Origin of the sequence: Aliishimia ponticola (assembly GCF_004803475.1) — a bacterium.
Lineage (GTDB): Bacteria > Pseudomonadota > Alphaproteobacteria > Rhodobacterales > Rhodobacteraceae > Aliishimia > Aliishimia ponticola.
Genome location: NZ_SRKY01000004.1, coordinates 341,328 through 396,458, shown reverse-complemented (window position 1 = coordinate 396,458; position 55,131 = coordinate 341,328). Strand labels below are relative to the sequence as shown.

Sequence of the window (55,131 nt, the reverse complement as noted above, 5' to 3'; positions counted from 1 at the left end):
CCCGGTCCTTGCGTACCAGCCGCGCAGGCGTGCCGTAGACCTCTTGCAGCGACTCGGTGAAGGACCCGGTGCGCCGCGCCTCTCCGGAACGGAGCATGGGGCCATCCAGCGTGCGGACTTCTTCGACACCGCGCAGAATGCGCGCCAGCCGGATACCGTGATCCTGCGTGATACGCCCCTGCCAACCACGCTCATATTCGAGCGCGATCAGGTCAAGCCGCGCGGCGACCTTGTCCGCGACGCCTTGCAGGTCGGAATCCACAGCGCCAGGCACGAAGGCACCGGCAATCGCCGCCTGTTCCAGAATGTGGCGGGGGTAGTGGGTCGGGAAAGCATCGACAACGCGCTTGAGTTGCCGGGCTTCTTCGACCACGCGGATCAGGTCCGCGCCGCCCATCTCGGCCCCGCTGCCCAGTTTAAGCACCGCACCATCCACGCCCTGCTGGATCAGGTAATCATCCAGCGCGCTCTGATCCTTGAGGTACACCTCGGACCGGCCGCGCATCACCTTGAACAGAGGCGGCTGCGCAATATAAAGGTATCCGCCTTCGATCAGTTCCGGCATCTGCCGATAGAAGAAGGTCAGCAGCAGCGTCCGAATATGCGCGCCGTCCACATCCGCGTCCGTCATGATGACGATCTTGTGGTAACGCAGCTTGGAAATATCGAACTCATCCCGCCCGATCCCGGTGCCAAGTGCCATGACGAGGTTCCCGATTTCTTGGCTGGAGAGCATTCGGTCGAACCGTGCCCGTTCCACGTTCAGGATTTTCCCGCGCAGGGGCAGGATCGCTTGCGTGCGGCGGTCGCGCCCGGTCTGGGCAGAGCCACCGGCGCTGTCGCCCTCGACCAGGAAGACTTCGGTCTGCGACGGGTCTTTTTCCGAACAATCCTTCAGCTTGCCTGCAAGGAAGTTGACGTCCATCGCAGTCTTGCGGCGGGTCAATTCGCGGGCTTTACGCGCAGCTTCACGGGCCAGCGCGGCTTCGATGATCTTACCGACGATCATCTTGGCAACATTCGGGTTTTCTTCGAACCATTCAGACAGCTTCTCACCCAGCAGTCCTTCGACCGCCGGACGCACCTCTGAGGACACAAGCTTGTCCTTGGTCTGAGAGGAGAATTTCGGGTCGGGCACTTTGACGGACAGAACGCATGTCAGGCCCTCGCGCGCGTCGTCGCCGGTAAAGGTGACCTTCTCGCGCTTGGCGATTCCGCTTTCTGTCGCGTAGCGCTGCAGAACGCGCGTCAGCGCTCCGCGGAAGCCCGCCATATGCGTGCCGCCATCGCGCTGCGGGATGTTGTTGGTGAAGGGCAGGACGTTCTCGTGGTAGCTGTCATTCCACCACAGCGCCGCCTCGATCCCGATATCGTCGCGTTCGCCGACAACATAGATCGGCTCTTCCATCAGCCCGGTCTTGTTCCGGTCGAGATATTTCACGAATTCCTTGACGCCGCCGTCATAGTAAAGCTCGGTCCGCAGCGGCTCTGCCGGGCGCTCGTCTTCAAGGATGATGCGCACGCCGGAGTTCAGGAAGGCCAGTTCGCGCAACCGCCGCTCAAGCGTCTCGAAGCTGTATTCGAGGTTGGAGAACGTGTCCGTGGACGCGAGGAACCGCACCTCGGTCCCGGTTTCATCCCCGGCCTCGCCGATCACTTCCAGGTGGCGGGCTGTCTCGCCATGCTCGAACCGGGCGGAATGGACTTTGCCATCGCGCCAGACCTTGAGTTCCAGCCAGACGGACAGCGCGTTCACGACCGAAACGCCAACGCCGTGCAGACCGCCGGAGACCTTGTAGGAATTGCTGTCGAACTTCCCGCCCGCGTGCAATTGGGTCATGATGACTTCGGCAGCGGATACGCCTTCTTCTTCGTGCATACCCACCGGAATACCGCGCCCGTTGTCCCGCACAGAGACACTACTATCCGCGTGAATTTTCACGTGAACATAGTCTGCATGGCCGGCAAGTGCCTCGTCGATACCGTTATCGACGACCTCATACACCATATGGTGCAGGCCCGACCCGTCATCGGTGTCGCCGATATACATGCCGGGACGTTTCCGGACAGCTTCTAACCCCTTGAGAACCTTAATGGAATCAGCGCCATATTCTTCGGGGGTTTGCTCGTGTTCCGCCATGCTTATGCCTTGTTATTCTGACGCCCCATTTCTAGTGGTTTTTGCGCGGCTTGTCACGTGACTGACACAAGATTTTGTAGGTTTCGGCGGGGTTTGGGTGGCCGCAGATTTCGGCCCCGCGCAATGTTCCGCGTCAGGTGAATGGCAAGATCGCCCCGACGAGGATCAGCATCCAGCCAGAGGACAGATTCAGCCGATACATGGCCTTGGGGGAGGCGATCAGGGACCGCGCGTGATGCACGGTATAGGCAAGGATCAGATTGCCGATCAGCGGCACCAGAAGGGACAGGAAACAGATCGCCGCGATGTCCAGCGCAGTGACGCTGCTAAGGTCGAAGAAACCCGGCAGGACGCCAAGATAGAACAGGATCGCCTTCGGGTTCGACAAGATTACCGCAACACCTGCGAGAAAGCCTGCCAGCTTGCCCGGCCGGGTGAGCCTGCTATCGCTCGACACGGATGCATCCGCGTTTCGGATGACAGTCCAGCCGAGCCACACGAAGAACGCGCAGGCCACCCAGCGCAGGATCGACATGGCGTAATCCACCTCAGACGTGATCCAGGCAAGACCCAGTATGGCCAGAAGCGGCCAGATTACATCCCCGACGACGACGCCGAATGCGAGCGGCCACGCGCTTTGAAACCCGCCAGAGACCGCCCGTGCGATCAGGGCCAGCCAGACCGGGCCAGGGGTCAGAAACAGGATGAAAAGCGCAAAAGCATAAAGCGCCAAATCAAAGGCGGAAGCGGTCATTGAATCGTCGTCTCGGAAATACCGTTGGTTTCGGTCACTTCAAGCCTTTGCGCCCGGCTGTCAAGTTCGCTGAAAAGCTCCGGCCCGGTGCCGGTCATCCATGCCTGCGCACCAAGCGCGCAAATCTCATCATACAGCGCGGCGCGGCGATCGGCATCCAGATGTGCGGCAACCTCATCCAACAGCAAAAGCGGCGGCGCGCCAGCATCCTCGGCCAGCGCACGCGCATTGGCGAGGATAAGCGAAACCAGAAGCGCTTTCTGCTCGCCGGTCGAACAGTTGCGCGCCGGCACGCCCTTGGCCGCATACACCCCATAAAGATCAGCGCGGTGCGGCCCGACAAGCGTGCGCCCGGCGGCCATGTCGCGAAACCGGCTTTCTTCAAGCGCGGCGCGCAGATCTTCGGCGGTTTCGGGCATCTCGCCTTCGGTTTGGGTCAGGTCAAGCTCTGCGATGGGGAAGGCGGTTTCGGCGCCCTGCTGGGCAAGCGTCAGCCGTTCCACCGTACGCCGGCGTGCGGCGTGAATCTGCGCGCCCGATTGCGACAGTTGCGATTCCAGCGCGCCGTACCACGCGGCGTCCCGAACCTGATCCTTGAGTAGCCGGTTCCGCTCTCGCATCGCCTTCTCGTAACTCAAGGAAAGCTCGGCGTGCCCCGGTTCAAAGCTCATGACCATCCGATCCAGAAAGCGCCGTCGCCCTTCGGTGCCTTCGATCCAGAGCCGGTCCATCGACGGCACCAGCCAAAGCACCCGTGCAATCCGGCCAAGAGCGATTTGCGAAGCGGATTTGCCATCGATCCGAACCTGCCGGGCCGCGCCGCCCTCGGACCATGTTTCGACCTCATGTACTTGCGTGGAGGTTTGGACAACAGCGGTGAGCTTCCAGCCAAGTGCCTCGGGCTTGCGGGTCATATCCTCGGCGCTGGCGCGGCGCAGACCGCGACCGGGCGAAAAGAGCGACACGGCCTCCAGGATATTCGTCTTGCCCGCACCATTGGGCCCATAAATCGCGATGGGCCGCGTATCGACGTTCAGCGCCGCGCGCTTATGCGAGCGGAAATGCGACAACGTCAGGGAAGTCAGGGCCAGCGTCATGAGCCGGGCGCCGTTTTCTGGCGCAGAAAACGGACCGGAATTTGTGTCAAATTCCGGCGCGTCACACCCGCATGGGCATGACGACGTAAACCGCGCTTTGGTCATTGCCCTCGCGCATCAGCGTCGGATCGCCGGAGGAGTTGAACAGGAATACCGCGTTTTCGCGATCGACCTGGCTGGCGATTTCCAGCAGGTATTTCGCGTTAAAGCCGATCTCCAGCCGTTCGTCGCCATAGGCTACGGCAAGCTCTTCTTCTGCCGCGCCGCTGTCAGGTGCGTTCACCGACAGAACAAGACGGTCCTCGTCAAGGGCCAGCTTGACCGCACGGGAGCGTTCGGAAGACACCGTTGCCACCCGGTCCACCGCCTTGGCGAAATCGGCCGCATCGACTTCCATCTTGCGTGTGTTGCCGGCCGGAATGACCCGCGTGTAATCGGGGAACGTGCCGTCAATCACCTTGGAGGTCAGCGTCAGCACCGGGGTCGCAAAGCGGACCTTGGTTTCCGAAACGCTGACGGCGATCTCGGTATCGTCGTCATCCAGCAGCTTGCGCAATTCACCAACCGTCTTGCGCGGCACGATCACGCCCGGCATCGTTTCCGCCCCATCGGGCAGATCGGCGTCAATCCGGGCAAGCCGGTGACCATCGGTTGCCACGCAGCGCAGCACCTTGCCGCCATCCGCATCCGAAACATGCATGTAGACACCGTTGAGGTAATACCGCGTTTCCTCGTTCGAGATCGCGAATTTCGACTTGTCGAACAGGCGCCGCAGCACCGGTGCGGGGGCGGAAAAGTTCGAGGTGTATTCCGAGGACGCCATCACCGGGAAATCTTCCTTCGGCAGCGTCGCGAGCGAAAAGTTCGACCGGCCCGCTTCGACGGTCAGCCGGCCTGCGGCACTGTCGGCGGTCAGCGTGACTTGCGCCCCATCGGGCAGCTTGCGGACGATCTCGTGCAGGGTGATCGCCGACACGGTTGTCGCCCCGGCGCGTTCGACCATGGCAGGGGCCTTGTCGACAACTTCGATATCAAGGTCGGTCGCGCGGAAGGTAACGTCGGACCCGTCCGCTTCGATCAGAACATTGGCAAGGATCGGAATGGTATTGCGCCGCTCGACGACCGATTGCGCTTGCGCGACCGCTTTAAGGAGGTCGGACCGTTCTATACTGAGTTTCATATCGCTCTCCTTGCGCGCCTGCAGGGACGCAAACCCTACTCGAACAGTGACGCTGCACAAGTGTTTTCGCAGTTGTCTTCTGGATTTAGCAGAGCGTCAAGCCAATGTGCCGCCATTGCGTAACAGCAAAAGGCCCCGGCGTGAAACCGAGGCCCGATTGGCACAGATCAGGGGCGCGTGGCCGTCAGGCTTCGAGCGCGCGGCGCAGCAATTCCAGATCTTCGGCGATCTGGCCGTCCTGCTGTTTCAACTCTTCGATCCGGCGAACACCGTGCATGACGGTGGTGTGGTCCCGGCCCCCAAAACGCCGCCCGATTTCGGGAAGCGAGCGTGAGGTCAGCTGTTTGCACAGATACATCGCAACCTGACGCGGACGCGCATAGGACCGCAACCGCTTCGGCCCGATCATGTCGGACAGACGGATGTTGTAATGCTCGGACACCTTGCGCTGTATTTCCTCAACCGTGATCTTGCGCTCGGACGCCCGCAGAACATCGGCAAGGCAGTCTTGCGTCAGGTCCATGGTGATCTCGCGCCCAACCAGCGATGCGAAGGCGAAAAGCCGCGTCAACGCACCTTCGAGCACGCGCACATTGGTGGAAATCCGATGGGCCAGGAATTCCAGCACGCCGTCATCCAGTTTCAGGTCCGGATAGGTCACGCGCTGTTGCTCGACCTTGGACTGAAGAATGCCCAGACGCAGTTCGTAATCGGTCGGGTGCAGATCGACGACAAGACCACATTGCAGACGGGATTTCACCCGCTCTTCCAAGTCCTTGATTTCACCCGGCGCGCGATCGGCAGAGATGATGATTTGCTTGTTCTGGTCGACCAGCGCGTTGAAGGTGTGGAAGAATTCTTCCTGCGTGCTGTCCTTGCCCGCGATGAACTGGACGTCATCCACCATCAGCACATCGACGGAGCGGAAGATTTCCTTGAAGTCCATCATCTTGCGGTCGCGCAGAGCTTGCACAAATCGATACATGAACTGCTCTGCCGACAGATACAGGACGTTCAGATCGGGACGGCGGGCCTGAAGCTCCCACGCGATGGCGTGCATCAGGTGCGTCTTGCCAAGGCCGACGCCACCGTAAAGAAACAGCGGATTGAACGTGACCGGGCCACCTTCGCCAACGCGTTTGGCAGCGGCGTGGGCAAGCTCGTTCGGTTTGCCGACAACGAAGGTGTCAAAGGTAAAGCGGCTGTCGAGCGGCGCGGGGTTCAGGGCGGATACGGCAGAGGGTTTGCGTTCCACCGGTTGCGGCTTGGCAGCTTCGACCGGGCGCGCATCCGAGTTGGCGACAACCTTGAAGCTCAGGCGGCGGACATCGGAATTGCGGCTATGTAGCTCGTGCAGGATCAGATCAGAGAAGTTCTGCGAGACGTAGTTGCCCAGAAAAGTCGTCGGTACGTCGAAGGTTGCGACCCCATCCAGCAGGTCGCGAAACTTGAGTGGTTCGATCCACGTCACGTAGTTGTTCTGCCCTACCGTTTTGCGCAGCCGTTGCCGCAACTCGCCCCATTGTTCCCCAGTCATTCGAGCCTGCCATCCTCTTTTTTGTCCTCGGCTCAGTTCTGTGGCCGAGCCGGTTCGCCACTATTCAACCAGGCAACAGGAATTCATCTGTCGGACCAGAGACAGATGAGCCAGTTACCGGACCAAGCACACGACACCATCCTTCGGATCGAAACCCGATCAAGAAAGGGCCGTGTACAACACATTTGTGACAGGGCGCGAAAGCTGGGCTTTCACTTGAGCAGCATTCATGCAGACGGAACACCATCTGCAAACAGCCCCCGGACAAACGAACATTTCATCCCCATGAACGCGTTTCCGGGCCTGTCCCCCCAAAAGGTCGCGACGCGAGTCGCATTAATAGAGGTAGCAATTTCGTTAAGGGCGCAGCAACAAAACTTAAAACTTGACGCCCTAAAAAGTTCGGAGGGAATCTCTCTATGTCGTGTGAAGAGCACACACGAAAAAAAGGCGCTGCTCTCGCAACGCCTTTTCGTCAAATAAGAATCTCTGAATATCAGCTCAGGGCTTTCACGCGCGCGTTCAGGCGCGAGATTTTCCGGGATGCTGTATTCTTGTGGTAGACGCCTTTGGTGACGCCGCGCATGATCTCCGGCTGGGCCGAACGCAGTGCTGCAACTGCAGCATCTTTATCGCCGGAAGCGATCGCTTCTTCGACTTTGCGCAGGTAGGTGCGGATGCGGGAACGGCGTGCCTTGTTGACGGCAAAACGTTTTTCGTTCTGACGGGCGCGTTTCTTGGATTGGGGCGAATTAGCCATCGGTGTGTCCTTGCCTCAGGGTTGTCGTCAAAAAATGATACGTGACACCCCCAAGGGGATCCCGGTTTGTTACCGGGCTTCTCCTGCCAAAGCGGGCATCACACGCATGTCTGGCGGGCCGTATAGGCAAAGACCCGCCAAAAGTGAAGTGATTCTTTTCGGAACGCCGCGCAGGGCGTCACCGGTCGCGGAATTGCGCCTCTCGTTTTTCAAGAAACGCTTCCATGCCTTCGTTCTGATCTTCTGTCGCAAAGAGCGAATGGAACAGGCGGCGTTCGACCAGCAGACCTTCGGTCAGCGGCACTTCGAAGGACCGGTTCACGGCTTCCTTGGCGGTGCGCGCGGCGATCAGCGATTTCTCGGCGATCTTGTTGGCCGCGCTCATGGTCTCTTCCATCAGCTTCTTGGCCGGAACCACGCGGCTGACCAAACCGGAACGATCTGCCTCTTCGGCATCCATGAACCGACCGGTCAGGTTCATATCCATCGCCTTGGATTTGCCGACCGCCAGCGTCAGTCGTTGAGAGCCGCCCATCCCGGCGATAACGCCAAGGTTGATTTCGGGCTGGCCGAACTTGGCATTGTCGGCGGCGATGATGAAATCGCAGGCCATCGCGATCTCGCAGCCGCCCCCAAGCGCATAGCCGGACACTGCCGCGATGATCGGTTTGCGAATCTGCATGATCCGTACATTGGCATCGGCAAACAGGTTCACCGAGTTCACCTCGGCGAAGGACATGGTGGACATTTCCTTGATGTCGGCCCCGGCGGCAAAAGCCTTTTCGGACCCGGTCAGGACGATGCAGCGCACGCTGTCATTGGCATCCGCCTCTTCAAGCGCCGTCATCAACTCTCCCAGCAATTGCTGGTTCAGAGCGTTCAGCGCATCGGGGCGGTTCAACTTGATCAAGCAAATGTGGTCTTCGACGTCGACGATGATCGTCTCATAGGCCATGTCTGCAAGCTTTCCTGCTGTTGTCACGAAACCGAACCCTTAACACGGGCGGCGCGTCTTGCAAGTTATCTTTGACAGGTCGGGCAGTAGAAGGACGACCGCCCAGACTGGACGATCCGTGCCACGTGGGATGCGCAACCTTCGGTGGTGCAGGCCTGTCCTTCGCGGCCATAGACATCGAAGCTGTGCTGGAAATATCCAAGTTCCCCATCGGCTTGGCGGAAGTCTTTAAGAGACGATCCCCCTGCCGCGATGGCGTCCTGAAGAACGTCACGGACGATGGGCACCAATGCCGCAACCCGCTGCGCGGCAATGCGCCCGGCCTTGCGCGTGGGGGAAATTCCGCTGCGGAACAATGCCTCACAAACGTAAATATTGCCTAATCCCGCGACGATTCTCTGATCCAGCAGGGCGGATTTCACCGGGGTCATCTTGCCCTTGAAAGCGGCGATCAGGTGATCTTCGTGGAAATCGTTGCCCAAAGGCTCCGGCCCCAGAACGGCGAGCAGCTTGTGCGCCTCTGCCGTTGCCGTATCCAGAAGGTCCATCGCCCCGAACCGCCGTGGATCGTTGAAGGTGATGCGCGCGCCGTTCTCCATGTGGAATACAACATGGTCATGCTTTTCCGGCGCGGGGTGCTCATGCACGAACTGTCCGAGCGGGTCGCCGGAAATCAGCATCCGCCCGGACATGCCCAGATGAATCAGCAACGTCTCTCCCGTATCCAGATCGGCGAGGATATATTTCGACCGCCGCCGCAGCCGATCCACCCGCGCGCCGGTCAACCGCTCTGGCATCCGCGCAGGGAACGGCCAGCGCAGATCGGGCCGGTTCACATCCGCGCGCGCGATCACTGCCCCTTCCATCACAGGGGCCAATCCGCGGCGAACTGTCTCTACCTCTGGCAATTCGGGCATGGGGCGCTTTCCTTCGCATTGTACGTGGGGCTGAGCGCTCTATAACAAAGTCGAAATTTGACAGGTTGCAAGAGATGACCAACGCGGACGACAAGACCACCCATTTCGGCTTTGAAGATATTCCCGAAAGCCAGAAGGCCGGACGGGTGCAGGGGGTCTTCAATTCCGTCGCCTCCAAATACGACGTGATGAACGATGCGATGAGCATGGGGATTCACCGGATTTGGAAAGATGCGATGATGGATTGGCTGGCGCCGCGGCCCGGTCAAAAGCTGCTCGACGTGGCGGGGGGGACGGGGGATATCTCCTTTCGGTTCCTCAAACGTGCCGGCCATGGCCACGCCACCGTTCTGGACCTGACCGAGCCCATGCTGGTCGAAGGCCGCAAGCGGGCCGAGGCCGCGCAGATGGCGGACAGCCTTGATTGGGTGACGGGTGACGCGATGAAGCTGCCCTTCCGCGACAACACCTTTGACGTCTACACGATCAGCTTCGGTATCCGGAACGTCACGCGCCCGCTTGATGCGCTGCGCGAGGCGTATCGCGTTCTGAAGCCGGGCGGGCGGTTGATGGTGCTGGAATTCAGCCAGCTTCCCAATCCGGGGATGCAAAAGCTGTACGATCTATATTCCTTCAATGTCATCCCGCGCATGGGGCAGGCCATTGCCGGGGATCGCGACAGCTATCAGTACCTGGTGGAATCGATCCGCAAGTTCCCCGATCAGGAAACCTTCCTTGGCATGGTGCGCGAGGCCGGATTCGAGAACGCCAAGTATCGCAACCTGACCATGGGTGTGGCCTGCCTGCACTCCGGCTGGAAGATCTGACCCGGTGCGCGGCCCTCACAATATTCTGCGCCTGATCCGAACGGGCGCGACGCTGGAACGAACCGGCGCCATGAATGTGGTGCTGGATGCGTTCGATGCGCCCAAATCGCTGCGGTTTGTGGCGCGCACCCTAGGCTGGCCCTTCAAGTGGTTGGGCTACAAGGGCGACCCGTCCATGCCGCCCGCGACACGGGCGCTCACCGCGCTTGGCCCCGCCTACATCAAGTTCGGGCAGGTTCTGTCCACGCGCCCTGACGTGGTCGGCGATGAGCTGGCGCTGCAATTGCGGGTGCTTCAGGACAAGCTGCCGCCCTTCTCGGTGGAGGAAGCCAAGGCCGAAGTCGAACGCGAGCTTGGATTGCCGGTCGATCAGATTTTTTCGGAGTTTTCCGAGCCTGTCGCCGCTGCATCTATCGCGCAGGTCCACAAGGCCCGCCGCGCGGATACGGGTGAAGAAGTCGCGGTGAAGGTGCTGCGGCCTGGAATCGAACGCGCATTTCGACAGGATGTCGATGCGTTCTACCTTGCCGCCCGGATCGTCGATACGTTCTCTCCCGGATCGCGCCGCTTGCGTCCGCTGGAAGTGATCGAACATTTCGACGGCGTTGTGCGTGGTGAGTTGGATCTGCGGCTCGAAAGCTCTGCCGCGTCCGAATTCGACGCCAACACCAAGAATGACGAAGGCTTCCAACTGCCCCAGATCGTCTGGAGCCTGTCCGCCCGCCGTGTGATGACGCTGGGCTGGGCCGATGGTGTGCCGCTGGGGGACAACGCTGCTTTGGATCTGGCGGGGCATGATCGCCGCGCGCTGGGCGAACGGGTGCTGCGCGTGTTCCTGATGCACGCGCTGCGCGACGGATATTTCCACGCCGATATGCACCAGGGCAATCTCAAGGTCGCGGCGAATGGGGATATCATCGCCTATGATTTCGGGATCATGGGCCATATCGATGAATACACGCGCCGTGTGTACGCAGAGATTCTCTTTGGGTTCATCCGGCGCGATTACAAACGTGTGGCAGAAGTCCATTTCGAGGCGGGCTATGTGCCGCCCGACAAGGACGTTGAGGAATTCGCCCGCGCCCTGCGCGCTGTGGGCGAGCCGATATTCGGCATGGATGCGACGAAGATTTCCATGGGGCGGCTGCTGTCCTACCTTTTTGAAGTGACTGAACGCTTCGGCATGGAAACCCGGACAGAATTGATTCTGCTGCAACGCACCATGGTCGTGGTCGAAGGCGTTGCGCGCGGGCTGAACCCGCAGATAAACATCTGGGAAGCGGCCTCTCCGATTGTCACCGATTATATTCGCAAATCCGTGGGGCCGCGCGCCGTGCTGACGGACCTGACCAAGACCGCCCGCGTCATGGCCCGGTTTGGTCCGCGGCTGCCGGGTCTGGTGGAGAACGCCCTGATCAACCAGGCGCAATTGGAACCGTCGCACCGCCCGCAAGGTTTCTGGCGCTGGATCGCAATCACGGCGATCTGTTCCGCGATTGGCGGTGCCTTCTTCGTATTGCTGCTGGACTGGCTTCTCTGATCCGGCGGTGGACCGGACGGTTGACAGCCGCGCGCTGGCTGCGCCACTAACTCCGTCATGACGGAAGATGCCGACGCTATTTTGAACCGCTTGCCCGCACGCCTGAAAGACGCGCGGCGTGAAATGGGCCTGTCGCTTGACGCTGTGGCGAAACTCTCCGGCGTAAGCCGGTCGATGGTCAGCCAGATAGAGCGCGGCGAAAGCTCTCCGACGATTTCGACGCTGTGGAACCTGACGCGCGCCTTGCAGGTCGATTTCGCGGGGCTGCTGGACGAAGAAACCGTTGGCCCGAAGATCGACGTGTTGACGCGTGCCGCTGCGCCCAAGATCGAAAACCGGGGCTCAGGTTGCACGATTCGAATCCTCTCCCCGGCTGAAGAAGCTGGTCGCCATGAAATCTACGAGCTGGAATTCACCGCCGGTGGGGCCTTGCGCAGCCAGCCGCACAAGCGCGGTGCGTCCGAGCATCTGACAGTGATCGATGGCCACCTCACCGTGACAAGCGGCGGTGTCGAACGGCAGATTGGTCCCGGTGACACGGCGCGTTACCCGGCGGATTTGCCGCATTCGATCACCGCAGATGCGCCAGCGCGCGCCTTTCTGGTGGTGCGCGACGCCTGATTTCCTGCATCACGGAAAAGTTCCGCAATCATGGAAATCCGATATTTCGGACGCGGTTCCGTTATGCTACCTTTCTTGGGAAAGGAGTCGCTCTGATGCCCCAAAATTTCCTCGACCATATGACCGACACCCTCGCCGAGATCGACGCGGCGGGCCTGACCAAGCACGAACGCCTGATCACCTCGCCCCAAGGGGGAACCGTGCATGTCGGTGACCGTGAGGTCATCAACCTGTGCGCCAATAATTACCTTGGTCTGGCCGACCATCCCGATCTGGTCGCCGCTGCAAAAAGCGCGATGGATGGGCACGGCTATGGCATGGCGTCTGTTCGTTTCATCTGCGGCACGCAGGATCTGCACCGCCAGCTTGAACAGCGTCTGGCGGCCTTTCTGGGCAAGGATGACGCGATTCTCTTTGCGGCCTGTTTCGATGCCAATGGCGGCCTGTTCGAGCCGCTCTTCGGACCAGAGGACGCGATCATCTCGGACGCGCTGAACCACGCATCGATCATCGACGGGATTCGGCTGAGCAAGGCGCGCCGATATCGCTATGCGAATAATGACATGACCGCGCTGCGCGAAAAGCTACAACAGGCGCGCGACGAAGGGGCGCGACATATCGTGATCGCCACCGATGGCGTCTTTTCAATGGATGGCTATCTGGCCGATCTGCCCGGAATCACCGCGCTGGCGCAGGAATTCGATGCGGTTGTCATGGTGGATGATTGCCATTCCACCGGGTTCATGGGGCCGAAGGGGCGCGGCACGCCCGCGCATTTCGGGGTCGATGTGGACATCCTGACCGGGACTTTGGGCAAAGCATTGGGGGGCGCGCTGGGCGGCTATATCGCCGGGCCGCAGCCGGTGATCGACCTGCTGCGCCAACGCGCGCGGCCATATCTTTTTTCCAACGCGCTGCCGCCGATGATTGTGGCGGCCGGGCTTGAGGCGTTGCGTCTGGTCGAAGAGGGCGATGCGCTGCGTGACCGCCTATTCGAGAACGCGGCCTATTGGCGGGCCGGGCTGGAACGGCTCGGATTCGATCTGCTGCCGGGTGAACATCCAATCATTCCGGTAATGCTGGGCGATGCACGGCTGGCGCAGGACATGGCATCCAAGCTGTTCGAGGAAGGGGTTTATGTCAGCGGGTTCTTCTATCCGGTGGTGCCGCTTGGACAGGCGCGGATTCGCACCCAGATGAACGCGGCGCTGGACCGGGCCGCGCTGGATCGCGCGTTGGAAGCATTTGGCCGCGTGGGCAAAGCCGTGGGAGCGATCTGATGACGAATGAAATGCGCTGCCTCGTGAAATCGCGCGCTGAAGCAGGCCTGTGGATGGAGACCGCGCCGGTGCCAGAGATTGGGCCGGACGAAGTGCTGATCCGCGTCAACAAGACAGGTATCTGCGGCACCGATATACACATCTGGAATTGGGACGACTGGGCCCGGAAAACCGTGCCGGTGCCGCTGATTACGGGTCACGAATTCGCGGGCGAGATCGTGGAACTTGGCCGCAATGTCACCGGCTTGGAAATCGGTCAGCGTTGTTCGGGCGAAGGGCATCTGATCAAGCATAGCTCACGCCAGTCGCGCGCCGGAAAATTCCATCTGGACCCGGAAACACGTGGGATCGGGGTGAATGAACAAGGCGCCTTTGCCGAGTATCTGCGCCTGCCCGCGTTCAATGTGGTGACGCTTCCCGATGAGATCGATGACGAGATCGGCGCAATTCTGGATCCGCTGGGAAACGCGGTCCATACCGCGCTGAGCTTCGATCTGGTGGGCGAGGATGTTCTGATCACCGGGGCGGGGCCCATCGGCATCATGGCCGCCGCCGTCGCACGGCATGTGGGCGCGCGGCATGTGGTGATCACGGATGTGAATCAGGATCGGTTGGATCTGGCCGCGCGGGTTGTGGATGTGGTGCCGGTCAATGTCGCGCAGCAGGACCTGCGCGAGGTTGAGGCGGGCCTGAAGATGAGCGAGGGCTTCGACGTGGGGCTCGAAATGTCGGGCAACCAGACCGCGCTGGATCAGATGATCGACACGCTGGTGATGGGCGGGCGTATTGCCATGCTGGGCATCCCGCCGGGCAAATCCCCGGTAGATTGGAGCCGGATCGTCTTTAAGGCGATCACGATCAAAGGCGTCTACGGCCGCGAGATTTTCGAGACGTGGTACAAGATGATTGCCATGCTGGAAAACGGACTGGATGTGTCGAAAGTGATTACGCACCGCTTTGCCGCGCGTGATTTTGCCCAAGGGTTCGCGGCAATGCAGTCCGGTTCCAGCGGCAAGGTCGTTCTTGACTGGCGCGCCTGAGGCGCATTCGATGAAATTGCGTTCGGGCCACGCAGGCCTTGAGAGGGGCTGTCTGCCCCTCTCAAACTCTCCCCGAAAGTATTTTGAAACAGGCGAAAGAGCAAAAATTGGCGTTGAAATCGGTTTTGGATGCGATTGGGAACACGCCGGCTGTCTGGCTGGATCGGCTGACGGAGGCGGCCGATGTTCAGGGCAGGATCGTTGCCAAGCTGGATTATCTTAATCCGGGGTTTTCCAAGAAGGACCGGGCGGCGCTGGGGATCCTTCGCGCGGCGCAGGCCGAGGGGGCATTGTCCCCCGGGCAGACGGTTGTGGAACTGACCTCTGGCAATATGGGCACAGGCTTGGCGATTGTCTGCGGTGTCCTTGGCTATCCGTTCGTGGCGGTGATGAGCCGGGGCAATTCCTTGGAACGGGCCCGGATGATGGAGGCGCTGGGCGCTGAGGTCGTTCTGGTCGATCAGGCACCAGGTGCGCGTGTGGGCGAAGTGTCTGGTGCGGACCTGGCCTTGGTCGAGGAGGCAGCGCAGCAGATCACGCGGGCGAGGGGGGCCTTCCGTGCCGACCAGTTTCACCATCCGGGCAACGCGCGGTCGCATGAGGAGGGGACCGGGCCGGAGCTTTGGCAGGGCAGCGAAGGGACGCTGACCGCTTTTGTCGATTTTGCCGGGTCTGGCGGGACATTTGCGGGAACGATGCGCGGGTTGCAGGCTTTGGCGCCGGGCATACGGGGGTATATTCTGGAGCCCGAAGGCGCGGCGGTTTTGGCAGGTGAGGAAGTGACGCAACCTGCCCATCCGATTCAGGGGGGCGGGTATGCGATGGCCGAACTGGCCGCTTTGGCCGGGGTGACACCCAGTGGCTATGTGACGGTCAGCGGGCGAGTGGCGCGGGACACGGCCCGCACCCTTGCCCGGCGCGAAGGTATCTTCGGCGGGTTTTCCGCAGGTGCGAATGTCGCCGCCGCGCTGGAATTGCTGCGCGGGCCGGAACGGGGCGGCGTCATTGGCGTTGTGATCTGCGACAGTGGATTGAAGTATCTGTCGACCGATCTGTGGGGCTAACCGACCGGGGCGAGCCTTTGGCGTCCGTCACTGGTCAGTGTGAAACAGGCATCCCCCTCGAAACAGGCGATGGTGAGCGGGTTTCCGTACCCGGCCCCGGTGTCGAGATTGACCCGCGTGCCGTAATGGGTCGCCCGTTCGACCGGGGTGTGACCGTGCACCACAAGAAAGGGGAAGTTCGTCGGCGCGTCGTGAAATTCGCCCCTGATCCAAAGGAAATCCTCTTCCGTTTGATCATGGAGCGGAATGCCGGGGCGCAGACCGGCATGAACGAAGAGATGCCCGGCCTCCTCGTGGGATGTGTGCAGGTTTTGCAGGAAGGACAGGTGTTCGGGCGGCACCGCGTCTTGCGCGTTGGCATGGACCGCTTGCAGCCGCGTGTGTTCCGACCATGTGACGCCGTAGGAGGCCATCGTCTCGATTCCGCCGATACGTTCGTGAAACCAGTGGTAGCCGACCAGAAGGTGCGGGTCATGGCGCGGCTCGTCCTGCATGAACCATTCGAACATCCGGTCGTGATTGCCCTTGAGGCACACCCAGTTTCGGCCATCGTCCAACCCGGCGGAAAGCACATCGATCACGCCCTTGCTGTCGGGGCCGCGGTCGACGTAATCGCCCAGAAAAACGACCCGCGCATCGGAGCCACCGTCCTGTTCGATGCGTTCGAGTGCCGTGTCCAGCATCGCGCGTTGGCCGTGAATATCGCCCACGGCGTAGATCGGTGTCATTGTTGGTCGCCTTTCTTCGATACGTGTGCTGCGGTTGACGTGCCACGCGCCTCATCCGTTGTCGAGGCGGAAGTCTTTCGGGTGCGCCCCGGTGGGTGCCGCGAAAGAAAAAGGGCGCGCCATTGGCACGCCCTGCTCATTTCTTGATGCGACGGTGTTACGCGACGTCGAAGGCCAGTGGCCGAACCTGCCGGAACATCCCGGTATTGTGCAGGGTCTTCAGCACGTCCTCCGGGATGGCATCGTCGACATAGAGAAGCGCAATCGCCTCGCCGCCGACCGTGTTCCGGCCAAGGGTAAAGTTCGCGATGTTCACGCCGTTCTTGCCCATCGTGTTGCCGAGAAGGCCGATGATGCCGGGCACGTCTTCGTTGGTGGTGTAGAGCATATGCGCGCCGATCTCGGCGTCGATATTGATGCCCTTGATCTGGATGAAGCGCGGTTTCCCGTCCGAGAATACCGTCCCCGCGATGGAGCGTTCGCGCTTGTCCGTGACAACCGTCACCTTGATATACCCGTCGAACGCCCCGGATTTATCCTGATTGGTGGTGGAAATCTTGATGCCTTTTTCCTTCGCGATGAAGGGGGCCGACACCATGTTCACGTCCGGGTTCACACGTTTCATGATCCCGGCAACGGCAGAGCAGTTCAGCGCCTCAAGGTTCATGCTGGCGACGACACCGTCGTACAGGATGTTGATCGCCTTGATGGGTTCGTCGGTCAATTGGCCGATGAAGCTGCCAAGATGCCCGGCCAGATCGACCCACGGGCCCATGACCTTGGCTTCTTCGGCAGAGAGGGAGGGCGAGTTCAGCGCGTTTTCGACCGCACCATCGAGCAAGTAGTTGGACATCTGCTCTGCGACTTGCAGGGCGACGTTTTCCTGCGCTTCCGTGGTGGCCGCGCCAAGGTGCGGAGTGCAGACCACGTTGGGCAGGTTGAACAGGGGGTTCTCGGTCGCTGGCTCAACGCTGAACACGTCGAAGGCCGCGCCAGCCACGTGGCCGGATTTCAGCGCGTCGGCCAGTGCCGCCTCATCCACAAGGCCGCCGCGGGCACAGTTGATGATCCGCACGCCCTTTTTCATCTTGGCGATGGCTTCAGCGTCGATCATGCCGCGCGTCTGGTCAGTGGCGGGCACGTGCAGGGTGATGAAATCCGCGCGCTTGAGCAGATCGTCCAGTTCGACTTTCTCGACGCCCATCTTCTCGGCCTTTTCGGCGCCCAAGAAGGGATCATACGCGATGACTTTCATCTTCAGCCCACGGGCCCGGTCGCAGACGATGCCGCCGATATTGCCCGCGCCGATAACGCCAAGGGTCTTGCCTGTCAGTTCGACACCCATGAATTTGGACTTTTCCCACTTGCCGGCGTGGGTGGAAGCGCTGGCTTCGGGGATTTGACGGGCCACGGCGAACATCATGGCGATCGCATGTTCTGCGGTCGTGATCATGTTGCCGAAGGGCGTGTTCATCACGATGATGCCCTTCTTCGACGCAGCTTCCTTGTCGATATTATCGGTGCCGATCCCGGCGCGGCCGATGACTCTGAGATTGTCGGCAGCGGCGATGATCTTTTCCGTCACTTTCGTGGCAGAGCGGATGGCAAGACCGTCATACTGGCCGATCACTTCGGCGAGCTTGTCCTTGTCTTTGCCGAGGTCCGGTTGGAAATCCACTTCGATCCCGCGATCGCGGAAGATCTGGACAGCGGCGTCGGAGAGTTTGTCGGAGATGAGTACTTTAGGCATAGCTTTATCCTGAGCTTGGGTGCGCTCAAGCGCACCCTACGGGAGGGAATGGGGTGTAGGGTGCGCTTCAGCGCACCCTTGGATCAGGCGGCTTCCGCCAACGCGGTGATTTCCGCGTCGAAAGCCCAGTCGAGCCACGGCAGCATCGCTTCGATATCAGCCGTTTCGACCGTGCCGCCGCACCAGATCCGCAGACCGGCAGGGGCATCGCGATACGCGCCGACATCAAGGGCGACGCCTTCTGCTTCCAACCGTTTGGCGACCGCCTTTGCAAAGGCAGCCCCGTCGGTGATCCGCGGATCTGTGAACTTCAAGCAAACGGAGGTGTTGGAGCGTGTCGCGGCATCGACCGCCAGATTGTCGATCCAATCGCGGTTCGCGCAGAAATCCCAGATCGCCTGGGCATTGGCATCCGCCCGCGCGATCAACCCTTGCAGGCCGCCGACGCTGCGCGCCCATTTCAGGCAGTTCAGGTAATCCTCGACCGCCAGCATGGAGGGCGTGTTGATTGTCGCGCCCGAGAAGATACCGTCGATCAGCTTGCCGCCTTTGGTCAGGCGGAAAATCTTCGGCAACGGCCATGCAGGCGTGTAGCTTTCCAGCCGTTCCACCGCACGCGGGGACAGAATCAGCATCCCATGTGCCGCTTCGCCGCCCAGCACTTTCTGCCAGGAGAACGTCGTCACATCGAGCTTGTCCCAAGGTAAATCCATCGCGAAGGCGGCAGAAGTCGCGTCACAGATCGTCAGACCTGCGCGCGTGGCCGGAATGACATCGCCATTTGCGACACGCACACCAGAGGTCGTCCCGTTCCAAGTGAACACGACGTCCGTGTCGTAATCCAGTGCAGCCATGTCGACGATTTCGCCATAATCGGCGGTCTTTACCTCGGCATCGAGCTTCAACTGCTTGACCACATCCGTGACCCAGCCCGCGCCAAAGCTTTCCCAGGCAACCATGGTGCAGGGCCGTGCGCCCAAAAGCGACCACATGGCCATTTCCATCGCGCCGGTATCCGAGGCCGGAACGATCCCGATCTTGTAATCGGCGGGCACGCCAAGCAGCGTGCGCGTCTCTTCGATGGCGGCTTTGAGCTTGTCTTTGCCAACAGCCGCACGGTGCGACCGGCCAAGCGCCGCATCGGACAGATCATTCAGCGTGAATGTGGGGGGTTTGGCACAGGGGCCAGAAGAAAAACGCGGATTCATCGGCCGCGCGCCGGGTTGGGTCATAGCCATTAATGCTATCCTTCCAGATATTCGCCTCTCGTTGGGGAGAGGTGTCCCACGGACGGCGATACAGCGCGCGCCGCTCTGGCACAACAGACAAAACGTCGCTATAGCGCCGCTTGATCGCTCAAATGCGACAGACACGGCTACGATCGGAAACTCCATGTATGTCACAACGCTTTTGACCGCGCCCGGGGGCGCTGCGCTGGACGGCGCTTTGCTGGAATCGCTTCGCAATGCCTGGGCCGGGGAGGAGATCATCTGGCTGGCCCCGGACGAAGCCGCCGAATTTGCAATTCCCATCCTGCCGGAGAACCGTTGGGACGTGTGGGCCGATCTACAGAAAATCGGCGTCGATCTGATCGTGCAACCGGTGAAGGGGCGCCGCAAGAAGATGCTTCTGGCCGATATGGACAGCACGATGATCCAACAGGAATGTATCGACGAACTCGCGGATGCGGCGGGGATCGGGGATCACGTCAAGGCGATCACCGCGCGCGCCATGAATGGCGAGTTGGATTTTGAAGAGGCGCTGACGGAACGTGTTTCGTTGCTCAAGGGCTTGCCGGAAACGGTGATCGACGAGGTGCTGGCGCAGCGTATCACATTCATGCCGGGCGGGCGCGCCTTGCTTGCCACGATGAAGGCGAACGGGGCCTATTGCGCTCTGGTTTCGGGCGGGTTCACCGCCTTTACCCATAAGGTCGCGGCGACGCTGGGCTTTGACGAAAATCGCGCCAACACGCTTCTGGCGGAGAACGGAACGCTGTCCGGCGATGTTGCCCGGCCGATTCTGGGTCGCGCCGCGAAGGTGGACGCGCTGGAAGAGATCACCGAACGCCTCGGCCTGTCGGATGCGGATGTGATCGCGGTCGGCGATGGCGCGAATGATCTGGGGATGCTGGGCCGCGCCGGGGCCGGGGTGGCGCTGCATGCCAAGCCCGCCGTTGCCGCCGAATGCGATATTCGGATCAACCACGGCGATCTGACGGCGCTTTTGTACCTGCAAGGCTACGCCAAGTCGGACTTCGCAGAGGTCTGAGCGTTTATCGCAGCGCGTCCGTTGCGCGCTGCCAGCCGGTCTGGATACCGCGCCGGTTCAGGATCGGCGCATCAAGGTATTTCCGGGTTTCCGGGTGATCCACGTCCAGAACGCCCAATTTCACAAGAATGGCGGCAATCGCGCATTCACTGGCGCGCGTCGTACCGTCAGCAATCTTGAGCGCGACACCCAACTTCTTCTCGGGGATGATCGCGATAAAGAAACCCTCCGCCCCGGTTTTGATCGCCACGCGTCCGTCCATGGCCCGCATCAGATTGGTGCAGGCGCGGGTTTCCCCGGCGACCAGTTCCGGGTGAGTCGTCATCGCCGATACCAACCGCTGCTGCGGCGTGCCTTCGGCGGCGGTGGCGAATTTGGCCATCGCGCGGGCCATGCCGTGCAGGGATGTCGCGAAATTCGGGGCAGAGCATCCGTCGATGCCATAGCCCTGCACCTCTTCATCGGTCATCCGTTCCCACGCCTCGCGCCCCGCCAATTGCACAGGGTGGTCCGGGTCGATGTATTCGGGTCCGGCGCCAAGGTGCTTTGCCAGCGTCAAGAAACCCGCATGTTTGCCAGAACAGTTGTTGTGCAATTGGCAGGGGGCCTCATCGGCGCAGATCATCTGATTCCGGTACGGGATGTCTTCGCTTTGCTGCGGGCCGCAGCGCAGATCGGATTCGCCAAGACCCAGATCGCCCAGCCATGCCGACACCTTGTCCACATGGATACGTGCGCCCTGATGCGACGCGCAGGACAGCGCCAGTTGCGCGGTGGACAGCGAAAACGCATCCGCCGCGCCGCTTTCGATCAGGGGCAGCGCCTGCAACATCTTGGCCGAAGACCGGGGCAGCACGACCTGCGTGGGATCGCCCCATGCCTCGACGATGTCGCCTTGTGCGTCGCAGATCACCGCATGGCCGGTATGCACACTTTCGGCAAAGGGACCGCGCCACAGTTCGACCAATGGAATACCTGCTTGCATGATGCCCTCACAACTTGGCGAAATCCTGCCCAGAACCCTTTCGTTCGGGTCGGGTTTTGCTTTACTGTAGGCCCAATTGAGCGAAACAAGGCGCGTATGCAAGTGGCAAGAACAGGGCGAACGGCCTTGCGCCACGCGCGCAGACGAGGCGAAGGACAGTCCGGAGGCTGTAAGCATGAAGTTAATCAAATGGTTCGGGGCAGCGGTCACAGGCGTTGCGGTGGCAAGCGCGGCGTTTGCACAGGAACAGGACAGTTCCACCAACCGTGTGGCGGCCAAAACCGATTGGAGCGTGTTTGTCGACGAAAGCCCCAAGGAATGCTGGAGCGTGTCGACCCCCAAGGAAACCGTGAACACGCGCAATGGCAACGTGGTGGCGGTCAACCGTGGGCAAATCCTGCTGATGGTGTCGTTCCGTCCCAGTGAACAGATCAATGGCCAGGTGGCCTTTACCGGCGGCTATCCCTTCGCGGGCGGCTCCACCGTGAACATGAATATCGGGGGGACCGAGTTCGAATTGTTCACCGATGGCGAATGGGCATGGCCCGCATCCGCGCAGGACGACGCAAAGATCGTGACCGCGATGAAGCGCGGCGCGAATGCGGTGGTCTCTGCCCGGTCCAGCCGTGGCACGCAAACCAAGGACACGTTCAGCCTGCTTGGCTTTACGGCGGCTCTGGAAGATGCCGAAGGCCGCTGCGGCGGATAAACCTTATCGGCGGGGCGCCCTTGCGCGGCTGTCCCGCCCTTTGACATTGCTTGTTGCGTCCGAATCCTTTTGCATTCGGCGACCGTTCCTATATGAAGCTGCATCCCCAGCAACAGGACCACTGCGATGAGCGCGCCGATCACACAGGATGTCATGACGATCCCCCGGAAATTGCCGGAAGGGCCCGTGAACCTTGTCGGCCTGACGCGGGATCAGATGCGCGACACGCTGATCGCGCATGGCACGCCCGAAAAGCAGGCCAAGATGCGCACCAATCAGATCTGGCAGTGGATCTATCAGTGGGGCGTGCGCGACTTCGACGCGATGACAAACCTTGCCAAGGCCTATCGCGCGCAACTGGCCGAGAATTTCGTGATCGAAATCCCCGAGGTCGTGTCCAAACAGGTCTCTACCGATGGAACGCGCAAATACCTTGTGCGGATCGCCGGCGGGCACGAGGTCGAAGTCGTCTATATCCCCGAAGAAGGGCGCGGCACGCTGTGTGTCTCCAGCCAGGTTGGATGCACGCTCACATGTTCCTTCTGCCATACCGGCACGCAAAAGCTGGTGCGCAACCTGACGGCCGCGGAAATCGTCGGTCAGGTGATGATGGCGCGCGACGATCTGGATGAATGGCCGGTTCCCGGCGCGCCCAAGGACGAGACGCGGCTGCTGTCCAACATCGTGCTGATGGGCATGGGGGAGCCGCTTTATAATTTCGACAATGTGCGCGACGCGATGAAGATCGTGATGGACGGCGAAGGCATTCAATTGTCGCGCCGCCGCATCACGCTGAGCACCTCCGGCGTCGTGCCAGAGATCGCGCGCACCGCAGAAGAGATCGGCTGCCTGCTGGCTGTGTCATTTCACGCCACGACAGATGCGGTCCGCGACAAGCTTGTTCCCATCAACAAGCGGTGGAACATCGAAACGCTGCTGGACGCGCTGCGCGAATACCCGCGCCTGACCAACTCAGAGCGGATCACCTTTGAATATGTGATGCTCGACGGGATCAACGACACGGATGATGATGCCCGGCGGTTGGTCAAGCTGATCGAAGGCATCCCGGCCAAGGTCAACCTGATCCCGTTCAACGAATGGCCCGGTGCGCCGTATAAACGTTCCTCGAACAACCGCATCCGCGCCTTTGCCGACATCATCTACAAGGCAGGATATGCGTCGCCGATCCGCACACCGCGTGGCGAGGATATTCTTGCCGCCTGCGGCCAGTTGAAATCCGCGACCGAACGCGCGCGCAAGAGCCGGGCGGAAATCGCCAAGGAAGCCGGGCTGTGAAACGCCTGCTGCTTGCCCTCCTTCTTGTGGCAAGCGCCGCGCAGGCCGAGCTTTCGCGTTTCGAATATACCGGGCACTTAAGCTTCGATCCGAACCGGGTCATCAGTGCTGGCGGCGGAACGCTGGGCGCGCTGATGGCCGAGATTTTCGGGCCTTCTGCCGCGTCGGGTCAGGCGGTTGTCACCGGCCGGATGGCATACCAGACAGACACACCCGCCGCCGCCAAGAACGCGGTGATCGCCGGCTATCCCACAGCATTGCAGTCTTCACAGATTGACCTTGGGGCCGTGACGGTTGCACTGGATCTGGCGCAGGTCCGCGCCAATGCGGCAAGCAGTCAGATTGGTCTGGTGGCATTCCCGAATGGGGGCTTTTGCGTCGATTCGGAACATTGCGTGCCGCTGGGCGTGCGCAATGCCCCTTGGGGCATGGCCGGGATCGCGCTCAATGGCAGCCGCAGCTTTCTGCATGACGAGACCGGAACTTCCGATCTGAATGTGGATGTGTTCGGTTTTCTGATGGGCCGCACCGCCGCGCCGGGTGAATTTGCCCCTGCGCTTCAGACGTCTGGCTTTGGTGTCGTGTCCGTACACGGCCTGTCCTGGGGGCTGTTCGGCCTGCCCGGCAGCGATTTTCTGACCAGCCTGACCCTGCCGCCCATGACGCAATTCGAAGGCACGACTCAGATCGGCCGCACAGAGCTTTGGCTTGAGTTCGAAGGCGGCACGCTACTTCAGACGATCCGGGTCGAAGGCGTGATTTCGGCGGTAAACGTGCTGAAATAGCCTCTCGCCACGAAACTTCCCCAATCGCGAACCATTCCCGCCACGCTTACTGGGCTGGATGCTTGCCAAGTTGGTAAACGGTGGAGTGGACCATGCTACAAGCGAATATCGAGAACGCGAAAGAGCTGGACGAGATGCGGCAGTTCGTACTGTCCGAGCGGGAAAAATGCCTGTCCCGGCGTGAGTGGAAACATCGCCTTCTGGGCTTTGGCTACGCGGTGACAGAGACCCGGACGGGTCAGTTGATCACGCGGCTGTCCACGAAGGAAACCATCTGCCTGATGAACGTCACCGCCGTCGCCTGAACGGGCCGTTTTACCGGCCCGGAATGTGGTCGCGTTTTTCCGGCTTTGGCCATGCTTCGATGATTTCCAGCGCCTCGGCGGCGGAATCGACATAACGGAACAGGTCTAGATCCTCGGGAGAGATCGTGCCGGCGTCTTTCAGCGCTTCCCAGTTGATGATGTTCTCCCAGAACGCACGTCCGAACAGCAGGAAGGGCACACGTTCCATCCGGCCAGTTTGAATCAGCGTCAGCGATTCGAACATTTCATCCAGCGTTCCAAACCCACCCGGGAATACACAGATCGCGCGCGCACGCATCAGGAAGTGCATTTTGCGGATCGCGAAATAGTGGAAGTTGAAGCACAGCTCCGGTGACACGAATTCATTTGGGGCCTGCTCGTGCGGCAGCACGATGTTCAGACCAATGGACCGTCCGCCCGCATCATGCGCGCCGCGATTGCCTGCTTCCATCACGCCGGGGCCGCCGCCCGTTGCCACCACCAGTTCCCGCCCGCCGGTTTCCAGCGATTTTTCGGTCACGATGCGCGAAAAGACCCGCGCTTCGTCATAGAACCGCGAAAGCTCTGCCAAGGTCTGCGTCTTGGCTTTGTCCTTATGCGCAGGGGCGGGGATGCGGGCACCGCCGAACAGCACCACGGTGCTTTCCACGCCGGATTCGTTCATCGCCATTTCCGGCTTCAGCAGTTCCAGTTGCAGCCGCACCGGGCGCAATTCGTCCCGCAGCAGAAACTCTTCATCCGCGAAAGCAAGGCGGTAAGCCGGCGCGCGGGTCTGCGGGGTATCCGGAACGCCCTCGGCAGTGTCGAGGTCGGTATGGGCGTCGCGAAAGCGGCTGTGGCGGTCGTCATTCATTTTACTGTCTCCGGCTTGCGGGTTCTGCCCGTGCTTATAGGGTGTGCGGATTGATGACCAGTCATGGGAGCGTGCTTGAATGGAGTGGACCAACAAGATCGAGGCGGCCGCGCAGCGGATCGCAGGGCATGTCCGTGTGACGCCCGTGCTGCAAACGGCGGGGTTTGGCCTTGATCGGCCGCTGGAATTCAAGTTGGAGCAGACCCAGCACACCGGGTCGTTCAAGGCGCGCGGGGCGTTTAATACGCTTCTGTCCACGCCCGTACCGACGGCCGGGATCGTTGCCGCCAGCGGGGGCAATCATGGGGCGGCGGTGGGATACGCTGCTGCGCAACTGGGGCACCCTGCGACCATCTTCGTGCCAGAGATCGCAGGCCCTTCCAAGCTTGCATTGATCGAACGCACCGGCGCGGATTTGCGCGTGGTAAAAGGCGCTTATGCCGAAGCGCTCGCCGAGGCGCGGGCGTTCGAGGAACAGACCGGTGCGGGGCAGGTACATGCCTATGACGCGATTCCCACGGTCGAAGGGCAGGGCACCGTCATGCGCGAATGGGAAGCGCAAGGGCTGCAAGCCGACACCGTCTTGATTGCGGTGGGCGGTGGCGGGTTGGTCGCCGGGGCGATGGCGTGGTTGCAAGGACGGCGCAAGATCGTCGCGGTCGAGCCGGAGCGTTGCGCCGCGCTGTATCAGGCACGCAAAACCGGGGCGCCGCTGGATGTGGATGTCAGCGGGGTTGCGGCCAATGCGCTGGGCGCGCGCCGGATCGGCCAGATCTGTTTCGACCTTGCTCAGGCGCAGGACTTGACCTGCGTTACGGTGACCGACGACGCGATCCTGCATGCGCAGACCGCGCTGTGGCAGGAATTGCGACAATTGGTGGAACCGGCAGGGGCGGCGGCCCTGGCTGCGCTGATGTCGGGGGCCTACACGCCAGAGCCGGGCGAACGTGTCGCGATACTGGTCTGCGGCGGAAACATCGCCCCTGATCCACTGGCCTGACGCCGTGCGGGCAGTTGCCTAACACCGCCCAGACGGCTATGCCGCCGGAAACCGAAGTCAGGGAGACTGCCCACATGTCCAATGCACAGCTTGAAACCGCGATCGAAGCCGCATGGGAGGTGCGTGACACGATCACATCCGCCACCACGGGCGAGACCCGCGAGGCAATCGAAGACACGTTGAATGCGCTCGACAGTGGCGCGCTGCGCGTGGCCGAACGTCGTGAAAACGGCGACTGGCACGTGAACCAATGGGCCAAGAAGGCCGTGCTTCTGGGCTTCCGCATCAAGGATATGGAAGAACAATCCGGCGGTCCGCAAGGCTCGGGCTGGTGGGACAAGGTCGATAGCAAGTTCAAGGGCTGGGGCGAAAGCGAATGGAAAGCCGCTGGCTTCCGGGCGGTCCCCAACGCGGTGGTTCGTAAATCCGCCTATATCGCACCGGGCGTGGTGCTGATGCCGTCCTTCACAAACCTTGGCGCATATGTCGACGAAGGCACGATGGTCGATACATGGGCGACGGTCGGCTCCTGCGCGCAGATCGGCAAGAACGTACACCTGTCCGGCGGCGTCGGTATTGGCGGCGTGTTGGAGCCGATGCAGGCTGGCCCGACGATCATCGAAGACAACTGCTTTATCGGTGCGCGATCGGAAGTGGTCGAAGGCTGCATCGTGCGCGAAGGGTCTGTGCTTGGCATGGGTGTGTTCATCGGTCAGTCGACCAAGATCGTCGACCGTGAAACCGGCGAGGTCATGTATGGCGAAGTGCCGCCCTATTCGGTGGTGGTTGCCGGGTCGATGCCGTCCAAGAACAACATCAATCTGTACTGCGCGGTCATCGTGAAGCGCGTGGATGAAAAGACCCGTTCCAAAACGGGTATCAACGAATTGCTGCGCGACTAAGGTTACAAACGCTGACAGCAACGTTACAACGCGGCAGGGACTTGTCATTTCTGCCGCGTGACCGCCCGATGTAGAAGCTGGGTCATGGACCTGTTCTTCGCATATCTCGCCGGGCTGCTGACCCTGATCAATCCCTGTGTACTGCCGGTGCTGCCCATCGTGCTGGCAACGGCGCTCAATGCCGACCGCCGCGGCCCCATCGCCCTGGCGGCGGGGATGAGCCTGTCTTTCGTGACCTTCGGCATGGTCGTGGCGACCTTCGGGCGCGCCATTGGCCTGACCGAGGATGTCTTGGCCAATGCCGGCGGCGTTGCCATGCTGCTGTTCGGGCTGATCATGCTGGTCCCGGCATTGTCCGGGCGTTTTGAAACCGCGCTTGCCGGTGTGTCGTCCAAGGCGGACAGCACGTTGATGCAGTCGGGCGCGCAGGGGCTGGGCGGGCAGTTCCTGGGCGGCTTGCTTCTTGGCGCGGTCTGGAGCCCCTGCATCGGGCCGACGCTGGGCGGGGCCATCGCGCTGGCCAGCCAAGGCGAAAGCCTGCTTTGGGCGCTTCTGATCATGATCTTCTTCTCTGCCGGTGTGTCGACGCTGATCCTTGGGATCGGTCTTGGCGGGCAGGAGCTGATCCGTTCGCGGGCGCAAGCACTGCGCGGCATCGCCGCCAAATCCAAGACGATCCTTGGTGTCGTCTTTATCGCGGTCGGGCTGATGATCCTGTTCCGCGTCCATCACATCATCGAAGCTTGGGCGGTACGCACCCTGCCGTACTGGCTCACCGACCTTTCTGTTATGTTCTAAGGAGAACGACATGCAACGACGTACCTTTTTGACCGCCTCCCTTCTTGCTGCCGTTGCCCCGGCGTTGGCCTTTGCATCGGACAGCATGATCCAGTTCGACGACAGCGACCCGATCCAGACGGCGCTGGCAGAGGGCAAAACCGTCTTCGTCGATTATTCGGCCACATGGTGCGGCACGTGCGCCCGTCAGGCCCGTGTGATCGACGCGCTGCGGTCGCAGAACCCCGATTATGACGCCAATATCGTCTTCGTGAATGTCGATTGGGACGATTACAAATCCGCGCCCGTGACCACATCGCGCAACATCCCGCGCCGCTCTACCCTGCTTGTCCTGAAGGGCGATGCGGAACTGGGCCGCATCGTGGCTGGCACCGCCGAGGCGGAAATCAAGGCGCTGATGGATACAGCCCTGAAGGCGGCGACGACCTCCTGACCCCGGTACTGATCCTGACCTCGTGCCCGGCCTTGGAATCCCGGCCGTAAACACGGAAGGGGCTTGATCCCGTTTCCGGGGCCTCATAAGCCGGGCGCATGGCACAGGATAAACCAGTCAAGAAAAAGAAAAGCGCGCAGCAGGTGTTTACCCTGCTCGTGCAGGTCGGACGCAAAGAAGGCGATGGCCTTCCCGACAAGGCCACCGGCGCGGGGCTGATCTGCTATGCAGGCGGCGTCGACGAGGCCGAGGCCGTGCGCGAGACCGTGGCAATCCTGAAGCAGGCCGACATGGCGCCGCTGGATGTCACCGGGCATGGCACGGTGGAAGAACGCTTGGCCCAAGGCCATGAGATCGAAGAGGACGAGCGGGCCTTGATGCAGCGCGCGCTTGAGGAAAACGCCGTGATCGTCGCGCAGGTCACGCCGTTTTACGACACGCCCGAATAATCACGCCGCACGGTCTGCCGCCAAGGTGATCGCCTCGAAGGCGCTGGGCACCGGATAGATCGGCTTTGCATGTTCGGGCAGTTTGCTGCGCGGCAAGTCACGCAGGATCGATGCGGCAAGCTCGGTGCGATGCCGTCTGAGGCGGCCGACATACAGGCTTTCGAACAATGCGCCGGCGCATAGAACGGGATCGTGGCTTGGCAGAAGCAGTTGCACATATTCTGCCACCGGTCCCTGCGCGCCTTCGGTGGCGACGGTTCCATTTGCGGCGTGGCCTGCCGGAACCAGCACGGCTTCTTGTCCGAACGTGTATTCGACATCGCAGCCCGACAGGATAAGCCGCTGCGATGCGGCCACGGTGACATCCTGCGTCAGTCCGAAATACGGTGCGCGCAGGCGCAAGGGGCGAAAGCTGCCGCGCGCTGGCACACGGCGGCGCAGGGCAAACAAGACGGGCACCGCATCACCACCCGAACTGATCACCGTGTCGCCCCGGCGCAAACTGCCTGCCGGAACCGTCCCGAACGGGGTATCGACCGGCGTATCAAGGCCAAGCGTGGGCGTCGGGCCCAAGGGTTCCACCTGCGACGACAGCGCCGCGAACCGGATCGCGGGCGACAAGGTGTCCTGCCCCATCAGCAGGTCGTGCATATCCTCAAGCGATACAGGCAACGGGTCTTCGATGCCCTGCGCCAAGAACCGCAGCCCGCCCGGGCGTTCAACTGACAGACGCGCCAAATTGCGATCATGGTCCCAGGAATAGGCGATGCGCAGCGTATCCACGCGCGTTCGGCTTTCGATGCGAACCACGGCGCGGCGTTGTTCTGCGCCCTGCGCCATCATCAGCGCAACGCCGCCGCCGGGAAGAAAGCTCAACCGGAACAGGCTTTTGATGTGCCCGGAGGAGGTAGCGCTTTCGACAAGGCTATCGGCCCCCATCGCATTGGGCGTGTCCGCTTCGATCACCAACGTGCCGCGCAGCATGGTGCCGCCCTGACCGGGCGTGCAGGCCGAACCCTCTTTGCGGTCCAATCCCAACCCGCGCTGACAGAACCGTTTCGCAGTCCGATCAGCGAGGGCGAGCCAGGTCATGCCACTGCGCTTTCATGCATCAGCAACTCGGCCTCATATCGGCGAAGACTGCGCCGCGCCGCCGGGCCATAGCCTTGCCCCGTGGCCGGATCGAGTTCCGGGAACAGGGCGCAGATTTCCTGCAAGGTTTCCTGATCGAAACTCGCGCTGGTCTGGGGGCCGGGCAGAAAGCTTTCCGTCGCCAACCCTTCGGAGAACACAACCTGATGCTGGTCGAACAGCAGATGAACATACGTCACCTCGCCGCCGGGTTGGCGCAGGACCGTCGCGTCGTTCACCAGATCGCGCGCCGCGACCAGAACCTCATCCTCGCCGAAAAGAAGCTCTGCCATCTCGTCCCGGATCAGCACGCGGTGCAGCGGCGACAGCAGCACGTCGCGATGCGCGCCAAACGTCTTTGCCCGGATCAGGATAGGGGCAAACGGACCCTCTGCCGCGACTTGGCGCGTGCCGATCCAGCGCAAGGGCTGGGCCCCGTGATCCTTTGTCAGAACCAGATCGCCGGGGGACAGGGTTTCGACCGGAACATCGCCCTGCGGCGTGGCGATCAGCGTACCGGCAACAAAGCAAGGCACCTGATCGACATTCACGATCCCGGTATCCGTGATCGTGCCGTCAGTCACCTTGTAGGTGAAGTTGTAATCCTCGGTATCGCCATCGCCCGTGACCGTCAGCGTTCCGTCCGCATTCAGCGTCACCATGGACCCGGATGGCAGCGTGACGGTGCTTCCTGCCGTGACGGAGACGCCGTTGATATGGGTAATGCTCAGCGTGCCGGTCCCGCTGTAGGTATCGTTGGCCAGCACATCCAGCGTCTTGGAGCCGTTCGGATAGACAGAGGTCTCGTCCGTCAGTGCAGCCAGCGTCGTTTGCGCAGAATCCGCAGCGATCAAAAGCGCGGAGTCATAAGTGCTGTCAGCCACATCCGCGATGCCGATCCGGATGGAGTTGACCGAACCCGCATTGACCGGGACCGTCAGCGTCATCGTGACAGTGAAGCCATCCATCTCGGTGTTGAAGGCGTCATTGCTGTTATCGATATAGAGGTTCGAGTTTTCACCGGAATTGATGTTTCCCGGGTCCGTGTCGCCGTTGCCGACATCGATCTCGACCAATGTGCCATTGATCCAGACACCCACGAAATCCTGATAGACCGAGCTTTGGAACTCTGGGTATTCCTCGGACGCGAACACGAACTGCATCGTCAGCAGATCGCCCGTCGGCACGAAATCGACGTCCAGATAGGCCGCATCATAGGTACGCGCACCGGCCGCCGCATTGAAGTCAGCTATGTTGTTCCCGCCAGTCGTGTTGGAACTGGTGCTGTTGCTTTGGTTTTCCTGCCCGGAACTATTCGTGAAGTCGGACACGAAGCCCGTCGACAGGATCACGCCCTGATCGCTGGGTGTCACGCCGGGCGTGACCGTATCGCCATTGCTGTACACACCAGAGCTACGGAAATCCCCGTTATAGGAAGCGCCGGTGATCGTAACGTCGTCGCCAAAGATCGTTTCCGCCATCAGCAGGGCGGTCGCGTTCTGGTTTATCGGCAAGCTTGAAGCAACCATGATCTACCTCGTATCCTGCACGAGACAGCGCACACGCCCACCACGAAGGGCGGAGACGGAATGAGTGTTGCGGCTTGTTTTTTGTGTGCCGCGATCTGCGTGTGACCTGCCTCGGGTCTGTATTATTGCGTTGAAATTACACGCATCGGTCGCGCCTGTTAAGCGCCTGTTCACCATATCACCTTGCGGACGCGCCATTTTCGCCACAAATCTGGGCAGGCCCACAGCAAAGGAGCGATCCATGTCCCAAACCGACCCCGTAGAATTGACCGCGGAGCTTGTCCGCTGCGCCTCGGTCACGCCGGAAGAAGGCGGGGCGCTGCAATTGCTGCAGGCGCGCCTGACAGCGGCGGGGTTCGAATGTCGCTGGGCCGACCGGGGCAATGTGCGAAACCTTTTCGCGCGGTGGGGGGACAAGGGGCATCCGCGCAGCTTCGGGTTCAACGGGCACACGGATGTGGTGCCCATCGGGGATGAGGCCGCCTGGACGCACCCGCCCTTCGGGGCCGAGATTGTCGATGGCGTTCTTTATGGGCGTGGGGCCACCGATATGAAATCCGGGGTCGCGGCCTTTGTCGCGGCGGCAATCGATCTGGTGCAGACCGCTCCGCCGGACGGGGCCATCGTGATCACCATCACCGGCGATGAAGAAGGCGACGCGGTGGACGGAACCTGCGCGCTGCTGGATCACATGCATGCGGAGGCCGAACAGATGTCGGTCTGCCTTGTCGGCGAACCGACCTGCCCCACGACCATGGGCGAAATGATCAAGATCGGGCGGCGCGGCTCCATGACGGCGTGGTTCGAGGTGACCGGGGTGCAGGGGCATTCGGCCTATCCGCACCGGGCGCGCAATCCGCTGCCCGCACTGGCACGGCTGATGGACCGGCTCGCCAGTCACGAAGTGGATCGCGGCACAGAGCATTTCGATGCCTCCACCCTCGCGATTGTGACGATGGATACCGGCAACCCCGCGACAAATGTGATCCCGGCGCGCTGCTCTGGCACGGTGAATATCCGGTTCAACGATGCCCATAGCGGTGCCAGCCTGTCCGATTGGCTGACCGATGAGGCCGCGCAAGTGGCAGAGGCGTTCGGGGTCACAATCGACACGCGGATCAAAATCTCGGGCGAGAGTTTTCTGACCCCGCCGGGCGCGTTGTCACAACTCGTCGCCACAGCGGTCGAAGCGGAAACCGGCGTCGTGCCAGAGCTTTCCACCTCTGGCGGTACATCCGACGCGCGTTTCGTGAAGAACCATTGCCCTGTGGTGGAATTCGGGCTGGTGGGCCAGTCCATGCACAAGGTCGATGAGCATGTGGCGGTGGATCATATCGTTCAGCTCAAGGCGATCTATGCGCGTATCCTGCGTGACTATTTCGCCGCCTGACCCGATCCGATGAAGCGTCCAACACTCGTCATCATGGTGAAGGAACCGCGTCCGGGCCGGGTCAAGACGCGGTTGGCGGCGGGGATCGGACCTATTCCGGCGACATGGTGGTTCCGGCACCAGACGCGGTCGCTGATCCATCGTTTGCGTGATCCCCGCTGGCAGATCGTCCTTGCCGTCAGCCCCGACCGGATCGGGCTGCAAAGCCGCTTTTGGCCGGAAGGCATGGCGCGCCGCGCACAGGGCACCGGGTCGCTGGGCGACCGTATGGGCCGGCAACTGCGATCCGCACCGCCCGGTCCGGTTTGTGTGATCGGTGCGGACATTCCCGGTATCGGCAAACCGCAGATCGCACGCGCCTTCAAGGCGCTTGGCGCGGCGGATGCGGTATTCGGCCCGGCAATGGATGGCGGCTATTGGCTTGTCGGTCTGCGGCGAAGGCGGGCGGTTCCGCCGCAGCTTTTCGCGGAAGTGAGGTGGAGCACCGAACACGCGCTGACAGATACGGTGGCGACACTGGATGGACACAGCATTGCTTACGTCGATCGGCTGCGCGACGTGGATACCAAGCACGATTTGGCCATGACCTCCGCCGTGCCCCGTGCTACGCAAACGCTATGAGCAGGATCCCCACCAAGGCCGAAGTCCTTCAATGGATAACGGAGAACCCCACACAGACCTCCAAGCGCGATATCGCCAAGGCATTCAACATCAAGGGTGCCGCGCGGATCGATCTCAAGCGTGTTCTCAAGGAGCTTGAGGCCGAGGGGCATCTCGAAAAACGCAAAAAGACCTATCGTGATCCGGACCGGCTCCCGCCTGTCAGTATCCTTCAGGTTCTGGCGCCCGGCATAGATGGGGATTTGTTCGCCCGCCCGCTGGAATGGCATGGCGAAGGGGTGGAGCCCAAAGTGATCCTGATCCCGCGTGCCTCTGACCCGGCGCTGGGTGAAGGCGACCGTATTCTTGCCCGGCTGACCGCCATCACCGAGGGCGACGTAAATTACGAAGCGCGACTGATCCGCCGGATCGGCAGCAATCCGCGCCGTATTCTGGGCATCTTCCGCAAGGGCAGCGAGGGCGGGCGTGTCCTGCCTATCGACAAGGGTTCTGACCTTGAATGGCAGGTCGCCGAAGGGGCGACTCACGGGGCCAAGGACGGCGAGCTGGTCGAGGCCGAGCAGGCCGGCCCCAAGGCCCGGATGGGTTTGCCGCGCGCGCGGATCGTCGCGCGTCTGGGCGATCCGACAGAGCCGCGCGCCGTTTCCCTTATTGCGATCCACCAGCACGGCATCCCGGACGATTTCCCCGATGAAGCGATTGCAGAGGCCGACCGTGCCAAGCCGCTTGGCCTGTCCGGGCGCGAAGACCTGCGGGATATGCCGCTGGTCACAATCGACCCAAGCGACGCCCGCGACCATGATGATGCCTGCTGCGCCTATCCCGATGATGATCCAAAGAATGAAGGTGGCTTCATAATCTGGGTCGCGATTGCCGATGTTGCGGGCTATGTGACGCCCGGCTCGGCACTGGACCGGGAGGCCCGCAAGCGCGGCAATTCCTCCTATTTCCCGGACCGCGTCGTACCGATGCTGCCGGACCGGCTGTCGGGCGATCTTTGCTCGCTCCATGAAGGGGTGCCGCGCGCCTGTATCGCGGTGCGCATGGTGATCGACGCCCATGGCCGCAAGCTGCGCCATCACTTCGTGCGTGGGCTGATGCGCTCGCCCGCCTCGCTGAATTACGAGGAAGTGCAGGCCGCGATTGACGGCACACCGAATGACAACACGGCGGGTTTGCTGGATCCGGTTCTGCGCCCGCTTTACGGGGCTTATGCCGCGCTGGTGGCCGCCCGCAAGCAACGTCAGCCGCTTGATCTGGATCTGCCCGAACGCCGTGTCGAACTGGATGACGATGGCAAGGTGCGCACGGTCGCGTTCAAGGATCGGCTTGATGCGCACCGGCTGATCGAAGAATTCATGGTGCTCGCCAATGTCTGCGCCGCCGAAACACTGATCGCCAAGAAATCGCCGCTGCTGTTCCGCGTGCACGAAGAGCCGCCGCCAGAAAAACTGGAAAGCCTGCGCGACACGGCAGAGGCGGCGGGGTTCTCTCTCGCGAAGGGACAGGTGCTCAAGACGCAGCACCTGAACAATCTGCTCGATCAGGCGGCCGGGTCGGATGAGGCGGAATTGATCAACCTCGCCACGCTGCGGTCGATGACGCAGGCCTATTACAGCCCGAAGAATTTCGGGCATTTCGGGCTGGCGTTGCAGTCTTACGCGCATTTCACTTCGCCGATCCGCCGCTATGCGGATTTGATCGTGCACCGCGCGCTGATCACGGCCCATGGTTGGGGCGATGACGGGCTAAGCCCGGATGATATCGACCGGCTGGAATCGACGGCGGCCCATATTTCGGAAACCGAGCGGCGGTCGATGATGGCCGAACGCGACACGACGGACCGCTATCTTGCGGCTTATCTGTCAGAACGTGTGGGCAACGAATTCGGCGGCAGGATCAGCGGCATTGCGCGGTTCGGCGTCTTTGTGAAGCTGGATGAGACCGGGGCCGATGGGCTGATCCCGATGCGCAATCTGGGTCACGAATATTTCCACTTCGACCGCGAGGCCGGCACCCTGATGGGGGCCGATACCGGCATCGAAATCCGGTTGGGTCAACGCGTGCTGGTCCGGCTGACAGAGGCCGCCCCGGTGACCGGTGGGCTGGCGTTGGAGCTGCTGGAGCTTGAAGACGCGGCAATGCCGCGCGGTCCGAAATCGAACAGGCGCGGTGCCCGATCCGCAAAGCGTAAACCGGCGCAAGCCAAACGGCGCAAGGACAAGACGAAGCGCAAAGTGGAACGCAAGCGTCGCCAGAAATAGGCGTTAAAGATGATAGCGCAGCGCGTGGGCGACAAGCTGTCCATGCCGCGCTGGTTCGATCTGTGCGGGATCATCGAACAGGATAGCGCGATTGCCATCGACCCGGTCGAGACCGGGGAAGGCCGACACGAAGTCAGAGATGATCGTCGTCTGACAATGGGCAAAAAGCGCGAAACCGCCCGCTTTCGGGCACCCGATCCGCAGCGTCGATCCGGACTTGGTGACTGGCGTCGTGAAAGACGGCTGGCCCCATTTCAAACACTCTGTCACCGGGCCGATTTCGGGCAAGGTGCGCGCCGTGTCGAGGATCAGACCTCGCAGAGCCCACAGCCCTGCCTGCGCCCGTGCCGGGGCGGCATCAATCGCGGCTTTGACATCGGGCGGAGGCGTTGGATGGGGCATATGGGTATCATGGCAGTGCGGATGCAGTCTGCAAAGGCGCTTGGCCGACGCATGACACTGATCCCGCCGCATTCCTTTCTTGCTTTGCATCAACGTATGGCGGAACCTGCTGTCAGTTTCTGGCAAGAGGTTCGAGGACAAGCAGATGTCACGCACCGAACGGCTGTTTCAACTGATGACTGTTTTGCGCAGCGCAGAGCCGCCAGTGACGGCGGATGTGCTGGGGCAGGAGCTCGATATCTCGATCCGCACGGTGTACCGCGACATTGATGCCCTGCGCGGCCTTGGCGCGGTGATCGATGGGGAGGCCGGGTTCGGCTATACGCTGGTCGAGGATGCCAGCCTGCCGCCGCTTGCCTTTGAGGATGACGAGTTGGAGGCGCTGGTCCTTGGCCTGCGCGAAGTGTCGGTGATCGCGGACCCTGCCTTGGCGAAGGCGGCCCGATCCGCGTTGGCCAAGATCACGTCGCGGGTGCCACAGCGGCAGGCGCATCGTCTGGAACACGCGGTTCTGGATGCTCGACGCTATGTGCGCCCGCCCCCGCCCGGCATCGACGCGGCGACCCTGCGTGCGGCCACGTGGGCGGAACAGGCGGTGGCGTTTTCCTATCTGGATGCCAAGGGGGACAAGACCCGGCGCACGGTCTGGCCGTTGGGTATTGTCTATCTCGAAGCGTCCAACGTGTTGCTGGCGTGGTGCTTGCTGCGGCAGGACTATCGCAGCTTCCGGTTGGACCGCATGTCCGATCTGTCGGTGCTGGAGGACAGTTTTCGCCCACGACGCGTGTCGATGCTGCGCGAGCATATCGCGCGCTTGCGGCAAACCGCGTCGGACCATGTCAGCACATGATTGCATCTTGGTCTGCCTCGCAGCGCCGAGTATCATGGGCAAAACGAGAATGGTTGAGGCAATGATGCGGTTGATTGTATGGGCTTTGGCCCTTGGAATGAGTGTAACGCAGGTCACCAGTGCGCCCTTGAGCGAGTCCAAACGGCCTATTCTGCGCGGCGATCCACAGGTTGCCGCCGATGAGGTGGCGCAGGTCCGCCCACGCTCCCGGCCCGCCGTGGCCGTCACGGCCAGCGAAGACGAGGCAGACCCTGCGCCTGTTGAGGCTGCCGAACCGGCCCCCGTGAGCCCGCCGAAGGTCGTAGCGCCCCCCAAAGACCCCAAGGAAATTGCATTCGAGCGTTGGATCGAGGATTTCCGTCTTCGGGCAGAGGCGCAGGGGATCACACCGAAAGTGCTGGATGCGGCGCTGGCGGATGTTCAATACGACCCGGACGTCGTGCGGCGTGATCGGAACCAGTCCGAGTTCACCAAGACGATCTGGGAATATCTCACCACCGCAGTCAGTGACACGCGGATCGCCAATGGCCGCGCGGCGTTGGAACAGCACGCGGAGACCCTCAAGCAGATCGAAGAGAAATACGGCGTCGATCGTCAGATCGTCGTAGCGATCTGGGGGCTGGAAAGCGCGTTCGGCGCGTTTCGTGGCTCTGACAGCACGCTGAACTCTTTGGCGACGCTGGCATTCGATGCCCGCCGTTCGGAGTTTTTCGAAACGCAGCTCATCGCGGCCCTGCGCATCCTGCAAAGCGGCGATACCGTGCCTTCCAACATGAAGGGAAGCTGGGCCGGGGCGATGGGGCATACGCAATTCATGCCGACCTCATATCTGGAACATGCGGTGGATTTCACCGGCGACGGCAAACGCGACATCTGGGGCGATGATCCGGCGGATGCGCTTGCCTCTACCGCCGCGTACCTGAAGGCGAACGGCTGGACCAAGGGGCAGCCATGGGGTGTCGAAGTGCGACTTCCGCCCGGCTTCGATTATGCGCTGGCCGACCGGAAGATCATCAAGTCACCCTCTGATTGGGGCGTGCTCGGAATTCGTGACGAGACCGGGCGGCAAGTGCCCGATTATGGCCCTGCGGCGATCCTGCTGCCCGCCGGAGCGTCGGGCGCGGCCTTCATGATCTTTGACAACTTCGCCGTCCTGGAACGGTACAATTCAGCGGATGCCTATGTGATCGGTGTCGGTCACTTGGGCGACCGCATTCTGGGCGGACCGCCGATTCAAGGCCAGTGGCCCGAAGGCGACCGGGCCCTGACCTATGATGAGCGGATCGAATTGCAGGAACGTCTGATCGCCGCCGGTTTCGATACCGAAAAGGTGGACGGCAAGATTGGCCCGCTCACCATTTCGGCCGTGCGGCGCTGGCAGCAAGCTACGGGACGGTTGCCGGATGGCTATGCCTCGCTCCGCGTGCTGAACGCGCTGCGCTAGGCCCGCTTTTCCGGGCGGCTCGCGCCAATCGCGCTTTCTTCGGTAGGGAACCAGTGCCGGGTGCGATTGGCGAACCAGACGAGCGACAACATCACCGGCACCTCGACCAGAACGCCGACCACGGTCACCAGCGCAGCGATGGAGTTCAGGCCGAACAACCCGATCGCCACCGCCACGGCCAGTTCAAAGAAGTTCGATGTGCCGATCATGGCGCAGGGCGCGGCGACTTTATGCGGAACGCGCCAGGCCCGCGCCGCCCAATAGGCCACGGCAAAAATGCCATAGGATTGGATCAAAAGCGGGATTGCGATCATCACGATGACTACCGGCTGTGACAGGATGACGTCTCCCTGAAACGCGAAAAGAAGCGCGACCGTCGCCAACAGGCCAATCACGGAAAACGGCTTCAGCTTTGCGGTGAAGCGATCCACGGTGGCGTCGGCTTCGGCCTTGGATCTGGTCCCCCGCGTCATCCGCAGGCGCGTCACGATGCCGGCGGCGAGCGGGATCACCACATACAGCCCGACAGAAAGCAGCAGCGTGGTCCACGGCACGGAAATGTCGGTAAATCCAAGCAACAGCGCGACAATCGGCGCAAAGGCAAAGACCATGATGGCGTCATTCAGCGCGACCTGTGCCAGCGTATAGTTCGGATCGCCCTTGGTCAGCTGTGACCACACGAACACCATCGCAGTACAGGGCGCGGCCCCCAGAAGGATCATCCCCGCGATATACTGACCCGCCGTTCCGGGTTCGATGGATGGGGCAAAGACATATTCGAAGAACAGGACGCCAAGCGCGGCCATGGTGAAAGGCTTGATCAGCCAATTGACGGCGAGCGTGATGATCAACCCCTTTGGCCGCTCATGCACCCGCTTCAACGCGCTGAAATCCACCGCGACCATCATCGGATAGACCATCGCCCAGATCAGCACGGCAATGACGAAATTGACCGACCCGTATTCCAGACCGGCGAGGAACCCGACCAGCGCGGGCGCGAATTGCCCAAGGGCAAGGCCCGCGACAATTGCAAGCGCGACCCAAAGCGAGAGATATCTTTCGAACAGACTCATGCGTTTCCCTTATGTCTCTTTCGAGGTGTCTGGTGTCCAGCAGGTGTCGTCTTCGGGCGCGTCCAGCGTGCCGATGAAGGCGCCAAGGGGGGCCAGCCCTTCGGGGTTGAGCGCATAGCAAATGCGCGGGCCGGAAATATCGCCGCGGATCAATCCCGCGGATTTGAGGATGCGCAGATGTTCTGACACGGTGGACTGGGCAAGTCCGACGGCCCCCACGATATCACCGCCGATGCAACCCGGCGTTTTCTGCAACAGGCGCAGAATCTTGATCCGCGCGGGGTGCGCCAATGCCTTGCCGAGTTCGGAAATTTGCAGATCGGAATCGGTCATCGAGTCGCGTCCTTTCGTTCATCGTCGATAAACGATAAGGGCGAGCGCAGCAATGGGAGGACCCATGCCGTTTTTGCAAGTCTGCCTTGCCGCAGTGCGATGCGGCGCGCGTGGGGCCATTGCCACGCCGCGCGCCGGTCTGCTGTCTTAGAAGTTCTTGGCTTTCATGCTCGCCGTTCCGGGGGCGGCGGATTTCAGCATGTCGTTGGCCTTGAGATGCGCATATGTGTCGTCCAGCGCTTTGCGCGCGCGGGTGATCAATATCTTGATCTCGTCCGGGGTGATGACAAGCGGCGGGGAAATCACCATCCGATCACCCACATGGCGCATCACCAAATTATTCGCGAAGCTGTTTTCCCGGCAAATCAGCCCGACTGTGCCTTCGGGCGTGGCGAATTTCGCACGGGTCGTCTTGTCCGGCGTCAGGGCGAGAGAGCCCATCAGCCCTTCGATCCGTGTGTCGCCGACAATCGGATGATCGGACAGGCTTTCCCACGCGGCCTTCATCGCGGGCGCGGCCACGTTCCGCACATGGTCGATGATATTCTCGTCCTCAAGGATGCGGAGGTTTTCCAACGCCACAGCGCAGGCAACAGGGTGACCGGAATAGGTATAGCCGTGGAAGAAATCGCTGCCATCCATGACCTTCGCCACCTTGTCCGACACGATGGAGGCGCTGATCGGCTGATAGCCCGAGGACAAGCCCTTGGCGACGGTCATCACATCCGGTTCGATCCCAAGGGTCTGCGATCCGAACCAGTTGCCGGTGCGCCCGAAGCCGCAGATGACCTCGTCCGCGATCAGCAGAATGTCGTACTTGCGGCAGATGCGTTGAATTTCCGGCCAATAGGTTTCGGGCGGGATGATGACACCGCCTGCGCCTTGGATCGGCTCACCGATGAAGGCGGCGATACGCTCTGCGCCATGTTCTTCGATCACGGCCTCGAGCGCGCGCGCAGTCTGCAAGCCGAACTCCTCGGGCGTGCTGTCCCCGCCTTCGGCCCACCAATGGGGTTGGTCGATATGCACGATGTCCGGAATCGGCATGGAGTTCACATCATGCATATAGGCCATGCCGCCCAAGCTGCCTGACCCGACAGAGGACCCGTGATAGGCGTTCTTGCGCGCGACGATGATCGTCCGTTCCGGCTGACCCTTCCACGCCCAATAGGTGCGCACGAGGCGGATATTGGTGTCATTCGCGTCCGAGCCGGAATTGCCGAAGAACACGTGATTCAGATCGCCCGGCGCAAGCTCTGCCAGCTTTTGCGCCAAAGCGATGGTGGGGGCCGTCGTGGTTTGGAAGAACGTGTTGTAATAGGGCAGTTCGCGCATCTGGCGGGCGGCGGCCTCGGCCAGTTCGTCGCGGCCATAGCCGATATTCACACACCAAAGCCCGGCCATCGCGTCGAGAATCTCATTCCCGTCGCTATCTGTCAGAAATACCCCATCGGCCCGTGTGATGACCCGCGCCCCCTTCTTCGCGATTTCATCATTGCAGGAAAACGGGTGCATATGGTGGGCCGCATCAAGCGCCTGCAACTCGGCAGTCGGCAAGTGATTGGTGATCTTGTTCATGATTTCGCCTTTCGCAAACCATAAGGGGGGTCTTGGGGCACAATTCCACGCAAATCCGCTTGTTACCAGCGGTAAAACTTGCTCAAGTCGCGTGAACAAGGGGATAACGGCGCATTCTACAAGGAGTATGAAATGCACGCACTCAAACTGGGCATGTCCGCACTGGCACTGACCGCAACGGTTGCTACGGCGGAAGAGGTCAGAGTCTACAACTGGTCCGACTATATCGACGAAGAGCTTCTGACGAAGTTCGAAGAAGAGACCGGGATCGACCTGATCTATGACGTGTTCGACAGCAACGAAGTGCTGGAGACGAAGATGCTGGCCGGTTCGTCCGGTTACGACATCGTGGTTCCCACCGGCACCTTTCTGAGCCGCCAGATCCAGGCTGGTGTTTTCCAGAAGCTGGACCCGGCGCAACTGCCGAATCTGGAAAACATGTGGGATGTGATCGAAGCGCGGACCGCGGCCTATGACCCGGACAACGCTTATTCGATCAACTACATGTGGGGCACCACCGGGCTGGGCGTGAATGTCGGCAAGGTGAAAGAGGTTCTGGGCGAGGACGCCCCGATCGATTCCCTCGCGCTGATCTTCGATCCGGCGAATATGGAAAAGCTCGCGGAATGCGGCGTGCATTTCCTTGATGCGCCGACCGAACTGATCCCGGCCGCGCTGGCATATGCGGGCGAAGACCCGGATGGCAAAAGCAAAGAGGCGCTGGCCAAGGCGGAAGAGGTCCTGATGGCTGTCCGCCCCTATGTGCAGAAGTTCCATTCGTCGGAATACATCAATGCGCTGGCCAATGGTGATATCTGCGTGGCAGTCGGCTGGTCCGGCGACGTGCTGCAAGCGCGTGACCGCGCGGATGAGGCCGAGAACGGTGTCGAAATCGTCTATAACGCCGCCAAGGAAGGCGCGTTGATGTGGTTCGACCAGATGGCAATTCCGGCAGACGCACCGAACCCGGAAGGCGCGCATAAATTCCTGAACTTCATCATGGACGCGCAGAACATGGCCGCTGCGTCGAACTACGTCTATTATGCCAACGGCAACCTCGCGAGCCAGGAATACCTGATCGAAGACGTGATCGACGACACCGCGATCTATCCTGACGAGGCCGCGCTGGACAATCTGTTCACGGTGACTTCATGGGGCGCGAAAGATCAACGGTCTCTGACCCGGCTCTGGACCAAGATCAAGTCCGGCACCTAAGTTCAACCGGGCGGCCTGATTGCGGGCCGCCCATTTCTTTTGGGACGCTTCCTTGAACACTCCTGTTTTCGCGCCATGGGCCGATCCCGACGCAAAGCCGCTGATCCGCTTTCAGAACGTCACCAAAAGCTTCGGTGACTTCACGGCCATCGACGATCTGACGCTGGATATCTTTGAACGTGAATTCTTTGCCCTTCTCGGCCCGTCCGGCTGCGGCAAGACGACAATGATGCGGATGCTTGCCGGGTTCGAGGAACCGACGCAGGGCCGGATCGAACTGGCCGGACGCGATATCGCTGCGGTGCCGCCGAACAAGCGTGCGGTCAACATGATGTTCCAATCCTACGCGCTGTTTCCGCACCTGTCGGTCTGGGAAAACATCGCCTTTGGTCTGCGCCGCGAGGGCAAGGACAAGGCGGCCATCGCCGCGCGGGTCGAGGACATGCTCAAACTCACGCGGCTGCAAAAATTTGCCCGCCGCAAGCCGCACCAGATTTCCGGAGGGCAGCGGCAACGTGTGGCGCTGGCCCGGTCACTGGCAAAAGCACCGAAATTGCTGCTGTTGGACGAGCCGCTGGGCGCGCTGGACGCCAAGCTGCGCGAGGACACGCAGTTCGAGCTGATGGATATTCAGGAAAAGACCGGCACCACCTTTGTCATCGTGACACACGATCAGGAAGAAGCGATGACCGTCGCTTCCCGCATCGCGGTGATGGACGAGGGCAAGATCATGCAGGTGGATACGCCCGACCGGATTTATGAGGTGCCCAATTCCGTCTATGTCGCGGACTTCATCGGCGATGTGAACATTCTGGACGGAACCCTCACCGCCAATGGCGAAAACAGCTTTGCCCTGCATTACGCGCCCGATCAGGCACCCATTACCGCCCGGTCGGACAGGCCCTTTACCGATGGGCAATCGGCCCATCTTGCGATCCGGCCGGAAAAGGTCGCCATCCACAAGGAAAAGCCCGAAGGGGTCGACAATTTGCTCAGCGGCGAAGTTCTGGACATCGCCTATCTTGGCAATCTCTCGACCTATCACGTGCGCCTGCCGGGCGGCCAGGTGGTCAAGGCGCAAATCGCCAATACCCGGCGTCTGTCGCGCCGCGACATCACGTGGGAAGACAAGGTCTGGATCAGCTGGACCTTCACCGCCGGGGTGCTGCTGGATCAATGAAGCTGCCTGCCGATCACTCCTCCGCACGTAAGACAGCGCCGCTGGCCGGGAGCGCGCGATAATGCGGCGCGCGGCCCTCATTGCGGTGCCCTATGCGTGGCTGCTGGCGCTGTTCCTCGTGCCTTTCGCGATTGTCTTCAAGATGTCGCTGTCGGATATCGCCATCGCCATTCCGCCTTACACCCCGACGCTGAAAGACGGTCTGGCCGAGATGATCCGGGCCTTCGACTTCGAAAATTACGTCTTCCTGACCGAGGATGACCTATACTGGAAGGCCTATCTGTCCTCACTGAAAATCGCGGCCATCGCGACGGTGCTGACGCTGCTGGTGGGCTACCCGATGGCCTATGGCATGGCCCGCGCGCCCGAGGAATGGCGCCCGACGCTGATGATGCTGGTGATCCTGCCATTCTGGACCTCGTTCCTGATCCGCGTCTACGCATGGATCGGCATCCTCTCGACCGAAGGTTTTCTGAACCAGTTCCTGCTGTGGACCGGGCTGATATCCGCGCCGCTGACAATCCTGAACACGGCGGCGGCGGTCTATATCGGTATCGTCTATACCTATCTGCCGTTTATGATCCTGCCGATTTATGCCGCGCTGGACCGGATGGACGGCTCGCTGATCGAAGCGGCAGAGGATCTTGGCTGCTCGCGCCTTTCGGCGTTCTGGCTGGTGACGTTTCCCCTGTCACGCGGCGGCGTTATTGCCGGGTGCCTGCTTGTCTTCATCCCGGCGCTGGGCGAATTCGTGATCCCGTCGCTGCTGGGCGGATCGGGCACGCTGATGATCGGTAAGGTGCTGTTCGAAGAGTTCTTCAACAACCGCGACTGGCCCGTGGCAAGCGCCGTGGCAGTCATCCTGCTGCTGATCTTGATCATCCCCATCGTGTTGTTCCAGCTGAACCAGCAAAAACAGGCGGAGGCGGATCGATGACGCGCCTCAGCCGGTTCAACGTGGTCTCCCTTACGCTGGGATTCGCCTTTCTCTATATCCCGATGCTGATCCTCGTGATCTACAGCTTCAATGCGTCCAAGCTCGTCACGGTCTGGGCGGGGTTCTCTACCAAATGGTACGGTGAGCTTCTGCGCAACGAACAGTTCCTGGATGCCGCTTGGGTCACGTTGCGCGTGGCGGTCATCTCATCGACCATCGCGACTGTGCTGGGAACGATGGCGGCCTATGTGCTGGTGCGAGGCGGGCGGTTCTTTGGCCGCACGCTGTTTTCGGGCATGATCTATGCGCCGCTTGTGATGCCAGAGGTGATCACCGGCCTGTCGTTGCTGCTGCTGTTCATCGGGATCGGGTTGGACCGCGGCGTGCTGACGATCGTGCTGGCGCATACGACCTTTTCGATGTGCTATGTGTCGGTTGTCGTTTCGTCCCGGTTGATGAGCTTCGACCGCTCGCTGGAAGAGGCGGCGCTTGACCTTGGCGCGTCCCCCTTCGATGCCTTCCGCCTTGTGACCCTGCCGATCATCGCGCCGGCGGTGATTTCCGGCTGGCTGCTGGCTTTCACCCTGTCGCTGGACGATCTCGTGATCGCCTCTTTCGCATCCGGTCCTTCCGCCACGACGCTGCCGATGAAAATCTGGTCTTCCGTCCGGCTTGGGGTCAGCCCCGAAATCAACGCGCTGTCCAGCATCCTGATTGGCCTTGTGACGGTCGGCGTGATCTCGGCCTCGCTTGCCTCGAAACACGCAAGCCTGCGCCGCCAGCAAGAAACTCAGGCCGCAGCGCGCACCACATGAGGCGTATCTTTCCCGGCTATGTCTATGGCGATCAGCCACGGGATGATTGCTGGTGGACGACGACATGTGCTTTGCCCGGCACCCCTGTGCCCGCAGGCGATCTGCGCTGCGATGTGGCCATTATCGGCGCAGGATTCACCGGTCTGAACGCGGCGCTGGAACTGGCTGCGGCGGGGGTGGATGTTGTTGTGCTGGACGCGAAAGCCCCCGGTTGGGGCGCGTCTGGTCGCAATGGCGGGTTCTGCTGTCTTGGTGGCTCAAAGCTGTCTGACGCCGACCTGGATCGGCGGTTTGGCAAGCAGGCCCGTCTGGAATGGCGCGGCGCGGAACAGGCCGCAGTGGCGCATGTGGCGGGTTTGCTCTCCGATCACCAGATCGACGCCGATACTCATTCCCAGGGCGAGACCCTGCTGGCACATAAACCTTCCCGAATGCGAGGGATCGAGGAAGACGCCGCAAGCGTCGAAGAAAACTACGGTGTGACAGCGGATGTGCATTCGCGTGGCGATCTGGCCGGGCGCGGACTGAACGCGGGTTTTCACGGCGGCATCACGATACCGATTGGTTTCGGTCTGAACCCGCGAAAATACTTGGCGGGTCTGCTTCGCGCCGTCTTGGCCAAGGGCGCGCGCGTCTTTTCAGATGCGCCGGTCACGGGAATGGAGAAGGTCGGCACGGGATGGCGGTTGCAGACAGGTGCCGGAACGGTGATGGCCGAGCAGGCTTTGGTGGCGACCAACGGCTATAGCAGCGAAGACATTCCGCCCTCCCTCGCCGGTCGCTACATGCCGGCGCAGTCCAGTGTGGTCGTAACCCGGCCCCTGACGCAGGACGAATTGGCGCGCCAAGGATGGACCTCGCGGCAAATGTGCTATGACAGCCGTGCGCTGCTGCACTATTTTCGCCTGATGCCGGATAATCGAATGCTGTTTGGAATGCGCGGCGGGCTGGGCGCTTCCCATTCCGCCGAAAACCGGGCGCGGCTTCGGATTACACGCGATTTCGCGCGGATGTTTCCCGAATGGGCGGGCGTGGAATTGACCCATTACTGGTCCGGCATGGTCTGCCTGTCCGCCGGTCTGCTTCCGATTGTCGGGCCGGTCGCGGGGCGTGGTGGCCTGTGGACGGCGCTGGCGTTTCACGGGAACGGCGTGGCGATGGGCAGCTATAGCGGGGCGCTTGCTGCCCGCGCCATGCTTGGCAACGATCAACGCCCCGAGGTGTTGCAAAGCGCGCCATCCAAGTTCCCACTTGGCCGCTTCCGACGCGCGATGATGGTCCCGGCCTATCTTGGTTTGATGGCCGCAGACCGCTGGGTGTAGGCCGGGGTCAGGCCGCCTCGCGCAGTGCCGTGATTGCAGAGGCCTCAACCGAGGTGCCCCCATTCAGGATCAACTTGGTGATCCCGTTTTCAGTGCGGGCCTCTGTCACGCGCGTGTAGGTATCGGCAATGCTGGTCGCCAGAACCTGTTCGTTCGACAGGCTTTCGATCTTGAAGGAATAAAGCCCGGCGTTCATTTGTTCGCCATCATCATCAAGGCCGTCCCAGGTATAGGTGTCCGCAGCAAGGGACATCGGCACGCGCTGCACCACATCCCCGGTCGCATCCAGGACCAGCAGGTTCACCTCATCCGCGCCGGTCACGGGTTTCGACACGACATCAATTGGCGTGCCGTCGAAATAAGCCGGTGTTGATGTGCGGGCCTCCATCCCGATCCATCCAGCGACTTGCGCCATCTCGGAGCCGCCCATTTGGCTCACAAGTGCCGACAACAGATCATTCGTCAGAACTTGCTGTTCGACTGTCGAGAACTGCGCAAGCTGCCCAGAATACTCGGACGAATCGAGGGGTTCCAGCGGATCCTGATAACGGGCCTGCGCTGTCAGCATTTGCAGGAATGTCTCGAAATCCGAGGATATGACCGAAGAGGCTTCGGTATTGGCCGTGACGCTGGTCGATGCGCTGGTGGTGAGGGCCGAACTCGTGTTGGATGTTTGCGTAACTGCGTCCATAGGGGAACTCCTTCTTGGGCGGACGGGTGGCGTACCGCCGCATATGTGCTGCGGGTCAGACCCGGATATCTACCCGCCCGTCGGCGGAAATGATGGGACGCGCGGCGGGCGCGGCCTCGGCAGGGGCGGGATTGAGCATGTCATCATCGGACCAATCGAGCGCAGCCCCGGAGTCTTGCCCATCGGGGTTGTTGTCCATGTGTGACTCGGCGGAATCGCCTTGCCCGAAGGCTAGGTCGATGTGTTCAAACCCGAGATCGGCAAGCTCTTGCGCCAGCGTGTCAGCGTTGCGCCGCATCAATTCGATCGTTTCCGGTCGCTCGGCAAGCACAGTCAGCGTAACGCCGGTTTCGCCTGTGGCAATCGACAGGCGTACCTTGCCCAGCTCCTGCGGGTTCAGGGCGATTTCGATTGTTTTGTCCGTCATGTTTCGTGCAGCATTTTGTATCTGCAAGGCGACGGCGCGTGGAAGTTCCGCCCGCTGCAACGCGCTGGACGCGGACGATACGCTGGTTTGCGATGCCGACGATGTTGGCGAATCGAAACGCAGCGTTTCCAGATCGCCATCAAGGTCGAGCAGTTTTTCCGCCGCTTGGGCCTGCACGCGCATCTCGCGGTTTTGCAGAACCATCGGGCTGGGCTGGGCATAGGCTGCGGGGGTCATTTGCGGGGCGTTGGCGATATTGGTCGCGGCTTTCGGAGAGTCCGCAGAGGGTGTGGTTTGCGCGTCTGGAAGCGCCTGTGCGGCGGCTTCAGCGCGCGGTATCTGCATGGCCTGTACTTGTTTCGCCGTCATGCGATGTTCTGCGGGAAGAACGACCTGCCCTTCGCCTGCCGCTTTTACAGTCACCGGCGGCGCCGTTTCTGTGCGCAAGGTCTTACCCGGCTCCGCAACTTCGGCATCTACGGAGCGCGCCAAGGCCGGCGCATCATTATCCGGGATTTCTAAGGTATTTGGGGCGGCGATTGTGCCCGTTTTGGTCGCCGAGTTGACGGTATTCCCGGGACTCTGCGGTTTAACGGTCTCGGGGATGCTTGCGGCCTTCACTTCATCTACGGTGGCGGAATTCAAACGCGCGTCACCGGTGGGCTGTGCGTGTCCGGTCGTGATCCCTGATGGAACTGCGTCCGGAGTTTCCGAGAGCTGGGAAAAATCCGCATCGACCGCCCCGGGTTGGGCGTCGTCACTGGCTGTCACGCTGCCGGTTTCCATCGTGGCGGACATTTGATCCGCTTTCGGCTTTGGCAGATCCGGGATCGTGACCTTCCGCCGAGACGGCTCAGTCATCGCTGCCTCAAGTCCGGCGTCGCCATGCAGCGTGGTGTCATCTGCCGTATCACCATCAACAGCAGCGTCTTCTTGCAGGGTTTCCTCCGCGGTTTGCGGCATCTCGCCGTCGGACATTTCGACCTGATCCTGCAAGAGGCTGGCAAAGTCCGTCATGTCCTCACCGGCAATGTCGGATTGAACATTCGGTTTTCCGGTCACCTCTGATGAGGCCGCGCCGGGCTTTGCAGTGTCGGTAAGAACTGTCGCAAGAAAAGGTACTGTCACGGTCATTCGCTCCGGGAATTCTTCCACGGCACGCTTTTAGCCCACAACAGGTTACCGATATTTTTACCTGTCCGTGATTATTTCAGCAAAGTACCGACAATTTTCTGGACCGCGAACATGGACATACCTTCGAATCTGACTGGGCTGACAGCCCCCAAATCGACGGGCGACGTTGCATTGAAGCGCGCCGCAGAGAAGTTGGAGGCAACCTTTCTGGCGGAAATGCTGAAATCCGCAGGCCTTGGTCAGACCCCAAGCGCGTTTGGTGGCGGGGCGGGCGAAGACCAGTTTTCTTCGTTCCTTGTACAGGCGCAGGCCGAGGCGATGGTTGAGGCTGGCGGGATCGGTCTTGCCGAAACGATTTTCGATGCATTGAAGGAGCGACAAAATGCACAATGACCACGACGCGCTGATCCGGCAACTTGATGCACTTCTCGATGTCGAACGCGAAGCACTTCTGAGCGGCAAGCTTGAAGAGCTGCAGAATATCGTGACTGAAAAAGAAGACCTGATCCATCGTTTGGGCGAGGCGGATGTCGATCAGATTGGCCAGCTGTCGCCCGTCAACGACAAGGTCGTGCGGAATCAAGCGTTGCTGGAACAGGCACTCAAAGGCATCCGGTCCGTCGCGAAGAAGCTGGGCGAAATTCGGCAGGCTCGAAAGACCTTCGATACCTATGACCAACGCGGACACAAGAATCGGATTGAGGCCGAGACGGCGCCTTCTGTCGAGAAGCGGGCGTGACGCGGATTTAACTCAAATCGTATGAACGTCGGGAGAAGGGCTTAGGACTACATTAGCAACTTTCCGTGCATGTTGCGCCTGCATTCGGAAACACCGGGTGGCGCAAGGTCGGGACACCGATCACTGCAATGGTCAGAAAGACCTTTGGTCCGTCTCTAAGTGGGCGGGATAAAACTGGCTAAAGTGCCATAGACTGAAGGAAAATCTAATGTCGAGTATCCTGACAAACCGAAGCGCAATGACAGCCCTGCAAACTCTGCGGGGCATCAACAGCGATCTTGCGCATACGCAAAACGCGATTTCGACCGGTAAAGACATCTCCGGCGCCAAGGATAACGCATCCATTTGGGCGATCTCCAAGGTGATGGAATCCGACGTATCCGGTTTCAAATCGGTAGCTGACTCGCTTGCTCTGGGTGACTCCACCCTGGCGGTTGCTCTCGCCGGTGCGGAACAGATCACTGATCTGCTGAACGACATCAAAGAGAAAGTCGTCGCGGCGACCGGTGAAAACGTCGATTACACCAAACTGGGCAACGACGTCACAGAACTGTCCAACCAGGTGACCTCCATCATCGCGGCGTCGCAGTTCAACGGCTTCAACCTGCTGAATGACGATGGTGTGGATCTGACGGTTCTGTCCTCGATCGACCGGGATAGCTCTGGTGCGGTGACTGCGGCGAACATTACCGTGACCGCCGTCGACTTCACATCGAACCTTGATCTGAGCGACATCGACGTCAGCTCTTCTTCCGCTGCGGAAGCTTCGATCGCGAACATCGAAGCCCATATCCAGACAGCGGTTGATGCAGCCGCGGCTTTGGGTGCCTCCGCCAGCCGGATCGAGGATCAGACCGAGTTCGTGAATCAGGTGATGGACGCAATGAAGTCCGGGATCGGCTCACTGGTCGACGCAGACATGGAAGCGGCCTCTGCACGCTTGCAGGCGCTGCAAACGCAACAGCAGCTCGGTGTTCAGGCGCTCTCTATCGCCAACTCGTCGCCGCAGACCATCCTGCAGCTGTTCCAGTAATATTGATGCCGGGGGCGCATCATTCCGCGCCTCCGGCACGTCTGGAGTAATGAGTAAAATGGCAAGGTGGTTCAAAAAGTGTCTACAGCAACAATGGCGCATCGCGCCTACGCCTCGACTGCTGAAACGGTTCGTACGCCGAGAAGTGTCGAGTTTCAGGTTATCGCAAGAATTACGCATCGCCTGAAAAGCGCGATCCAATCCAAAGACAGACGCAAGCTCATCGAAGCGATGCATGAGAACCGTCTGCTTTGGAATACGCTGGCCGCAGATGTCGCGTCCCCTCAAAACGGTCTGCCTGACGATTTGAAGGCGCGTATCTTTTATCTTGCAGAATTCACGGTGCAGCACACGCGCAAGGTTCTCAAGAACGAAGACAACGCGGTCGCATTGCTGGAGATCAACGCAGCCATCCTTGGCGGTCTTCAACACGAAGGAAAAGTAACATGAGCGGACTTGTTCTGAAACTTAGTCCGAAGGAAAGGGTGTTGGTGAATGGCGCTGTGATCGAAAATGGTGATCGTCGTAGTCGATTGTCGATCATCACGCCGGGCGCAAATATTCTTCGTCTGCGTGACGCAATTCACCCGGAAGAGGCGAAAACCCCGGTGCGGCGTGTCTGCTATGCAGTGCAATTGATCCTGTCCGGCGATACGGATCCAGAGGAACTTAAACTTCCTCTGCTGCGTCAGATCGAAGAGTTGAGCCAAGTGTTTACCGACCCTGACAGTCGGCATCATCTCGAAGAAGCGACAACATCGGTTATTGCGGGGCAGCATTACAAATGCCTCAAAGCGCTCCGTGCGCTGCTGCCACGAGAAGATCGGTTGTTCGCCGCCGCGCGAAATTAAGCGCTGTCGCGAACACCCGCTCAGAAATGACCCGAGGCGTTGAGAAACGGCTCGGGTTTTTTTCTGCAACGGCGTCAAACCGTGATCTCCGACGCTTTGATTGTTCACGCTTATTAGGTGTCGCGCAAAACCTCCCTTTGGCATGTAAGCACGCGATGACCGGTGCCGAATCTCAACGAACGCCCGCACGCCTCAGAATCAGCCGAAGCCTGTCAAAGCTTTGCGCCGGGGTCATCGCGCCGCACACCCCCAAAAACGAGTCGAGTTCCGGCCAAATTTTTATCGCGACGTCGAGCTCCGGATCGGTTCCTTCGGTATAAAGCCCGGATCGGATCATCATCGCATTCTGCTCGTAAAGCGAGGTCAGCGACCTGACTTTGGAGATAAGAACATTTTCTTCCGGGCTTGCCGCATCCGGAAGAGAACGCGACACGGACCGAAGAAGATTGATCGCCGGATATCGTCCCCGTTCGGCGATGGCGCGATCAAGAATTACGTGGCCATCAAGAACGCCGCGAAGAATGTCCGCGATGGGTTCATCCATATCCGACCCTTGCACCAGAACCGACAGAACAGAGGTAATGTCGCCGCTGCCCTCCAACCCGGGTCCGGCCCGCTCGCATAGTTCGGTAATTAACTGAGCGGTGGACGGCGGATGCCCCCGCAAGACCGGGACTTCGCCCGCTGCGGTGGCAATCTCGCGATGCGCCTCGGCGAACCGCGTAATCGAATCGGCGACAAACAACACGGATTTGCCAGCATCGCGAAAATGCTCTGCGATACTCATGGCGGTCCAGGCACATCGCCGACGCTCCAACGCGGATCGATCAGAGGTCGCGGCCACGACAACGCATTTGCGCATGCCCTCTTCGCCCAAGACCTCGTGCGTGAAATGCTTCAACTCGCGCCCGCGTTCGCCGACCAGCGCCACAACTGCGACGTCGCAAGAAATGTTGCGCACGATTGTGCCAAGCAGGGTGGTCTTCCCGACCCCCGATCCAGCAAACAACCCAACGCGCTGCCCACCTACGATCGGGAGTAGTGTATTCAAAGCCTGCGATCCGGTCGCCAATCGCTCACCGAATCCCTTGCGGCGTGCAGCCGGCGGCGGAGCCGTTTTCAAGGGACGACGATCAGGTCCGGATGGCAGATTGCGGTCGTCCATCGGTTCGCCATTGGCGTCGATGATCCGGCCCAACCACGCGTCACATGGCGCGATGGTCAGGGGGTCTTTCAGAATTACGCGTGCGCCGAGTGACAAGCCGGAAAGCTGGCCGTCGGGCATGACGGTGACGTGCGATCCTTCGATTTGCACGATTTCGCCCGCGATCCACGCATGATCCACGAGTTCGATCGCGACCTGATCGCCCAGCCTGGCCAAGGAGGCGAGCCCTTCTACCAAAACCCTGCCGCCATCGGTGGCGGTCACGCGGCCGATCGAATGAACCGGTTTCAAAGTACTGATCTTTTGAACCAGATCGTCGAGTATTTCAGTTTGCATCGCATCCTCCTGATGTCCGCAAACCGTTTCTAAAGGAATCGGGGTTAAACCTTGATTGAAGCCAATCGAGGGAGAAGCCCCGATGTTTGAAAATCTGGATGTCTTTAAGATGTCGTCTGCTATGGCGTCCCATGCGGGGCGCAGGCAGGCTCTGACGGCGCAGAATGCGGCCAATGTCGATACGCCCGGTTACCGGGCCAAGCGGCTGCCCAGTTTTGCTGACCTTACACAATCACCCGACCAACACCCGGCATTGCGCGCGACCCGTGCCGGTCATCTTTACGGCGTCGGCGCCGAAGTGACGCATGCGCGCGTGACCGAAGAGCGGAACGACCCTGCGCCTGACGGAAACACGGTGTCTGTCGAGCGTGAGATGCTCGAATCAGTGTCCGCCACGCGGGAGCACAGCCGCGCCCTCGCGATCTACAAATCGGCGCTGACTATTCTACAGACAACATTGTCGAGGTCCTGATCATGGCGAGTGAATTCTCCAAAGCTCTTGATGTGACGGCTAGCGGGCTCAAGGCACAGGCGACCCGCCTGCGGCACCTCTCAGAGAATATTTCCAACGCGGAAACGCCCGGCTATCGGCGCAAGACTGTGTCTTTCCAGGCAGAGGTTGAGCAGCAAACCGGCGTGTCCAAGGTCAAAGCCAGCCGTCCGGAACTTGATTCCGGTGAGTTGAAGCGAATCTATGATCCGCAGCACCCGATGGCAGATGAAACCGGTCACTACGACGGCTCGAACGTCAATCTGCTGATCGAACTCGCGGATGCCCGCGAGGCGCAGCGTAGCTACGAAGCCAATCTCAAAATCTTCGAACAAACCAGAGCTATGTCGTCGAGCCTTCTCGAACTTCTACGACGTTAATCCAGAAAGGAGCATCTAGAATGGATGTGCGTGCAGTATCGGCTGTTCAAAAATATGCAGCCTCTAAACCCGCGACCGAACCTGAGGCGCTTGGCGAAGCCATGCGCGGTGCGGTCTCTGACTTCGCGCAGACCTTGGCCAATGCAGAAGCAACGGCCAAGGCAGCGATGACCGGCGATGTGGATCCGCATGCGTTGGTTCAAGCGCTGGCGCAGACGGAACTGGCCGTCGAAACTGCAGTGACGATCCGGAACAAGGTCGTCGAGGCGTATCAGGAAATCCTGAGAATGCCGGTCTGAACGATGCTGGAAGAGGTCATCTTTTTCGACACCTTGCGGCAGGCGCTGTGGACGGCGGTGGTCGTCTCGACGCCGATCCTCGCCGTCGCGCTTGTCGTGGGTGTGTCGGTCGGGCTGCTTCAGGCGCTTACCTCGGTGCAAGAGATGACCTTGACCTTCGTGCCGAAACTCGTGGCGATCGTCGCGGTCTTCTGGGCATCGATGGGGTTCATGACCGCCAGCATCGTCACATTGTTCCAAAGTCAGATCATTCCCTTGATCGTAGGAGGTTAACGAATGGACTCCGCATCATATGCCACGCTGTCCCGCCAAGTCGGGCTTTGGCGCGAGATGAGCATCGTCGCCAATAATATCGCCAACAGTGCGACGAACGGCTACCGGCAAGAGGGGCTCGTGTTTTCCGAGTATATCAAGGCCGATCCGGGCGGGCGTTCCTTGTCCATGGGCAACGGCAACATCCAGAACACCTCTTTCACGCAAGGCGCGTTGACCGAAACGGGGGGCACGTTCGACTTCGCAATCGAGG

58 protein-coding genes (2 of these 58 running past the window's edge) are annotated in these 55,131 nt (G+C 60.9%); 36 read left to right on the top strand and 22 right to left on the bottom strand.

Translation table 11 applies throughout. The annotated features are described in order from the left end of the window. From gyrB to mutM, 8 genes are all read right to left on the bottom strand, one after another. Positions 1-2,140, bottom strand: partial view of a DNA topoisomerase (ATP-hydrolyzing) subunit B gene (gene gyrB / locus E4Z66_RS16245; protein ID WP_136464100.1) — the 5' portion only. 278 nt of this gene lie to the left of the window's left edge; the window shows 2,140 of its 2,418 coding nt (coding positions 1-2,140); its start codon is at positions 2,138-2,140; its stop codon lies beyond the left edge, outside the window. Between the two features lie 133 nt (positions 2,141-2,273). Further along, entirely contained in the window at positions 2,274-2,894 is a 621-nt protein-coding gene (locus tag E4Z66_RS16240; protein ID WP_136464099.1) for a LysE family translocator, read from the bottom strand. Then, entirely contained in the window at positions 2,891-3,991 is a 1,101-nt protein-coding gene (recF, locus tag E4Z66_RS16235; protein WP_136464098.1) for a DNA replication/repair protein RecF, read from the bottom strand. Before recF ends, E4Z66_RS16240 begins: the two co-directional genes overlap by 4 nt. A gap of 61 nt (positions 3,992-4,052) precedes the next feature. Beyond that, positions 4,053-5,171, bottom strand: a complete 1,119-nt coding sequence (gene dnaN, locus E4Z66_RS16230; protein WP_136464097.1) for a DNA polymerase III subunit beta — start codon at positions 5,169-5,171, stop codon at positions 4,053-4,055. A 184-nt stretch (positions 5,172-5,355) separates the two neighbouring features. Continuing rightward, positions 5,356-6,708 carry a chromosomal replication initiator protein DnaA gene (dnaA, locus tag E4Z66_RS16225; RefSeq protein ID WP_136464096.1) on the bottom strand — a complete coding sequence of 451 codons (1,353 nt, stop codon included), beginning with the start codon at positions 6,706-6,708 and terminating at the stop codon, positions 5,356-5,358. A 496-nt stretch (positions 6,709-7,204) separates the two neighbouring features. Further along, positions 7,205-7,468 carry a 30S ribosomal protein S20 gene (gene rpsT / locus E4Z66_RS16220; protein WP_136464095.1) on the bottom strand — a complete coding sequence of 88 codons (264 nt, stop codon included), beginning with the start codon at positions 7,466-7,468 and terminating at the stop codon, positions 7,205-7,207. 178 nt (positions 7,469-7,646) lie between these two features. Then, a complete protein-coding gene (locus E4Z66_RS16215) occupies positions 7,647-8,423 on the bottom strand; it encodes an enoyl-CoA hydratase (RefSeq protein ID WP_136464187.1) in 777 nt (258 codons plus the stop codon). A 65-nt stretch (positions 8,424-8,488) separates the two neighbouring features. Further along, positions 8,489-9,340, bottom strand: a complete 852-nt coding sequence (gene mutM, locus E4Z66_RS16210; RefSeq protein ID WP_136464094.1) for a bifunctional DNA-formamidopyrimidine glycosylase/DNA-(apurinic or apyrimidinic site) lyase — start codon at positions 9,338-9,340, stop codon at positions 8,489-8,491. Positions 9,341-9,414: 74 nt separating this feature from the next. Here mutM and ubiE point away from each other — a divergent pair, with 74 nt between their 5' ends. The 6 genes from ubiE (at position 9,415) to E4Z66_RS16180 (ending at position 15,712) form a co-directional block, all read left to right on the top strand. Further along, a complete protein-coding gene (gene ubiE / locus E4Z66_RS16205; protein WP_136464093.1) occupies positions 9,415-10,167 on the top strand; it encodes a bifunctional demethylmenaquinone methyltransferase/2-methoxy-6-polyprenyl-1,4-benzoquinol methylase UbiE in 753 nt (250 codons plus the stop codon). 4 nt (positions 10,168-10,171) lie between these two features. Then, on the top strand, positions 10,172-11,707 hold the full coding sequence (gene ubiB / locus E4Z66_RS16200; protein ID WP_136464092.1) for a 2-polyprenylphenol 6-hydroxylase: 1,536 nt from the start codon (positions 10,172-10,174) through the stop codon (positions 11,705-11,707). A 57-nt stretch (positions 11,708-11,764) separates the two neighbouring features. Then, positions 11,765-12,328, top strand: a complete 564-nt coding sequence (locus E4Z66_RS16195; RefSeq protein WP_136464091.1) for a helix-turn-helix domain-containing protein — start codon at positions 11,765-11,767, stop codon at positions 12,326-12,328. Between the two features lie 95 nt (positions 12,329-12,423). Beyond that, a complete protein-coding gene (locus E4Z66_RS16190) occupies positions 12,424-13,608 on the top strand; it encodes a glycine C-acetyltransferase (protein ID WP_136464090.1) in 1,185 nt (394 codons plus the stop codon). Further along, positions 13,608-14,648, top strand: coding sequence for an L-threonine 3-dehydrogenase (gene tdh / locus E4Z66_RS16185; RefSeq protein WP_136464089.1), 1,041 nt, complete (start codon positions 13,608-13,610; stop codon positions 14,646-14,648). The genes E4Z66_RS16190 and tdh overlap by 1 nt, the downstream gene beginning before the upstream one ends. 113 nt (positions 14,649-14,761) lie before the next feature. Beyond that, positions 14,762-15,712 carry a PLP-dependent cysteine synthase family protein gene (locus E4Z66_RS16180; protein ID WP_246036049.1) on the top strand — a complete coding sequence of 317 codons (951 nt, stop codon included), beginning with the start codon at positions 14,762-14,764 and terminating at the stop codon, positions 15,710-15,712. Here the strand turns inward: E4Z66_RS16180 and E4Z66_RS16175 are convergent. From E4Z66_RS16175 to E4Z66_RS16165, 3 genes are all read right to left on the bottom strand, one after another. Continuing rightward, positions 15,709-16,440 carry a metallophosphoesterase family protein gene (locus E4Z66_RS16175; RefSeq protein WP_136464087.1) on the bottom strand — a complete coding sequence of 244 codons (732 nt, stop codon included), beginning with the start codon at positions 16,438-16,440 and terminating at the stop codon, positions 15,709-15,711. The two genes, E4Z66_RS16180 and E4Z66_RS16175, sit on opposite strands and share 4 nt — an antisense overlap. Before the next feature lie 157 nt (positions 16,441-16,597). After that, on the bottom strand, positions 16,598-18,190 hold the full coding sequence (gene serA / locus E4Z66_RS16170) for a phosphoglycerate dehydrogenase (RefSeq protein ID WP_136464086.1): 1,593 nt from the start codon (positions 18,188-18,190) through the stop codon (positions 16,598-16,600). 83 nt (positions 18,191-18,273) lie between these two features. Beyond that, complete coding sequence (locus E4Z66_RS16165) at positions 18,274-19,428, bottom strand: phosphoserine transaminase (protein ID WP_136464085.1); 1,155 nt, start codon at positions 19,426-19,428, stop codon at positions 18,274-18,276. Between the two features lie 154 nt (positions 19,429-19,582). On the opposite strand from E4Z66_RS16165, the gene serB reads away from it, so the two are divergent. Then, a complete protein-coding gene (serB, locus tag E4Z66_RS16160; RefSeq protein ID WP_136464084.1) occupies positions 19,583-20,461 on the top strand; it encodes a phosphoserine phosphatase SerB in 879 nt (292 codons plus the stop codon). 4 nt (positions 20,462-20,465) lie between these two features. On the opposite strand, the gene E4Z66_RS16155 is transcribed toward serB, so the two are convergent. Beyond that, a complete protein-coding gene (locus E4Z66_RS16155; RefSeq protein WP_136464083.1) occupies positions 20,466-21,446 on the bottom strand; it encodes an asparaginase in 981 nt (326 codons plus the stop codon). A 175-nt stretch (positions 21,447-21,621) separates the two neighbouring features. Between E4Z66_RS16155 and E4Z66_RS16150 the strand changes: the two genes are divergently transcribed. The 4 genes from E4Z66_RS16150 to E4Z66_RS16135 all read left to right on the top strand — a co-directional run bounded on the left by E4Z66_RS16150 (position 21,622) and on the right by E4Z66_RS16135 (position 24,541). Further along, the gene (locus tag E4Z66_RS16150; protein ID WP_136464082.1) at positions 21,622-22,155 is read left to right on the top strand and encodes an invasion associated locus B family protein; all 534 of its coding nucleotides are present in this window, start codon (positions 21,622-21,624) and stop codon (positions 22,153-22,155) included. Positions 22,156-22,281: 126 nt separating this feature from the next. After that, positions 22,282-23,451, top strand: coding sequence for a dual-specificity RNA methyltransferase RlmN (gene rlmN / locus E4Z66_RS16145; protein ID WP_136464081.1), 1,170 nt, complete (start codon positions 22,282-22,284; stop codon positions 23,449-23,451). Beyond that, a complete protein-coding gene (locus E4Z66_RS16140; protein ID WP_136464080.1) occupies positions 23,448-24,236 on the top strand; it encodes a hypothetical protein in 789 nt (262 codons plus the stop codon). Before rlmN ends, E4Z66_RS16140 begins: the two co-directional genes overlap by 4 nt. A 92-nt stretch (positions 24,237-24,328) precedes the next feature. Then, a complete protein-coding gene (locus tag E4Z66_RS16135; RefSeq protein ID WP_136464079.1) occupies positions 24,329-24,541 on the top strand; it encodes a hypothetical protein in 213 nt (70 codons plus the stop codon). A 10-nt stretch (positions 24,542-24,551) separates the two neighbouring features. Here E4Z66_RS16135 and E4Z66_RS16130 read toward each other — a convergent pair whose 3' ends face one another. Then, positions 24,552-25,394 carry an LOG family protein gene (locus E4Z66_RS16130; protein WP_136464078.1) on the bottom strand — a complete coding sequence of 281 codons (843 nt, stop codon included), beginning with the start codon at positions 25,392-25,394 and terminating at the stop codon, positions 24,552-24,554. Positions 25,395-25,473: 79 nt separating this feature from the next. On the opposite strand from E4Z66_RS16130, the gene E4Z66_RS16125 reads away from it, so the two are divergent. The 5 genes from E4Z66_RS16125 (at position 25,474) to E4Z66_RS16105 (ending at position 28,976) form a co-directional block, all read left to right on the top strand. Next, on the top strand, positions 25,474-26,394 hold the full coding sequence (locus tag E4Z66_RS16125) for a threonine/serine dehydratase (RefSeq protein WP_136464077.1): 921 nt from the start codon (positions 25,474-25,476) through the stop codon (positions 26,392-26,394). 74 nt (positions 26,395-26,468) lie between these two features. Further along, a complete protein-coding gene (gene dapD, locus E4Z66_RS16120; RefSeq protein WP_136464076.1) occupies positions 26,469-27,296 on the top strand; it encodes a 2,3,4,5-tetrahydropyridine-2,6-dicarboxylate N-succinyltransferase in 828 nt (275 codons plus the stop codon). A gap of 84 nt (positions 27,297-27,380) precedes the next feature. Then, complete coding sequence (locus E4Z66_RS16115; protein ID WP_136464075.1) at positions 27,381-28,094, top strand: cytochrome c biogenesis CcdA family protein; 714 nt, start codon at positions 27,381-27,383, stop codon at positions 28,092-28,094. Positions 28,095-28,104: 10 nt separating this feature from the next. After that, positions 28,105-28,527 carry a thioredoxin family protein gene (locus E4Z66_RS16110; protein WP_136464074.1) on the top strand — a complete coding sequence of 141 codons (423 nt, stop codon included), beginning with the start codon at positions 28,105-28,107 and terminating at the stop codon, positions 28,525-28,527. Between the two features lie 98 nt (positions 28,528-28,625). After that, on the top strand, positions 28,626-28,976 hold the full coding sequence (locus tag E4Z66_RS16105; RefSeq protein ID WP_136464073.1) for a hypothetical protein: 351 nt from the start codon (positions 28,626-28,628) through the stop codon (positions 28,974-28,976). On the opposite strand, the gene E4Z66_RS16100 is transcribed toward E4Z66_RS16105, so the two are convergent. Together E4Z66_RS16100 and E4Z66_RS16095 are read right to left on the bottom strand one after the other, a co-directional pair. Continuing rightward, complete coding sequence (locus E4Z66_RS16100) at positions 28,977-30,068, bottom strand: Hint domain-containing protein (RefSeq protein ID WP_136464072.1); 1,092 nt, start codon at positions 30,066-30,068, stop codon at positions 28,977-28,979. It lies immediately after the preceding gene. Then, a complete protein-coding gene (locus E4Z66_RS16095; protein ID WP_136464071.1) occupies positions 30,065-31,636 on the bottom strand; it encodes a Hint domain-containing protein in 1,572 nt (523 codons plus the stop codon). Before E4Z66_RS16095 ends, E4Z66_RS16100 begins: the two co-directional genes overlap by 4 nt. A gap of 241 nt (positions 31,637-31,877) precedes the next feature. Between E4Z66_RS16095 and dapE the strand changes: the two genes are divergently transcribed. Genes dapE through rnr form a run of 3 tightly spaced genes read left to right on the top strand, consistent with a single transcriptional unit; the run spans position 31,878 to position 35,911 of the window. Further along, the gene (dapE, locus tag E4Z66_RS16090; RefSeq protein ID WP_136464070.1) at positions 31,878-33,026 is read left to right on the top strand and encodes a succinyl-diaminopimelate desuccinylase; all 1,149 of its coding nucleotides are present in this window, start codon (positions 31,878-31,880) and stop codon (positions 33,024-33,026) included. Between the two features lie 9 nt (positions 33,027-33,035). Next, positions 33,036-33,647, top strand: a complete 612-nt coding sequence (locus E4Z66_RS16085; RefSeq protein WP_136464069.1) for a TIGR04282 family arsenosugar biosynthesis glycosyltransferase — start codon at positions 33,036-33,038, stop codon at positions 33,645-33,647. Continuing rightward, on the top strand, positions 33,644-35,911 hold the full coding sequence (gene rnr / locus E4Z66_RS16080; protein ID WP_136464068.1) for a ribonuclease R: 2,268 nt from the start codon (positions 33,644-33,646) through the stop codon (positions 35,909-35,911). Before E4Z66_RS16085 ends, rnr begins: the two co-directional genes overlap by 4 nt. 3 nt (positions 35,912-35,914) lie before the next feature. On the opposite strand, the gene E4Z66_RS16075 is transcribed toward rnr, so the two are convergent. After that, positions 35,915-36,313: a DUF1801 domain-containing protein gene (locus tag E4Z66_RS16075; protein ID WP_168797824.1), complete on the bottom strand. Its 399-nt coding sequence runs from the start codon at positions 36,311-36,313 to the stop codon at positions 35,915-35,917. 145 nt (positions 36,314-36,458) lie between these two features. Between E4Z66_RS16075 and E4Z66_RS16070 the strand changes: the two genes are divergently transcribed. Both E4Z66_RS16070 and E4Z66_RS16065 read left to right on the top strand, forming a co-directional pair. Then, positions 36,459-37,163, top strand: a complete 705-nt coding sequence (locus E4Z66_RS16070) for a helix-turn-helix transcriptional regulator (RefSeq protein WP_136464067.1) — start codon at positions 36,459-36,461, stop codon at positions 37,161-37,163. A gap of 64 nt (positions 37,164-37,227) precedes the next feature. Beyond that, positions 37,228-38,607, top strand: a complete 1,380-nt coding sequence (locus E4Z66_RS16065) for a lytic murein transglycosylase (RefSeq protein WP_425456153.1) — start codon at positions 37,228-37,230, stop codon at positions 38,605-38,607. Here E4Z66_RS16065 and arsB read toward each other — a convergent pair. The 3 genes from arsB to E4Z66_RS16050 form a co-directional block, all read right to left on the bottom strand. Beyond that, on the bottom strand, positions 38,604-39,680 hold the full coding sequence (gene arsB, locus E4Z66_RS16060) for an ACR3 family arsenite efflux transporter (protein WP_136464065.1): 1,077 nt from the start codon (positions 39,678-39,680) through the stop codon (positions 38,604-38,606). The two genes, E4Z66_RS16065 and arsB, sit on opposite strands and share 4 nt — an antisense overlap. Before the next feature lie 9 nt (positions 39,681-39,689). Continuing rightward, a complete protein-coding gene (locus tag E4Z66_RS16055; protein ID WP_136464064.1) occupies positions 39,690-40,013 on the bottom strand; it encodes an ArsR/SmtB family transcription factor in 324 nt (107 codons plus the stop codon). Between the two features lie 147 nt (positions 40,014-40,160). Then, positions 40,161-41,591: an aspartate aminotransferase family protein gene (locus tag E4Z66_RS16050; RefSeq protein ID WP_136464063.1), complete on the bottom strand. Its 1,431-nt coding sequence runs from the start codon at positions 41,589-41,591 to the stop codon at positions 40,161-40,163. 132 nt (positions 41,592-41,723) lie between these two features. On the opposite strand from E4Z66_RS16050, the gene E4Z66_RS16045 reads away from it, so the two are divergent. The 5 genes from E4Z66_RS16045 (at position 41,724) to E4Z66_RS16025 (ending at position 47,060) form a co-directional block, all read left to right on the top strand. Beyond that, the gene (locus E4Z66_RS16045) at positions 41,724-42,806 is read left to right on the top strand and encodes a polyamine ABC transporter substrate-binding protein (RefSeq protein ID WP_136464062.1); all 1,083 of its coding nucleotides are present in this window, start codon (positions 41,724-41,726) and stop codon (positions 42,804-42,806) included. Between the two features lie 52 nt (positions 42,807-42,858). Beyond that, positions 42,859-43,986 carry an ABC transporter ATP-binding protein gene (locus tag E4Z66_RS16040; RefSeq protein ID WP_136464061.1) on the top strand — a complete coding sequence of 376 codons (1,128 nt, stop codon included), beginning with the start codon at positions 42,859-42,861 and terminating at the stop codon, positions 43,984-43,986. A gap of 61 nt (positions 43,987-44,047) precedes the next feature. After that, positions 44,048-44,923 (top strand): ABC transporter permease subunit, encoded by an 876-nt coding sequence (locus E4Z66_RS16035; protein ID WP_136464060.1) that lies wholly within the window; start codon positions 44,048-44,050, stop codon positions 44,921-44,923. Beyond that, complete coding sequence (locus E4Z66_RS16030; RefSeq protein WP_136464059.1) at positions 44,920-45,738, top strand: ABC transporter permease subunit; 819 nt, start codon at positions 44,920-44,922, stop codon at positions 45,736-45,738. The genes E4Z66_RS16035 and E4Z66_RS16030 overlap by 4 nt, the downstream gene beginning before the upstream one ends. Beyond that, positions 45,735-47,060 (top strand): NAD(P)/FAD-dependent oxidoreductase, encoded by a 1,326-nt coding sequence (locus E4Z66_RS16025; RefSeq protein WP_136464058.1) that lies wholly within the window; start codon positions 45,735-45,737, stop codon positions 47,058-47,060. The genes E4Z66_RS16030 and E4Z66_RS16025 overlap by 4 nt, the downstream gene beginning before the upstream one ends. Before the next feature lie 7 nt (positions 47,061-47,067). Here E4Z66_RS16025 and E4Z66_RS16020 read toward each other — a convergent pair whose 3' ends face one another. Together E4Z66_RS16020 and E4Z66_RS16015 are read right to left on the bottom strand one after the other, a co-directional pair. Then, positions 47,068-47,751 (bottom strand): flagellar hook capping FlgD N-terminal domain-containing protein, encoded by a 684-nt coding sequence (locus E4Z66_RS16020; RefSeq protein WP_136464057.1) that lies wholly within the window; start codon positions 47,749-47,751, stop codon positions 47,068-47,070. A gap of 55 nt (positions 47,752-47,806) precedes the next feature. Beyond that, on the bottom strand, positions 47,807-49,306 hold the full coding sequence (locus tag E4Z66_RS16015) for a flagellar hook-length control protein FliK (RefSeq protein WP_168797823.1): 1,500 nt from the start codon (positions 49,304-49,306) through the stop codon (positions 47,807-47,809). A 117-nt stretch (positions 49,307-49,423) separates the two neighbouring features. On the opposite strand from E4Z66_RS16015, the gene E4Z66_RS16010 reads away from it, so the two are divergent. From E4Z66_RS16010 to flbT, 5 genes are all read left to right on the top strand, one after another. Then, a complete protein-coding gene (locus E4Z66_RS16010; protein WP_136464055.1) occupies positions 49,424-49,705 on the top strand; it encodes a rod-binding protein in 282 nt (93 codons plus the stop codon). Continuing rightward, positions 49,695-50,051 carry a flagellar protein FlgN gene (locus tag E4Z66_RS16005; protein WP_136464054.1) on the top strand — a complete coding sequence of 119 codons (357 nt, stop codon included), beginning with the start codon at positions 49,695-49,697 and terminating at the stop codon, positions 50,049-50,051. The genes E4Z66_RS16010 and E4Z66_RS16005 overlap by 11 nt, the downstream gene beginning before the upstream one ends. 208 nt (positions 50,052-50,259) lie before the next feature. Further along, a complete protein-coding gene (locus tag E4Z66_RS16000; RefSeq protein WP_136464053.1) occupies positions 50,260-51,084 on the top strand; it encodes a flagellin N-terminal helical domain-containing protein in 825 nt (274 codons plus the stop codon). A 93-nt stretch (positions 51,085-51,177) separates the two neighbouring features. Next, positions 51,178-51,534, top strand: a complete 357-nt coding sequence (gene flaF, locus E4Z66_RS15995; RefSeq protein ID WP_246036048.1) for a flagellar biosynthesis regulator FlaF — start codon at positions 51,178-51,180, stop codon at positions 51,532-51,534. Beyond that, entirely contained in the window at positions 51,531-51,935 is a 405-nt protein-coding gene (gene flbT / locus E4Z66_RS15990) for a flagellar biosynthesis repressor FlbT (protein WP_136464051.1), read from the top strand. The genes flaF and flbT overlap by 4 nt, the downstream gene beginning before the upstream one ends. 172 nt (positions 51,936-52,107) lie before the next feature. On the opposite strand, the gene E4Z66_RS15985 is transcribed toward flbT, so the two are convergent. Further along, entirely contained in the window at positions 52,108-53,436 is a 1,329-nt protein-coding gene (locus E4Z66_RS15985; RefSeq protein ID WP_136464050.1) for a FliI/YscN family ATPase, read from the bottom strand. 82 nt (positions 53,437-53,518) lie between these two features. Here E4Z66_RS15985 and E4Z66_RS15980 point away from each other — a divergent pair, with 82 nt between their 5' ends. The 5 genes in view from E4Z66_RS15980 to E4Z66_RS15960 are tightly spaced (at most 20 nt apart) and all read left to right on the top strand, a layout consistent with a single transcriptional unit that may run on beyond the window. Beyond that, positions 53,519-53,908: a FlgB family protein gene (locus E4Z66_RS15980; protein ID WP_136464049.1), complete on the top strand. Its 390-nt coding sequence runs from the start codon at positions 53,519-53,521 to the stop codon at positions 53,906-53,908. A gap of 2 nt (positions 53,909-53,910) precedes the next feature. Further along, the gene (gene flgC, locus E4Z66_RS15975) at positions 53,911-54,306 is read left to right on the top strand and encodes a flagellar basal body rod protein FlgC (protein WP_136464048.1); all 396 of its coding nucleotides are present in this window, start codon (positions 53,911-53,913) and stop codon (positions 54,304-54,306) included. Between the two features lie 20 nt (positions 54,307-54,326). Beyond that, a complete protein-coding gene (gene fliE, locus E4Z66_RS15970) occupies positions 54,327-54,605 on the top strand; it encodes a flagellar hook-basal body complex protein FliE (RefSeq protein WP_136464047.1) in 279 nt (92 codons plus the stop codon). Positions 54,606-54,608: 3 nt separating this feature from the next. After that, complete coding sequence (locus tag E4Z66_RS15965; protein WP_136464046.1) at positions 54,609-54,878, top strand: flagellar biosynthetic protein FliQ; 270 nt, start codon at positions 54,609-54,611, stop codon at positions 54,876-54,878. Between the two features lie 3 nt (positions 54,879-54,881). Beyond that, a protein-coding gene (locus E4Z66_RS15960) for a flagellar hook-basal body complex protein (RefSeq protein ID WP_136464045.1) crosses the window boundary here: on the top strand, positions 54,882-55,131 show its start. The gene runs 464 nt beyond the window's last position; only the first 250 of its 714 coding nucleotides appear in the window; the start codon lies at positions 54,882-54,884; its stop codon lies beyond the right edge, outside the window.

Excerpts from the sequence above, each read along its gene's own strand:
- E4Z66_RS16240 (WP_136464099.1), bottom strand. The coding sequence starts at position 2,894 with ATGACCGCTTCCGCCTTTGATTTGGCGCTTTATGCTTTTGCGCTTTTC.
- recF (WP_136464098.1), bottom strand. The coding sequence starts at position 3,991 with ATGACGCTGGCCCTGACTTCCCTGACGTTGTCGCATTTCCGCTCGCAT.
- dnaN (WP_136464097.1), bottom strand. The coding sequence starts at position 5,171 with ATGAAACTCAGTATAGAACGGTCCGACCTCCTTAAAGCGGTCGCGCAA.
- dnaA (WP_136464096.1), bottom strand. The coding sequence starts at position 6,708 with ATGACTGGGGAACAATGGGGCGAGTTGCGGCAACGGCTGCGCAAAACG.
- rpsT (WP_136464095.1), bottom strand. The coding sequence starts at position 7,468 with ATGGCTAATTCGCCCCAATCCAAGAAACGCGCCCGTCAGAACGAAAAA.
- E4Z66_RS16215 (WP_136464187.1), bottom strand. The coding sequence starts at position 8,423 with ATGGCCTATGAGACGATCATCGTCGACGTCGAAGACCACATTTGCTTG.
- mutM (WP_136464094.1), bottom strand. The coding sequence starts at position 9,340 with ATGCCCGAATTGCCAGAGGTAGAGACAGTTCGCCGCGGATTGGCCCCT.
- ubiE (WP_136464093.1), top strand. The coding sequence starts at position 9,415 with ATGACCAACGCGGACGACAAGACCACCCATTTCGGCTTTGAAGATATT.
- E4Z66_RS16195 (WP_136464091.1), top strand. The coding sequence starts at position 11,765 with ATGACGGAAGATGCCGACGCTATTTTGAACCGCTTGCCCGCACGCCTG.
- E4Z66_RS16190 (WP_136464090.1), top strand. The coding sequence starts at position 12,424 with ATGCCCCAAAATTTCCTCGACCATATGACCGACACCCTCGCCGAGATC.
- tdh (WP_136464089.1), top strand. The coding sequence starts at position 13,608 with ATGACGAATGAAATGCGCTGCCTCGTGAAATCGCGCGCTGAAGCAGGC.
- E4Z66_RS16175 (WP_136464087.1), bottom strand. The coding sequence starts at position 16,440 with ATGACACCGATCTACGCCGTGGGCGATATTCACGGCCAACGCGCGATG.
- serA (WP_136464086.1), bottom strand. The coding sequence starts at position 18,190 with ATGCCTAAAGTACTCATCTCCGACAAACTCTCCGACGCCGCTGTCCAG.
- E4Z66_RS16165 (WP_136464085.1), bottom strand. The coding sequence starts at position 19,428 with ATGGCTATGACCCAACCCGGCGCGCGGCCGATGAATCCGCGTTTTTCT.
- serB (WP_136464084.1), top strand. The coding sequence starts at position 19,583 with ATGTATGTCACAACGCTTTTGACCGCGCCCGGGGGCGCTGCGCTGGAC.
- E4Z66_RS16155 (WP_136464083.1), bottom strand. The coding sequence starts at position 21,446 with ATGCAAGCAGGTATTCCATTGGTCGAACTGTGGCGCGGTCCCTTTGCC.
- E4Z66_RS16150 (WP_136464082.1), top strand. The coding sequence starts at position 21,622 with ATGAAGTTAATCAAATGGTTCGGGGCAGCGGTCACAGGCGTTGCGGTG.
- rlmN (WP_136464081.1), top strand. The coding sequence starts at position 22,282 with ATGAGCGCGCCGATCACACAGGATGTCATGACGATCCCCCGGAAATTG.
- E4Z66_RS16135 (WP_136464079.1), top strand. The coding sequence starts at position 24,329 with ATGCTACAAGCGAATATCGAGAACGCGAAAGAGCTGGACGAGATGCGG.
- E4Z66_RS16130 (WP_136464078.1), bottom strand. The coding sequence starts at position 25,394 with ATGAATGACGACCGCCACAGCCGCTTTCGCGACGCCCATACCGACCTC.
- E4Z66_RS16125 (WP_136464077.1), top strand. The coding sequence starts at position 25,474 with ATGGAGTGGACCAACAAGATCGAGGCGGCCGCGCAGCGGATCGCAGGG.
- dapD (WP_136464076.1), top strand. The coding sequence starts at position 26,469 with ATGTCCAATGCACAGCTTGAAACCGCGATCGAAGCCGCATGGGAGGTG.
- E4Z66_RS16115 (WP_136464075.1), top strand. The coding sequence starts at position 27,381 with ATGGACCTGTTCTTCGCATATCTCGCCGGGCTGCTGACCCTGATCAAT.
- E4Z66_RS16110 (WP_136464074.1), top strand. The coding sequence starts at position 28,105 with ATGCAACGACGTACCTTTTTGACCGCCTCCCTTCTTGCTGCCGTTGCC.
- E4Z66_RS16105 (WP_136464073.1), top strand. The coding sequence starts at position 28,626 with ATGGCACAGGATAAACCAGTCAAGAAAAAGAAAAGCGCGCAGCAGGTG.
- E4Z66_RS16100 (WP_136464072.1), bottom strand. The coding sequence starts at position 30,068 with ATGACCTGGCTCGCCCTCGCTGATCGGACTGCGAAACGGTTCTGTCAG.
- E4Z66_RS16095 (WP_136464071.1), bottom strand. The coding sequence starts at position 31,636 with ATGGTTGCTTCAAGCTTGCCGATAAACCAGAACGCGACCGCCCTGCTG.
- dapE (WP_136464070.1), top strand. The coding sequence starts at position 31,878 with ATGTCCCAAACCGACCCCGTAGAATTGACCGCGGAGCTTGTCCGCTGC.
- E4Z66_RS16085 (WP_136464069.1), top strand. The coding sequence starts at position 33,036 with ATGAAGCGTCCAACACTCGTCATCATGGTGAAGGAACCGCGTCCGGGC.
- rnr (WP_136464068.1), top strand. The coding sequence starts at position 33,644 with ATGAGCAGGATCCCCACCAAGGCCGAAGTCCTTCAATGGATAACGGAG.
- E4Z66_RS16075 (WP_168797824.1), bottom strand. The coding sequence starts at position 36,313 with ATGCCCCATCCAACGCCTCCGCCCGATGTCAAAGCCGCGATTGATGCC.
- E4Z66_RS16070 (WP_136464067.1), top strand. The coding sequence starts at position 36,459 with ATGTCACGCACCGAACGGCTGTTTCAACTGATGACTGTTTTGCGCAGC.
- E4Z66_RS16065 (WP_425456153.1), top strand. The coding sequence starts at position 37,228 with ATGCGGTTGATTGTATGGGCTTTGGCCCTTGGAATGAGTGTAACGCAG.
- arsB (WP_136464065.1), bottom strand. The coding sequence starts at position 39,680 with ATGAGTCTGTTCGAAAGATATCTCTCGCTTTGGGTCGCGCTTGCAATT.
- E4Z66_RS16055 (WP_136464064.1), bottom strand. The coding sequence starts at position 40,013 with ATGACCGATTCCGATCTGCAAATTTCCGAACTCGGCAAGGCATTGGCG.
- E4Z66_RS16050 (WP_136464063.1), bottom strand. The coding sequence starts at position 41,591 with ATGAACAAGATCACCAATCACTTGCCGACTGCCGAGTTGCAGGCGCTT.
- E4Z66_RS16045 (WP_136464062.1), top strand. The coding sequence starts at position 41,724 with ATGCACGCACTCAAACTGGGCATGTCCGCACTGGCACTGACCGCAACG.
- E4Z66_RS16035 (WP_136464060.1), top strand. The coding sequence starts at position 44,048 with ATGCGGCGCGCGGCCCTCATTGCGGTGCCCTATGCGTGGCTGCTGGCG.
- E4Z66_RS16030 (WP_136464059.1), top strand. The coding sequence starts at position 44,920 with ATGACGCGCCTCAGCCGGTTCAACGTGGTCTCCCTTACGCTGGGATTC.
- E4Z66_RS16025 (WP_136464058.1), top strand. The coding sequence starts at position 45,735 with ATGAGGCGTATCTTTCCCGGCTATGTCTATGGCGATCAGCCACGGGAT.
- E4Z66_RS16020 (WP_136464057.1), bottom strand. The coding sequence starts at position 47,751 with ATGGACGCAGTTACGCAAACATCCAACACGAGTTCGGCCCTCACCACC.
- E4Z66_RS16010 (WP_136464055.1), top strand. The coding sequence starts at position 49,424 with ATGGACATACCTTCGAATCTGACTGGGCTGACAGCCCCCAAATCGACG.
- E4Z66_RS16005 (WP_136464054.1), top strand. The coding sequence starts at position 49,695 with ATGCACAATGACCACGACGCGCTGATCCGGCAACTTGATGCACTTCTC.
- E4Z66_RS16000 (WP_136464053.1), top strand. The coding sequence starts at position 50,260 with ATGTCGAGTATCCTGACAAACCGAAGCGCAATGACAGCCCTGCAAACT.
- flaF (WP_246036048.1), top strand. The coding sequence starts at position 51,178 with ATGGCGCATCGCGCCTACGCCTCGACTGCTGAAACGGTTCGTACGCCG.
- flbT (WP_136464051.1), top strand. The coding sequence starts at position 51,531 with ATGAGCGGACTTGTTCTGAAACTTAGTCCGAAGGAAAGGGTGTTGGTG.
- E4Z66_RS15985 (WP_136464050.1), bottom strand. The coding sequence starts at position 53,436 with ATGCAAACTGAAATACTCGACGATCTGGTTCAAAAGATCAGTACTTTG.
- E4Z66_RS15980 (WP_136464049.1), top strand. The coding sequence starts at position 53,519 with ATGTTTGAAAATCTGGATGTCTTTAAGATGTCGTCTGCTATGGCGTCC.
- flgC (WP_136464048.1), top strand. The coding sequence starts at position 53,911 with ATGGCGAGTGAATTCTCCAAAGCTCTTGATGTGACGGCTAGCGGGCTC.
- fliE (WP_136464047.1), top strand. The coding sequence starts at position 54,327 with ATGGATGTGCGTGCAGTATCGGCTGTTCAAAAATATGCAGCCTCTAAA.
- E4Z66_RS15965 (WP_136464046.1), top strand. The coding sequence starts at position 54,609 with ATGCTGGAAGAGGTCATCTTTTTCGACACCTTGCGGCAGGCGCTGTGG.